The sequence below is a fragment of the Desulfobacterales bacterium genome, assembly GCA_028704555.1.
In the GTDB taxonomy this organism is placed as follows: Bacteria; Desulfobacterota; Desulfobacteria; order Desulfobacterales; family JAQWFD01; genus JAQWFD01.
In genome coordinates this window covers 1-57,671 of record JAQWFD010000023.1, presented here as the reverse complement: position 1 = coordinate 57,671, position 57,671 = coordinate 1, and the positions used below count along the sequence as shown (strand labels likewise).

General features: G+C 47.2%; 55 protein-coding genes. 33 read left to right on the top strand and 22 right to left on the bottom strand.

Annotation, left to right across the window (positions count from 1 at the left end):
* Window positions 1-257: 257 nt before the first annotated feature.
* Both PHQ97_10060 and PHQ97_10055 read left to right on the top strand, forming a co-directional pair.
* Entirely contained in the window at window positions 258-488 is a 231-nt protein-coding gene (locus tag PHQ97_10060) for a helix-turn-helix domain-containing protein (protein MDD4393075.1), read from the top strand.
* A gap of 2 nt (window positions 489-490) precedes the next feature.
* On the top strand, window positions 491-1,738 hold the full coding sequence (locus PHQ97_10055; protein MDD4393074.1) for a type II toxin-antitoxin system HipA family toxin: 1,248 nt from the start codon (window positions 491-493) through the stop codon (window positions 1,736-1,738).
* 217 nt (window positions 1,739-1,955) lie between these two features.
* Here the strand turns inward: PHQ97_10055 and PHQ97_10050 are convergent, their stop codons facing one another.
* The 5 genes from PHQ97_10050 to PHQ97_10030 all read right to left on the bottom strand — a co-directional run bounded on the left by PHQ97_10050 (window position 1,956) and on the right by PHQ97_10030 (window position 3,519).
* The gene (locus PHQ97_10050) at window positions 1,956-2,183 is read right to left on the bottom strand and encodes a type II toxin-antitoxin system HicA family toxin (protein MDD4393073.1); all 228 of its coding nucleotides are present in this window, start codon (window positions 2,181-2,183) and stop codon (window positions 1,956-1,958) included.
* Window positions 2,180-2,383 carry a type II toxin-antitoxin system HicB family antitoxin gene (locus PHQ97_10045; GenBank protein ID MDD4393072.1) on the bottom strand — a complete coding sequence of 68 codons (204 nt, stop codon included), beginning with the start codon at window positions 2,381-2,383 and terminating at the stop codon, window positions 2,180-2,182. The genes PHQ97_10050 and PHQ97_10045 overlap by 4 nt, the downstream gene beginning before the upstream one ends.
* Before the next feature lie 241 nt (window positions 2,384-2,624).
* Window positions 2,625-2,858 (bottom strand): type II toxin-antitoxin system HicA family toxin, encoded by a 234-nt coding sequence (locus PHQ97_10040; protein ID MDD4393071.1) that lies wholly within the window; start codon window positions 2,856-2,858, stop codon window positions 2,625-2,627.
* Window positions 2,851-3,072, bottom strand: a complete 222-nt coding sequence (locus PHQ97_10035; protein ID MDD4393070.1) for a type II toxin-antitoxin system HicB family antitoxin — start codon at window positions 3,070-3,072, stop codon at window positions 2,851-2,853. The genes PHQ97_10040 and PHQ97_10035 overlap by 8 nt, the downstream gene beginning before the upstream one ends.
* 192 nt (window positions 3,073-3,264) lie before the next feature.
* The gene (locus PHQ97_10030) at window positions 3,265-3,519 is read right to left on the bottom strand and encodes a hypothetical protein (protein MDD4393069.1); all 255 of its coding nucleotides are present in this window, start codon (window positions 3,517-3,519) and stop codon (window positions 3,265-3,267) included.
* A gap of 286 nt (window positions 3,520-3,805) precedes the next feature.
* Between PHQ97_10030 and PHQ97_10025 the strand changes: the two genes are divergently transcribed.
* The 6 genes from PHQ97_10025 (at window position 3,806) to PHQ97_10000 (ending at window position 8,911) form a co-directional block, all read left to right on the top strand.
* On the top strand, window positions 3,806-4,060 hold the full coding sequence (locus PHQ97_10025; protein MDD4393068.1) for an AbrB/MazE/SpoVT family DNA-binding domain-containing protein: 255 nt from the start codon (window positions 3,806-3,808) through the stop codon (window positions 4,058-4,060).
* On the top strand, window positions 4,048-4,377 hold the full coding sequence (locus tag PHQ97_10020; GenBank protein MDD4393067.1) for a type II toxin-antitoxin system PemK/MazF family toxin: 330 nt from the start codon (window positions 4,048-4,050) through the stop codon (window positions 4,375-4,377). Before PHQ97_10025 ends, PHQ97_10020 begins: the two co-directional genes overlap by 13 nt.
* Window positions 4,378-4,635: 258 nt before the next feature.
* Entirely contained in the window at window positions 4,636-5,835 is a 1,200-nt protein-coding gene (locus tag PHQ97_10015) for a Calx-beta domain-containing protein (protein ID MDD4393066.1), read from the top strand.
* A gap of 169 nt (window positions 5,836-6,004) precedes the next feature.
* Window positions 6,005-6,754, top strand: coding sequence for a SapC family protein (locus tag PHQ97_10010; GenBank protein MDD4393065.1), 750 nt, complete (start codon window positions 6,005-6,007; stop codon window positions 6,752-6,754).
* A 152-nt stretch (window positions 6,755-6,906) separates the two neighbouring features.
* A complete protein-coding gene (locus tag PHQ97_10005) occupies window positions 6,907-7,845 on the top strand; it encodes a glycosyltransferase family 2 protein (GenBank protein ID MDD4393064.1) in 939 nt (312 codons plus the stop codon).
* Window positions 7,846-7,948: 103 nt separating this feature from the next.
* Entirely contained in the window at window positions 7,949-8,911 is a 963-nt protein-coding gene (locus PHQ97_10000; GenBank protein ID MDD4393063.1) for a glycosyltransferase family 2 protein, read from the top strand.
* Window positions 8,912-8,934: 23 nt separating this feature from the next.
* Here PHQ97_10000 and PHQ97_09995 read toward each other — a convergent pair whose 3' ends face one another.
* Window positions 8,935-9,639: a Bax inhibitor-1/YccA family protein gene (locus tag PHQ97_09995; protein ID MDD4393062.1), complete on the bottom strand. Its 705-nt coding sequence runs from the start codon at window positions 9,637-9,639 to the stop codon at window positions 8,935-8,937.
* 217 nt (window positions 9,640-9,856) lie between these two features.
* On the opposite strand from PHQ97_09995, the gene PHQ97_09990 reads away from it, so the two are divergent.
* The 7 genes from PHQ97_09990 to fusA all read left to right on the top strand — a co-directional run bounded on the left by PHQ97_09990 (window position 9,857) and on the right by fusA (window position 17,837).
* Window positions 9,857-10,126, top strand: a complete 270-nt coding sequence (locus PHQ97_09990; protein ID MDD4393061.1) for a hypothetical protein — start codon at window positions 9,857-9,859, stop codon at window positions 10,124-10,126.
* 220 nt (window positions 10,127-10,346) lie between these two features.
* A complete protein-coding gene (gene xseA / locus PHQ97_09985; protein MDD4393060.1) occupies window positions 10,347-11,714 on the top strand; it encodes an exodeoxyribonuclease VII large subunit in 1,368 nt (455 codons plus the stop codon).
* On the top strand, window positions 11,695-11,958 hold the full coding sequence (gene xseB / locus PHQ97_09980; GenBank protein MDD4393059.1) for an exodeoxyribonuclease VII small subunit: 264 nt from the start codon (window positions 11,695-11,697) through the stop codon (window positions 11,956-11,958). The genes xseA and xseB overlap by 20 nt, the downstream gene beginning before the upstream one ends.
* Before the next feature lie 34 nt (window positions 11,959-11,992).
* Window positions 11,993-12,889, top strand: coding sequence for a polyprenyl synthetase family protein (locus PHQ97_09975; protein ID MDD4393058.1), 897 nt, complete (start codon window positions 11,993-11,995; stop codon window positions 12,887-12,889).
* 72 nt (window positions 12,890-12,961) lie between these two features.
* Window positions 12,962-14,857 carry a 1-deoxy-D-xylulose-5-phosphate synthase gene (gene dxs, locus PHQ97_09970; protein ID MDD4393057.1) on the top strand — a complete coding sequence of 632 codons (1,896 nt, stop codon included), beginning with the start codon at window positions 12,962-12,964 and terminating at the stop codon, window positions 14,855-14,857.
* On the top strand, window positions 14,832-15,578 hold the full coding sequence (locus PHQ97_09965) for a TlyA family RNA methyltransferase (protein ID MDD4393056.1): 747 nt from the start codon (window positions 14,832-14,834) through the stop codon (window positions 15,576-15,578). The genes dxs and PHQ97_09965 overlap by 26 nt, the downstream gene beginning before the upstream one ends.
* A gap of 186 nt (window positions 15,579-15,764) precedes the next feature.
* Complete coding sequence (fusA, locus tag PHQ97_09960) at window positions 15,765-17,837, top strand: elongation factor G (protein ID MDD4393055.1); 2,073 nt, start codon at window positions 15,765-15,767, stop codon at window positions 17,835-17,837.
* 154 nt (window positions 17,838-17,991) lie between these two features.
* Here fusA and PHQ97_09955 read toward each other — a convergent pair whose 3' ends face one another.
* The 8 genes from PHQ97_09955 to PHQ97_09920 all read right to left on the bottom strand — a co-directional run bounded on the left by PHQ97_09955 (window position 17,992) and on the right by PHQ97_09920 (window position 27,472).
* The gene (locus PHQ97_09955) at window positions 17,992-18,645 is read right to left on the bottom strand and encodes a thermonuclease family protein (GenBank protein MDD4393054.1); all 654 of its coding nucleotides are present in this window, start codon (window positions 18,643-18,645) and stop codon (window positions 17,992-17,994) included.
* Between the two features lie 90 nt (window positions 18,646-18,735).
* Entirely contained in the window at window positions 18,736-19,833 is a 1,098-nt protein-coding gene (locus tag PHQ97_09950) for a DNA photolyase (protein MDD4393053.1), read from the bottom strand.
* A gap of 174 nt (window positions 19,834-20,007) precedes the next feature.
* Window positions 20,008-21,993: an acetate--CoA ligase gene (gene acs / locus PHQ97_09945; GenBank protein ID MDD4393052.1), complete on the bottom strand. Its 1,986-nt coding sequence runs from the start codon at window positions 21,991-21,993 to the stop codon at window positions 20,008-20,010.
* 575 nt (window positions 21,994-22,568) lie between these two features.
* On the bottom strand, window positions 22,569-23,537 hold the full coding sequence (locus PHQ97_09940) for a ParB/RepB/Spo0J family partition protein (GenBank protein MDD4393051.1): 969 nt from the start codon (window positions 23,535-23,537) through the stop codon (window positions 22,569-22,571).
* Complete coding sequence (locus PHQ97_09935) at window positions 23,527-24,423, bottom strand: phosphoribosylaminoimidazolesuccinocarboxamide synthase (protein MDD4393050.1); 897 nt, start codon at window positions 24,421-24,423, stop codon at window positions 23,527-23,529. Before PHQ97_09935 ends, PHQ97_09940 begins: the two co-directional genes overlap by 11 nt.
* Window positions 24,424-24,504: 81 nt before the next feature.
* Complete coding sequence (locus PHQ97_09930; protein ID MDD4393049.1) at window positions 24,505-25,707, bottom strand: cyclic nucleotide-binding domain-containing protein; 1,203 nt, start codon at window positions 25,705-25,707, stop codon at window positions 24,505-24,507.
* Between the two features lie 3 nt (window positions 25,708-25,710).
* Entirely contained in the window at window positions 25,711-26,331 is a 621-nt protein-coding gene (locus PHQ97_09925; protein ID MDD4393048.1) for a GTPase domain-containing protein, read from the bottom strand.
* Window positions 26,332-26,554: 223 nt separating this feature from the next.
* Window positions 26,555-27,472, bottom strand: a complete 918-nt coding sequence (locus PHQ97_09920; protein MDD4393047.1) for a hypothetical protein — start codon at window positions 27,470-27,472, stop codon at window positions 26,555-26,557.
* 543 nt (window positions 27,473-28,015) lie between these two features.
* Here PHQ97_09920 and mdh point away from each other — a divergent pair.
* Window positions 28,016-28,948 (top strand): malate dehydrogenase, encoded by a 933-nt coding sequence (gene mdh / locus PHQ97_09915; GenBank protein ID MDD4393046.1) that lies wholly within the window; start codon window positions 28,016-28,018, stop codon window positions 28,946-28,948.
* A 17-nt stretch (window positions 28,949-28,965) separates the two neighbouring features.
* Here mdh and uvrC read toward each other — a convergent pair whose 3' ends face one another.
* From uvrC to ispF, 4 genes are all read right to left on the bottom strand, one after another.
* Window positions 28,966-30,801, bottom strand: a complete 1,836-nt coding sequence (gene uvrC / locus PHQ97_09910) for an excinuclease ABC subunit UvrC (protein MDD4393045.1) — start codon at window positions 30,799-30,801, stop codon at window positions 28,966-28,968.
* Window positions 30,802-30,804: 3 nt separating this feature from the next.
* Entirely contained in the window at window positions 30,805-32,799 is a 1,995-nt protein-coding gene (uvrB, locus tag PHQ97_09905) for an excinuclease ABC subunit UvrB (protein ID MDD4393044.1), read from the bottom strand.
* 211 nt (window positions 32,800-33,010) lie between these two features.
* The gene (gene cysS, locus PHQ97_09900; protein ID MDD4393043.1) at window positions 33,011-34,459 is read right to left on the bottom strand and encodes a cysteine--tRNA ligase; all 1,449 of its coding nucleotides are present in this window, start codon (window positions 34,457-34,459) and stop codon (window positions 33,011-33,013) included.
* A gap of 74 nt (window positions 34,460-34,533) precedes the next feature.
* Window positions 34,534-35,028: a 2-C-methyl-D-erythritol 2,4-cyclodiphosphate synthase gene (gene ispF / locus PHQ97_09895; protein MDD4393042.1), complete on the bottom strand. Its 495-nt coding sequence runs from the start codon at window positions 35,026-35,028 to the stop codon at window positions 34,534-34,536.
* A 471-nt stretch (window positions 35,029-35,499) separates the two neighbouring features.
* On the opposite strand from ispF, the gene PHQ97_09890 reads away from it, so the two are divergent.
* The 3 genes from PHQ97_09890 to PHQ97_09880 all read left to right on the top strand — a co-directional run bounded on the left by PHQ97_09890 (window position 35,500) and on the right by PHQ97_09880 (window position 39,417).
* Window positions 35,500-36,678, top strand: coding sequence for a tetratricopeptide repeat protein (locus PHQ97_09890; protein MDD4393041.1), 1,179 nt, complete (start codon window positions 35,500-35,502; stop codon window positions 36,676-36,678).
* Between the two features lie 184 nt (window positions 36,679-36,862).
* Window positions 36,863-37,864 (top strand): YhdH/YhfP family quinone oxidoreductase, encoded by a 1,002-nt coding sequence (locus PHQ97_09885; protein MDD4393040.1) that lies wholly within the window; start codon window positions 36,863-36,865, stop codon window positions 37,862-37,864.
* Between the two features lie 236 nt (window positions 37,865-38,100).
* Window positions 38,101-39,417, top strand: coding sequence for a metallophosphoesterase family protein (locus PHQ97_09880; GenBank protein MDD4393039.1), 1,317 nt, complete (start codon window positions 38,101-38,103; stop codon window positions 39,415-39,417).
* 22 nt (window positions 39,418-39,439) lie between these two features.
* Here the strand turns inward: PHQ97_09880 and PHQ97_09875 are convergent, their stop codons facing one another.
* Window positions 39,440-40,378 carry a radical SAM protein gene (locus tag PHQ97_09875; GenBank protein ID MDD4393038.1) on the bottom strand — a complete coding sequence of 313 codons (939 nt, stop codon included), beginning with the start codon at window positions 40,376-40,378 and terminating at the stop codon, window positions 39,440-39,442.
* A 333-nt stretch (window positions 40,379-40,711) separates the two neighbouring features.
* On the opposite strand from PHQ97_09875, the gene surE reads away from it, so the two are divergent.
* Together surE and PHQ97_09865 are read left to right on the top strand one after the other, a co-directional pair.
* Complete coding sequence (surE, locus tag PHQ97_09870; GenBank protein ID MDD4393037.1) at window positions 40,712-41,419, top strand: 5'/3'-nucleotidase SurE; 708 nt, start codon at window positions 40,712-40,714, stop codon at window positions 41,417-41,419.
* A gap of 260 nt (window positions 41,420-41,679) precedes the next feature.
* The gene (locus tag PHQ97_09865) at window positions 41,680-42,405 is read left to right on the top strand and encodes a superoxide dismutase (GenBank protein ID MDD4393036.1); all 726 of its coding nucleotides are present in this window, start codon (window positions 41,680-41,682) and stop codon (window positions 42,403-42,405) included.
* Window positions 42,406-42,489: 84 nt separating this feature from the next.
* Here the strand turns inward: PHQ97_09865 and manA are convergent, their stop codons facing one another.
* The gene (manA, locus tag PHQ97_09860; protein ID MDD4393035.1) at window positions 42,490-43,692 is read right to left on the bottom strand and encodes a mannose-6-phosphate isomerase, class I; all 1,203 of its coding nucleotides are present in this window, start codon (window positions 43,690-43,692) and stop codon (window positions 42,490-42,492) included.
* A 142-nt stretch (window positions 43,693-43,834) separates the two neighbouring features.
* Here manA and PHQ97_09855 point away from each other — a divergent pair, with 142 nt between their 5' ends.
* The 4 genes from PHQ97_09855 (at window position 43,835) to PHQ97_09840 (ending at window position 47,363) form a co-directional block, all read left to right on the top strand.
* Window positions 43,835-44,479, top strand: coding sequence for a radical SAM protein (locus PHQ97_09855; protein MDD4393034.1), 645 nt, complete (start codon window positions 43,835-43,837; stop codon window positions 44,477-44,479).
* A 37-nt stretch (window positions 44,480-44,516) separates the two neighbouring features.
* The gene (gene queC, locus PHQ97_09850) at window positions 44,517-45,215 is read left to right on the top strand and encodes a 7-cyano-7-deazaguanine synthase QueC (protein ID MDD4393033.1); all 699 of its coding nucleotides are present in this window, start codon (window positions 44,517-44,519) and stop codon (window positions 45,213-45,215) included.
* Between the two features lie 31 nt (window positions 45,216-45,246).
* Entirely contained in the window at window positions 45,247-47,070 is a 1,824-nt protein-coding gene (locus PHQ97_09845) for a hypothetical protein (protein MDD4393032.1), read from the top strand.
* Between the two features lie 68 nt (window positions 47,071-47,138).
* Window positions 47,139-47,363, top strand: a complete 225-nt coding sequence (locus PHQ97_09840; GenBank protein MDD4393031.1) for a DMT family transporter — start codon at window positions 47,139-47,141, stop codon at window positions 47,361-47,363.
* 91 nt (window positions 47,364-47,454) lie between these two features.
* Here the strand turns inward: PHQ97_09840 and PHQ97_09835 are convergent, their stop codons facing one another.
* The gene (locus PHQ97_09835; protein MDD4393030.1) at window positions 47,455-50,397 is read right to left on the bottom strand and encodes a DEAD/DEAH box helicase; all 2,943 of its coding nucleotides are present in this window, start codon (window positions 50,395-50,397) and stop codon (window positions 47,455-47,457) included.
* A 237-nt stretch (window positions 50,398-50,634) separates the two neighbouring features.
* Here PHQ97_09835 and PHQ97_09830 point away from each other — a divergent pair, with 237 nt between their 5' ends.
* From PHQ97_09830 to PHQ97_09795, 8 genes are all read left to right on the top strand, one after another.
* Window positions 50,635-51,192: a nitroreductase family protein gene (locus tag PHQ97_09830; GenBank protein MDD4393029.1), complete on the top strand. Its 558-nt coding sequence runs from the start codon at window positions 50,635-50,637 to the stop codon at window positions 51,190-51,192.
* 62 nt (window positions 51,193-51,254) lie between these two features.
* The gene (locus PHQ97_09825; protein MDD4393028.1) at window positions 51,255-51,647 is read left to right on the top strand and encodes a YbjN domain-containing protein; all 393 of its coding nucleotides are present in this window, start codon (window positions 51,255-51,257) and stop codon (window positions 51,645-51,647) included.
* Window positions 51,648-51,842: 195 nt separating this feature from the next.
* Window positions 51,843-52,547, top strand: a complete 705-nt coding sequence (locus PHQ97_09820) for a PspA/IM30 family protein (protein MDD4393027.1) — start codon at window positions 51,843-51,845, stop codon at window positions 52,545-52,547.
* 13 nt (window positions 52,548-52,560) lie between these two features.
* Complete coding sequence (locus PHQ97_09815; protein MDD4393026.1) at window positions 52,561-53,109, top strand: DUF4178 domain-containing protein; 549 nt, start codon at window positions 52,561-52,563, stop codon at window positions 53,107-53,109.
* A 569-nt stretch (window positions 53,110-53,678) separates the two neighbouring features.
* Window positions 53,679-53,873 carry a hypothetical protein gene (locus tag PHQ97_09810; GenBank protein ID MDD4393025.1) on the top strand — a complete coding sequence of 65 codons (195 nt, stop codon included), beginning with the start codon at window positions 53,679-53,681 and terminating at the stop codon, window positions 53,871-53,873.
* A complete protein-coding gene (locus PHQ97_09805; GenBank protein ID MDD4393024.1) occupies window positions 53,863-54,489 on the top strand; it encodes a class I SAM-dependent methyltransferase in 627 nt (208 codons plus the stop codon). The genes PHQ97_09810 and PHQ97_09805 overlap by 11 nt, the downstream gene beginning before the upstream one ends.
* Before the next feature lie 3 nt (window positions 54,490-54,492).
* Window positions 54,493-56,283: a radical SAM protein gene (locus PHQ97_09800; protein MDD4393023.1), complete on the top strand. Its 1,791-nt coding sequence runs from the start codon at window positions 54,493-54,495 to the stop codon at window positions 56,281-56,283.
* Between the two features lie 255 nt (window positions 56,284-56,538).
* Window positions 56,539-57,312: a DUF364 domain-containing protein gene (locus PHQ97_09795; protein MDD4393022.1), complete on the top strand. Its 774-nt coding sequence runs from the start codon at window positions 56,539-56,541 to the stop codon at window positions 57,310-57,312.
* A gap of 173 nt (window positions 57,313-57,485) precedes the next feature.
* Here the strand turns inward: PHQ97_09795 and PHQ97_09790 are convergent.
* Window positions 57,486-57,671, bottom strand: a 186-nt coding sequence (locus PHQ97_09790; GenBank protein ID MDD4393021.1) for a hypothetical protein, incomplete at its 5' end; no start/stop codon positions are given.

The following is a 57,671-nucleotide window of genomic DNA, read 5'->3' as shown; positions in this document are numbered from 1 at the left end:
TATGCCTATCGCCACCCTGTGGGGGCTTCCGGACGTTATTGCTGAATTCTTTATCCACGGGCTTGTGCCCGTGGATACGGATGTATCGCCCTCTGCGAGGACGGGAAGGTGGGGAAAGCCGAGTTTTCGTTCGGGAACTTTTGCTGAGGTGAATGGTCTGGAAAAGTAAAAAGTCCTTGATAGGGTACTTTTTATTGAAATCCTCCGCAAAAACTGATAAAAGTCCTTTATCGGTAACTTTTTACGCAGGAGATAAATTGAAACTTTCAACAAAAATCAATAATCCTGAAGAACTCGGGCGATATATTCTCAAAGAGCGCAAAAATTTAAAGCTGACTCAAAAAGAGATTTCAGAATTTACTGATGTTGGCCGAAAGTTTGTTTTAGAACTTGAAAAAGGTAAAACAACAGCTCAAATCGGTAAGATATTTGAAGTTTTAAATGCGCTCGGGCTTGAGCTTCATCTCATTAAACGGGGAGATAGCTGAGCTTGGAAAAACTTAATGTTTTTTTTAATCAGAACCTGGTCGGGGTTCTTAATCTGGACAGCAATCGATTATTTTCATTTTCTTATTCCGGAAAATGGCTTGAAGCACCTGACTCTTTTCCATTATCTATTTCTTTGCCTTTAGTAGATGAGATGTTTCCAGATGATAAGGTGAAGCCTTTTTTTGCCAATCTGCTGCCGGAATCTGCTGTCAGGAATTTAATTGCCAGACGGCTTGGTGTTTCCGAAAAAAATGACTTTCTGCTTCTCAAGTTTCTTGGCGGTGAATGTGCCGGAGCCATAACGATTCTTCCTGAGTCCATATTGCCTGAAAAAAACGATCAATACAGGTATCGACTTCTTTCAGAAGAACAGATGGCGGATTTGATACAAAATATTCCAAAGCGCCCTTTACTTGCCGGTGAAGAAGGTATTCGTATATCATTGGCAGGGGCACAGGAGAAACTTGCGCTTTTTTATAAAAATACATTATTTTACATCCCATTAAATGGCGCTCCAAGTAATTGTATTTTGAAACCTGGTATGGTTCATTTCAAATCTTCCATTGAAAACGAATGTTTCTGCATGATGCTTGCCGGCTCTTTAAATCTGCGTGTTCCATCTGTTGAAATTATTGAAAAAAAGAGCAATAAAGTGCTGTTGATTCAAAGGTATGATAGATTTTTTCATAATGATGCTGTTATTCGTCTGCATCAGGAAGACTTTTGTCAAGCCATGGGGCTTTCTCATGAATTGAAGTATCAGGCTGATGGAGGCCCGGGCCTTAAAGAATGCTTTGATCTTGTGCGCAAGTATTCGGCAAACCCTGTTAAAGATATGCAGCAGCTTTTACGGTGGGTTTTTTTTAATTATTTAATAGGAAATATGGATGCACATGCTAAAAATCTATCTTTTTTATATCACATGAAACAAATAAGATTAGCGCCTTTTTATGATATGCTCTGTACAAATATTTATGAGGAGCTATCTCAAAAGCTTGCCATGAAGATAGGAAAAGAAAACAGGCTGGAATGGATAATGGAAAGGCATTGGGAAAAATTTGCAGTGGAGATAAATATACGTCCGGTAGTTGTTAAAAAACAATTAGCCGGTTTCTGTCATAAAATGATTAACCAGGTTGAGAAAATCTATACGGATTTTTCCGACGAATATGAAAAAAATGAGCTTGTTCAAGATATCATAACTGCCATAAGACGAAGAGCCGGGAGAACTCTTGATGTTTTAAAATAAATGTCCGGTTGGGGGCATTACCTTGATTTGTGATTATCTGTCCATTTAACAAGTGGGAGAAGAAATGCCGCGTACCATGTCATGTTCCGGACGGCGCTGGACGGTTTTCCGATCACGCATTTTTTTGCCGCGGATCTACGCGGCTTGGCCCGGATCTTTTTTTATCTGCGTACATCCGCGGCTGATTTTTTTGAAAGGGACAGGGGCTCTTATACTGTTACACCAGCTCAAGAAGTCTATCAACTGAGATACGAGCTTGTTTTAATATATGCGACAGTGTGGATCTCTTGATGGGACGATGCACAGGAATTGTCAGTTTAAGAACCTCGTCCTGTAAATTTTTCTGAAGTCGAATATGACTTCCCTTCTGGCGGACAACTACCCATCCATCACGTTGCAACGCTCTTCTTAACTTTTCATATCCTAAACTCGGTACCTTCGTCATACGGCAATTTCCATAATCTCATGGCCAGGGGGTAAGGTGAGATCGTCCTCCACCGGTTCCAGATATAGCTCTATAGCTTCCTTTATATTTATCATGGCCTCCTTTCTGGTGTTTCCCTCGCTGATACATCCCGGAAGGCCTGGGACATAAACAGTGTAACCGCCCTCATCACTCGGTTCCAGAACAATTTTTAATTTCATACCTTTTTTCCTCCAAAACTAAGAAATGCAGATAAAGTCGCATCATATTGTTTAATATGTGTAATAATATCCAGATCATAATCCGGATGTCAAATTCATTTTTATCCCGTTGTCGTCATTCCTGCGGGCTTGGTCAAACCTTGATTTGTGGTTATCTGTCCATTTGACATTTTATGTGAGTTGTATGCGTGTCGCCGCCCTTGCGGGCTGGAGGGTGGATGCAAGTACTATCAGCTTCAGCTTATCCGTTGGCAGGTAATTCAAATTCTTTCCGGGGTAATTTTGCCTGCCTGATTATTGATTGCAGGGTTCCTTTTCGAATTTTTTTATGATCGGGCACCGGCACTGTAATTGTCCCGTCATGTATTTTCTTTTGCATAATTACATGGCTGCCTTTTCTTCGTATTTCCGTAAATTCATGATCAGATAAAATTTTACATACATCTGTACCTGACAGGACCTTTAGTTTAGCCAACAGCAACCTCCATTTGAGTTATGTATATTTCGTCATGCAGCCGATCTTCAATCTCTTCTGGTGACGCACACTCGAAGAATAGTTCAAGCGCTTCCTGAAGATTTTTTTTAGCCTCACTGACTGTTTCCCCCTGGCTTGCAATATCCAGTTCAGGACATAAAGAAACATAGCCCGTTCCCTCTTTTTCAATAATTGCTGTCATATATCTTTTCATGGTTTTTCCTTTTTATTTAAAATAATTATCTATTGTAGAAATCACAAAGCCCCATGACTTGGGGATCAAACCTTGATTTGTGATTATCTATACATTTGTTATTTCAAGATGCTCTGGATTCCCGCCGCGCAGAAATGACGGGCGGCGGATAATTTTTATGATATCTTTTTGATCATTTTGTTTATGGTTTGGTCAAAAGGGTGTTGCAATGAGCAGCATGCATATACTATCAAGTTTTTCCATGCCAGCGGGAGATCCTGTAAAATCACTTACTTTTTTTACTTTCCAGTATTCCTTGAGCGTTTTACGCAAGGGTTCACCATGTTCCTGGGGAGCCGGCATGAGGCGTGTTTCTATGGCAATTTTTATTCGTTTCCTGATATCAGCGTTAAGTTTCGGGATATCGCGCTTTTTCACATCCGGATGGTAGATGAGCGAAAAAGGCATTAGTACCTCCTTGTAAATGAGCATAGTGTATCTCTTTTGCCCCCAGTGTGTCAACTCAAACCCAGGGACAACTCTCCTCTTCAAATCCGTGGAGAAAACGGTGTTTAAATTGCGCGTTTTTTTACCTCACGCCCGCATTGATTTAGCACACCTTTTTTTGCCGCGGATCTTTTTTTTATCCGCGTAAATCTGCGTAAATCCGCGGCTGATTTTTTTGCATCCAGTCCTTGATTTTTTCGGTGTTTGTAATTACAATGTATTTACAAACTTATCAAGGGGACAGTCTATGAGAGCGCGTGTTATAAAAATTGGTAATTCACAGGGATTGCGTATTCCAAAACCGATACTTGAACAAACCGGAATTAAGGATGATGTTGAAATAGAGGTTGAGAAAAATCAAATCATCATACGCCCGGTAAAAAATTCCAGGGAAGGCTGGGACAATGCTTTTAAGGCAATGGCGGAAAAGGGCGACGACACACCTCTGATCGGGGATGAAAACGTACTGAGTTCATGGGATGAGGAAGAATGGCAATGGTAATTAAGCGCTTCGATGTCTATTTAATAAATCTGGATCCGACTGTTGGCGCTGAAATACAAAAAACCAGACCGTGCCTGGTAATTTCACCTGACGAGATGAACCGTCATATCCGTACTGTTATAATAGCCCCGATGACTTCTGCCGATAAGGATTATCCGACTCGAATACCATGCACATTTAAAAAGAAAAAAGGTCAAATCGTTTTAGATCAGATACGTACGATCGATAAAATCCGATTAGTAAAAAAATTTGGTACGATCGATTCCAAAGCCCAGGCAGAAGTCATATCGGCTTTGCAACGATTGTTCGCTTTTTAATATAGAAGGAAACGGGGACGGGGTTGAAATTGCGTGTTTCTTTCTTACCGTCCGTCGGCATTGCTTTTCACGCATTTTTTGCCGCGGATTTACGCGGATTGGCACGGATTTTTTTTATCTGCGTAAATCTGCGTAAATCCGCGGCTGATTTTTTTGAAGGGGAGGGGACAATTCTATAATTATTCGAAAACATTCTTGTTTTAGTTTATGCCAACTGATAAAGAAATTGAAATTTTCATGTAAAAAAAGGTTTTGTTTATGGTTACAACGCTCAATGTTAATAGCGATCTTAATACGGTACTGCCCGGCGAGGGCTACGATGGTGTAGTGCGTATATCGATCGGCGGCTTGTATGGCACAGGGGCCTTGCTCTATGATGGGCAGGCGATATTAACTGTAGCGCACTTGATAGAAGGTAATGATTTATCGACGGGAAGTGTGCTTTTTGATGCGGCTGCCGGCCTGGTAAGCTATCAGATTTCTGATGCGTTGATTCATCCGGAATATGATCCCGCTGATGCCAACTCTGATTTGGCTTTGTTGTGGCTGACTGATTCAGTGCCTGCGGATATAGACCGCTATGCTTTGTACCATCAGCAGCCTGAACCAGGCCAAATATTTACAATGGTGGGCTATGGCCTGCAGGGCACCGGTCTGGCGGGTACGGTGCCGGCAATTGTCAGTGAGCCTGTTCGAATCAAGGCGCAAAATACCATGGATGGTGATGCGGGAGACTTGAAATTGAGCCTTGGCTCTACCATGGCATGGTCTCCGGTTTCTGAATCCCTCTGGGTATCTGATTTTGACAGCGGCTTTTCCGGTGAGGATGCGCTCGGCGAGTGGCTGTCGTATTCACATACGGGCCTGGGGGCGAATGAGGGACTGATTGCGCCCGGGGATAGTGGCGGGCCTGCCTTTATTGACGGTCAAATCGCAGGGGTGGCTGATTATACGGCAAGTTTAAGTACCTCAGATTTTTCTCCTGATATTGATGATGCGTCTAACAGCAGCTTTGGGGAGATTGCTTTCTGGCAAAACATATCTTATTTTGATGACTGGATTGATCAGTCTCTGCGCGCGCATTATCCGGATGCCCCGAGTTGTGCAGGTGAGGTCCAGAAGACCATCTCAGAAGGCGATGCGGGAACAAGTCTGGTTTATTTTCTGGTTGAGTTCAATGGGGAACGCGACTCGGGAGATCAAATTCTGAGTGTCGATTATCGGACATTAGATGGAACGGCAAAAGCCGGCGATGATTTTATTGGCACTCAGGGCACATTATTATTGTATGAGAATGAATATCAGGCCGTCATTCCCGTGGAAGTGATCGGGGATAACCTGGAAGAGCCGGATGAAATTTTTTACCTTGAGATCAGCAATCCTGTTGGTGGATCGTTTTCGGACGGGCAAATCACACTCACTGCACAACGAACGATTATAGATGATGATTGGGCGTAGCTATCGGCAGGCAGAAGCGGGCAACACAGCAGCCGGTTGTTATCGGGGCGATTTTTTTGTGGCGCTTGATTTTTTTCTGCAAAAGTACTAACATAATTTTTTTCTTATGAAGAGTTAATTTGTCCGATTATCGTTAAGTTGACCTTAACCTACGTTGATGGAGTTTTATATGTCAGAGATTTTTCCTGTTTCTGCCGAGCGCCACGGTAAAAAAACGCTTTTGCCTTTGTCTTCATATGCCTTTGCAGCAAAACAGAATTTAGTACCGCTGGTAGCTTCCGAATTTTCGTCGGTAATTCACCGGTTCCCGATCGTTTTTATTAAATCGCAGGAAGAATACGGTGTTTTTGCACTGCTCGGGCTGACCCAGGGACAAAATCTGTTCGTGGACCCGGCAGGCCGGTGGGTGTCTGATTATGTGCCGGCGACTTTCAGACGCTACCCGTTTGTGTTTGCATCATCCGGGGATTCGGAAAAATATGTCCTGTGCATCGATGAAAAGAGCGGCCTGCTGGCCGATACCGGTGGGGAGCCTTTGTTTACCGCTGAGGGTGAGAAGGCGCCGGCCCTGGAAAAAGCCATGTCGTTTGTGACAGAATATCAGAAATCAGCCCTGATGAGCAAAAAACTGTGCGATACGCTGACCGAATACGAATTGCTGGCCCCCCTGGCGCTTCAGCTCCAGACGGATAAGGACAAAGCCGTTAAAATCGAGGGATTGGTGCGCGTTGACGAGCAGAAATTAAACGCCCTGGAATCCGAAAAATTCATGCACCTGCGTAACACCGGTCTGCTGGCCTTGATTTATGCCCATTTTTTTTCGCTGGCAAATCTTCAGGGTCTGGCGAACAGAATGAAGGCGGCCAAAATGCCTCGACCTGAGAAGAAAATAGCCATTCCCAACGACTTTACGTTTTAACCGGATTTTTTTCATTATATTATTGCTCACCGGATCGATAGCACCTGTCCGTGTCCTCCCCCAAGAGGCCGGAGGGTTGTCCCTGTTATGAGGAAAATTTCCAGAGGGTTTAACCCTGTAATCCGGCTGTATCTCAGTATTGAGATTTGGTTATGAATCCAGTTGTTGAAGTTATTCTGTCCACGTATAACGGTGCCGAAAATGTATCGGCCCAGATTGATTCAATTTTAAACCAGACATACAAAACCTGGCGTCTGATCATAAGAGATGACCGCTCTTCAGATCAAACGCCTGATCTAATAAAACAATATGGAAAAAAAAATCCTGAAAAAATTTTCATAGAAATTAACGATGGATGCCGGGCAGGGGCGTCGGCAGGTTTTGGAAAACTTTTGGATCAGTCTTCTTCTGATTATGTCATGTTTTGTGATCAGGATGATATCTGGCTGCCTGATAAAATTGAAATAACCCTCAAAGAGATGCTAACCGTTGAAACCAGGGTTGGCAAAGATACCCCTGTTCTGGTCCACACCGATCTTAAGGTTGCAGATAAAAACCTGAATATTATCTCGGATTCTTTTTGGAGATATCAGAATATATGTCCTGAATACCGGGAGAAACTTCATCACCTGCTCAATCAAAACGTAGTGACCGGCTGCACCGTGATGATCAATCGAAGATTGCGGAATTTGGCATGCCCCATCCCCCAGGGGGCCATGATGCACGACTGGTGGATTGCGCTTGTTGCTGCTGCGTTTGGAAATATCAGCCATATTGCCCAACCGACCGTACTCTATCGACAGCACGGTAATAACGCCGTGGGGGCAAAACACTGGGGGCTGCCTTTTTTAATTGAACGGGCTATCGATTCTGATGGAAACGTGAAAATATCTTTGTTACGGGCTCAAGCGCAGGCAAGGGCGTTTGTCGAGAGATTTGCTGGCAGACTTTCCCCGGAACAGGCCCAACTTGTCAGGTGTTACGGACAGTTATCAACCTATCCTTATCTGCTGAGACTTTGCTATATTTTCAGATATCGTTTCTTCAAGATTGGATTTTTAAGAAATATAGGCCTGATCCTGAAAATTTGATCTTCAACGGAAAATCCTAAAAAATTTAAAACAAAAATACAACATGATGCCAACTGACGGTCGACTTATTTGCTGCAATAATCAAAGAATTGCTTTTGATAAAATGAAATCCAATAATTATATATTTGATATCATTATTGTTAATTATAACAGCACCAGTTATCTGATAAAAAATCTTGAAACCATTTATGCCCATATCGGGCATCTGGCTGTTCATATCGTGATATTAGATAATAACTCCAGAGATGATGCTGATCGAATTGCTACCTTGTTTCCTCAGGTAACATTTATTAAAAACAGCGTTAATATGGGGTTTGCCAGAGCGGTCAATCTTGGGTTGAAGGCTGGAAAAGCGCCGTACGTGGTTTTATTAAATCCGGATTCCATCGTGCTGGATAATTTTTTTGTCCGGGTTCTGGCGTATATGGAGAAAAAACCCGATATCGGAATAATCGGCCCCAGAATCCTGGAAAAAGACGGATCCGTTCAAGGCTCTGCCAGATCCTTCCCAAATGCCCTCACGGGATTGTTCGGACGTACGTCAATTATCAGCAAATGGTTTCCAAATAATCGGTTTACGCGTAAAAACATTCTTACCCAAAAAAGTAACGGCTTAAATCCTGTCGAAGTGGATTGGGTTTCCGGAGCCTGTATGGTTGTCAGAAGAAAGGCTATAGAAACTGCCGGAATGATGGATGAGCGGTTTTTCATGTATTGGGAAGATGCGGACTGGTGCAGACAAATGTGGAAAAATGGCTGGAAAGTCGTATATTATCCGCAAACATCATTAACCCATTACGTTGGGAAAAGCAGTGAAGAAAAGCCCATTCAATCATTGATACACTTTCACGTGAGCGGTTACAGGCTTTTTGAAAAATATGCAACCGGAGTGTATCGATTGTCAATGCCGGTTGTGATAGGATGCCTGGGATTTCGATGCGGTGGGAAATTATTGATGCGGGTGGGTAAGGATTTCGGGAAAAATATATTTTTATGTCTTACCTGCCTTCTGATCCGTTTACCCTGCCGTATCAGCCGGCAAATACGTAAAGCATTCGCCGGCTGACACCCAAAAAAGGGCAGGGCAGTTTACTCCCGATTCCCGCCGAATATCCTCAGCAGCATCAGGAACAGGTTGATAAAATCCAGATACAGGCTCAACGCCCCCAGAATTGCCCCTTTTCGGATAGCCCCGGCTTCCAGGTCAGCCGGTTGAGTGGCCGCCATCATTTTGATTTTCTGGGTATCGTAGGCGGTTAATCCGACAAACACAATGACTCCGATGTAGCTGATGATCATGCTCATGCCGCTGCTTTTGAGAAAGATGTTCACCACAGAGGCGATGACAATGCCGATCAGGCCCATCATCATGAAACCGCCCATGGAGGTCAGATCCCGTTTCGTGGTCGATCCGTAAACACTGCATGCGATAAATGTGCCCGCACAGATGAAAAAGGTTGATGCAATGGAGCTTCTTGTGTAGGCAAGAAATATGGCAGACAGCGTTGCCCCGTTCAGGGCGGCGTACAGCACAAAGAGCCCGGTGGCGGTAGACGCCTGCATTTTATGAACCCGGGCGCTGATGGAAAAAACCAGGGCCAGCTCCCCGATGATCAGTCCGAAAAACACAAGCTTATTGCCGAATATCAGGCTCAGCATGGTTTCGCTGTTGGATACGTAAAAGGCCACAAATCCGGTTAACGCAAGGCCGATCGCCATCCAGTTGTATACACTTCGGACAAATTCATTGACCTGAACCTGTGCCTGTGTGCTTTTGAGTGGAAAAGTTTCCATTATAACCTCCTGTTATGATGTATAATAAAATGTTTAACACAATATACGCTGAAATGTTTCAGGATTTTCTTTTTAAGAAATTTTAATTTATCATAACTATAATGCATGATAAAGCAAATTCAAGCATTATGGTACGGAGCCATGAGGGCTCGATCAAAAACAGCTTCTCATTATAAGCGCAGATGCAGCCTGAACCCTTGATAACACAGGTCTTTTTATGAAACCGGAACAGACATATCAGCATTTGAAAGATCTGGCAGAAAGGCTTGAAATATCCGTTCTGGAGAAAAGTTTTCGCAATGCCGGCATCAATATACAAAGCGGATTTTGCATTATCAGAGACAAAAATGTGCTTGTGATGGATAAGCATCTGCCGATACGAAAAAAAATCAGGCTCATCGCGTCCGTCCTCAGCAAACTGTCCTTTGATGATATATATATTCTGCCAGCGATCCGAGAGGTTATCGAAGGGGAAAAAGGGGCCTGAACGCCGCGGATTTTCGGGAATAAATAAAAGTTTACGTAATATTTATTATCAGACGTTATTTTTATGTGTACCCGGACGGCCTTATCATATGATTAAAAGATTGAACGGCCGGTGCATCTATGCTAAATCTTGTCCATGCCATTTCATATCAAGGTCATACAGGATTATATCTGATCTGACCCATAATTTTTACAATTAATTTCACAGAAAAACCCATATTGTGATTTTAAACGATAATCATTCAGCAAACCGCATACTGACCGTTTCAGAATTCACATCTGATATCAAGCGTCTGCTTGAAGCACATTATCCGCTGATCTGGTTGACCGGTGAAATATCCAATTTCAGAATGCCTGTTTCCGGGCATTATTATTTTACATTAAAAGATGAACAGGCCCAGATCAGTTCGGTCATGTTTCGGGGCCAGAACCGCAGCATGAAATTTCAGCCGGAAGATGGACTTCATGTTACCGGACTGGGTCGAATCAGTGTGTATGAACCCCGGGGAACCTATCAGGTTATATTTGAATATCTCGAACCCAAAGGCATCGGAGCGCTCCAGGTTGCTTTTGAACAGTTAAAAAAGCGTCTCGGCGAGGAAGGACTTTTTGATGATCAATATAAAAAGCCCCTGCCGTTTCTTCCCCGAAAAATTACTGTCATTACGTCCCCTACCGGTGCCGTGGTTCATGATATTATCAATGTCGTCACCCGGCGTTGTCCAAATATTCATCTTGAAGTCATACCGGTCAGAGTTCAGGGAAAGGGCGCTGATATTGAAATTGTCAGGGCCATTGCGCTGATGAATTGCCACGCCTCTTCAGATCTGGCCATACTGGCCCGGGGGGGCGGATCTCTGGAAGATCTCCAGGCCTTTAATTCCGAAATAGTGGCCCGTGCGGTATTTGCCTCTCAAATCCCGATTATTTCTGCAATCGGACATGAAACCGATTTCAGTATTTCCGATTTTGTTGCAGACCTCAGGGCCCCTACTCCCTCAGCTGCTGCAGAGCTGGCTGTCCCGGTCAGGCAGGAGCTTGAACTTAAAATCAAGGGGTTATCCTCCCTGCTTTCGGCAACATTTGACCGATGTGTTGAACGGATCAGATCCCGGCTGACCGACATGACGGATCGACTGGTTCACCCGGGGAAAAAAATTCAGGATTCACGGATTCGGATCGATGATTACACGTCACGGATGATCCGATCGTTCAGGCACATTGAAAGGCAGAAAGCGCAATATCTTTCCTGGAATATTGACCGGCTGCTTTCAAATAATCCTGCAAAAAGCATATCATACTGGCATGGAAAACTGGACCAGTTGACCGGGAACCTTGTGCATGCTATCCGCACGTATCTCAATCGTAAAAAAATGATGCTCCGTGAAAAGTCTTCTATACTGGAAGCCTTGAATCCGGTTGCCATCCTCTCAAGAGGATACAGCATTACCAGGACGATGCCTGGCGCTGTCGTTGTCAGACACGCAGATGATGTCTCTATCGATCAGAATCTTGAAGTTATTCTTTCAAAAGGGTCTCTCGTATGCCGGGTAGAAGGGAAAACACCAAATGGCGAAAAAGACGTTTGAACAATTAATGAAGCATTTTGAGCAAATTGTTCAGGAACTGGAATCTGAAGGCCTGCCGCTTGAAAAAGCATTAAAAAAATTTGAGGAAGGTGTCAGGGTTTCAAAACTATGTTCGGAACAACTGGATGAGATTGAACAGAAGATTACCCTGCTGACGAAAGATCAGGCCGGCGAAATCGTTGAAAAACCATTTTTTTCGGAGGTTGACGACGATATGGACATTCCTGATGACAAGGCGTTATAATGTGACTCCGATAAGTCCGGAAAGTATGAGAAACATGATGAATTTTGATCTGAAAGCATACTTGAACGAAAAATCAGCGCTGATCAACTGCGAACTGAAACGTTTGATTCAAAGCAATAATCATTCCAGCCGGCTGATGAAAGCAATGGCGTATTCATTGATGGCGGGTGGAAAGCGGATTCGGCCGATTCTGTGTATTGCAGCGGCCGAAGCCGTATCCGGTGATTCAGCAGATGTCCTGTCTCCTGCCTGTGCGCTTGAGATGATCCATACGTATTCTCTGATTCATGACGATCTGCCTTCCATGGATAATGATCATCTGAGACGGGGAAAGCCGACGTGTCATATCGCTTTTGACGAATCTACGGCGCTTCTGGCAGGTGATGCCCTGTTGACCCTGGGCTTTGAGGTTCTGTCATCCCCGTTGATGACAAACCGGGTATCTGAAAAAGTAATGCTGAGCGTATGTCATTTGACCGCCTGCGCTGCAGGGCGGCATGGAATGATTGAAGGCCAGATGCTGGATATGGCATCAGAAGGTATAATGATTCCTCCAGACAAACTCGAACAGATGCATTTGCTTAAAACCGGGGCGCTGATCAAAGCCTCGGTAAGTACCGGATCAATTATAGGCGGCGGAACGGACGAGCAGATTGATCAGTTAAAACAATATGCTGAATATATTGGGCTGGCATTTCAGGTCGCCGATGATCTTCTGGATATTGAAGGTGATCCGGTGATTACCGGCAAGGCTTCCGGTATGGATGCGAATCGGAATAAAAGTACTTATCCCTTTGTGCTGGGTATCGATCAATCTAAAGTGCTAGCGGAAAAGCTCATCGGGAATGCCTTGAATGCGATTGATAAATTTGATAACAGATCTGATCCGTTAAGAGCCATTGCCGAATATATTATTAGAAGAAATAAATAAGGGGCGCGGACGCAATTTTCCGACCGGTATATTTAGTGCCCGGCCTTATACAGACGAGGAGTCACAGATAATTTGAGTTTTCTTGAAAGTATTCAATCTCCTTCTGATTTGAAGAAGCTTTCGCGATCTGATCTTCCGGCTCTGGCTTCAGAAATTCGCAGACGCATTGTTGATGTCGTGTCAAAAAATGGTGGTCACCTGGCTTCCAGCCTGGGTGCGGTGGAACTTGCGATAGCCATCCACTACGTATTCAATGCGCCCGAAGATAAAATTATCTGGGATGTAGGCCATCAAACGTATGCGCACAAGATGCTGACGGGTCGGCTTGACAAATTTCACACCCTGAGGAAACTGGGAGGGGTTTGCGGCTTTACCCGAATGAGTGAAAGCATCTACGATGCATTTACAACCGGTCATAGCAGCACCTCCATATCGGCAGGGCTGGGCATGTCCTGCGCGAAGTATTTAAAGAAGGATCATTCGAAAGTCATTTCGGTGATCGGGGACGGTTCCATGACCGCCGGGCTGGCCTTTGAAGGTCTGAATCAGGCCGGAGGCCTCCAGCGCGATCTGATAGTGATTCTCAATGACAACGACATGTCGATTTCGCGAAATGTCGGTGCCCTCTCCTCTTTCCTGAGCCGGACATTTTCAGCCGGATATCTTCAGAACCTGCGGAAGGAAGTCGGAGATTTTCTGAAATCTCTGCCGAAAATCGGTGAAGACGTCTATGACTTTGCCAAACGATCGGAAGAATCATTTAAAGCCTTCGTTACGCCGGGTATGCTGTTTGAAGCCTTTAATTTTGATTATTTCGGTCCGATTAACGGACACAATTTAAATCATCTGATCGATATACTCGAAAACATTAAAAAACTCGATGGACCCGTGCTGCTCCACGTCACTACCAAAAAAGGAAAAGGCTATAAACCCGCTGAAAAAAATCCGATTTATTTTCATGGCGTAGGCTCTTTTGAAATCGAGACCGGAAACAGCGTTCCCACGAAAAATTCAATCCCAACGTATACCGAAGTGTTTGGTGACGTCATGGTCCGCCTGGCCCAGAAAGACAGCCGGATCATTGCGGTAACCGCAGCCATGCCGGAAGGGACCGGCCTGGGCAAATTCGCTTCCCTCTTTCCGGAACGTTTTTTTGATGTGGGGATTGCCGAACAGCACAGTGTCACGTTTTCAGCCGGAATGGCAGCCGAAGGATTCAAACCGGTGGTTGCGATATATTCGACCTTTCTGCAGCGCGCATATGATCAGATACTCCATGATGTGTGCATTGAATCCCTTCCGGTTGTCTTTGCCATTGACAGAGCCGGCATTGTTGGCGAAGATGGAGCCACCCATCACGGGCTGTTTGATATGTCGTATTTGAGAAGCATGCCGAATATGATCGTCATGGCGCCGAAAGATGAAAATGAATTATGCCGCATGATGGTGACCGCCCTATCCCATGAGGGCCCGATTGCTGTTCGATACCCCCGGGGACACGCAGAAGGGGTTTCCATTGACAGTGAGCTGGTACCGGTTCCGATTGGAAAAGGCGAGATACTGACCCATGGCCAGGATATAGTGATTCTGGCGATCGGCAGGCCCGTCCGGGACGCTTTGCAGGCTTATGATATGCTCAGCAGTCAGGGCATATCGGCAACGGTTGTCAATTGCCGATTTATCAAACCGCTTGATCAGGATCTGATCACCGGTCTGGTCAGAAAAATCCCGCGGGTAATAACGATAGAGGAACATGTCCGCCAGGGCGGGTTTGGAACGGCAGTGCTGGAATGTTTAACCGATGAAGGGCTGACCGGTTTTCATATCATCCGAATGGGTGTTCAGGATACTTTTGTTGAACACGGGCCTCAAAAACTGCTTCGATCCAGATATAAAATTGATGCGGATGAAATTGTAATATCAGCTGTAAGGTTAATGAAAAATGAGTTCAGTAAAAATAAGACTTGATCTTGCAGTGGTCCAAAAAGGACTGGCATCCAGCAGACAACGGGCACAGGCACTGATTATGGCCGGTAAAATTCTGGTCAACAATCAACCGGTGGATAAACCCGGTACCCGGATTTTGACCGAAGATGAACTGCTTCTCAAAGGAGAGCAAATCGCATATGTCAGCCGTGGGGGATTGAAGCTTGAAGCCGCCGTAAAATCGTTTGCCCTGGATCTGGCCGGTCTGGTTTGTCTGGACGTAGGCGCCTCGACCGGTGGATTCACCGACTGCCTTCTGCAGCATGGAGCAGATCGAGTATATGCGGTCGATGTCGGCTACGGCCAATTGGCCTGGAAACTCAGGCAGGATTCACGTGTCATCGTTATCGAGCGTACGAATATCCGCTATATGCCTCCGGAAACGTTACCCGAACCCGTTGATCTGGTTACCATTGATGCTTCGTTCATTTCTTTGAAAATTGTTATTCCCGCGGTGTTGAAATTTTTAAAATCCGATGCCCGAATCCTCGCACTGATAAAACCTCAATTTGAAGTCGGTAAAGGAAAAGTCGGCAAAGGCGGTGTCGTGCGGGATCCGTTACTCCATGATGAAGTGCTGCGGGATCTGACCGTGTTTTTCAGCGATATGGGATTGCTTAAAGAATCGGCCATTTGCTCACCGGTGCTGGGTCCAAAAGGAAACAGAGAATTTCTCATGTCTTTAAAATATTTGGGCTCATAATCTTGTGAATCGGGTTTTCTCTTGATTTTTGATCGATACATATATAATAAATTTGATTCTGCATGATGTTTGACAATTTGCCTCCGGCCAATCCCAATCTGGTTATACGATATTTACATACAATCGAATTTTAGTAACCGTCAGATTTAATCTGTTTTTTTAAAAATCTATCAGAGAGGAGCTTAAATGAGTGAAATGGTGGGAAAATTAAGAAATATTGCTCTTGTGGCTCATGGTGGTGCGGGAAAAACCTCGCTGGCTGAAATAATGCTGTACAAAGCAGGCGTTCTCAACCGTATCGGGCGTGTTGAAGACGGAAACACCGCCATGGATTTTGAACCGGAAGAGCTGAAACGCCAAACGAGTATAAGCAGCAGCTTTCACCAATATGATTTTAAGAAACACACCGTAAACCTCATCGATACTCCGGGAGACCAGAATTTTTTCTCAGATACCCGAAGTTCCATGCAGGCCGCTGATAGTGCCGTGGTTATTATTGATGCAATCGACGGCATAAAGGTCCAGACCGAACTGGCATGGGATTTTGCTAAAGACTTCAATATGCCCTGCGCGATTTTTATCAATAAGCTGGACAGGGAACGCGCTGATTTTTTGAAGACATTTAACGATGCAAAGGAAATTTTTAATCCAAAACCGATTATCGTTCAGCTGCCGATTGGTTCAGAGGAAAATTTCAACGGAATCGTGGATCTGATCAATAATAAAGCCTATACCTATGATCAGTCAGGCAAAGCAACGCCATGTGATATTCCTTCTGATATGGTTAAAACCGTGGAAGCCGAGCGTGAAGCCCTGATTGAAAATGTTGCCGAAGCACAGGATGAACTCCTTGAAAAATATCTGGAGGGAGAAATCCTTACCGATGATGAAATCAGAAGCGCTCTGAGAAAAGGAACGTTGTCCCGAACCTTTGTTCCGGTCTTGTGCGGTTCAGCCATTCAGGATATCGGTATCGATCTGTTGATGGACTTCATCGTCGAGTGCATGCCGTCCCCTCAGGATCGAGGTCCTGTGAAAGGGACAGATCCGGGTTCCGGAAATGAGATTGAACGGGAACCTGATCCGGACGCCCCCTTTTCCGCGTATGTGTTCAAAACAGTCGCTGACCCCTATGCCGGACGCTTGTCGATACTCAAAGTCGTTTCAGGGAAGCTCGGTTCAGACGGAACCTTTTATAATGTTAATAAAGAAACAAAAGAACGGTTCAGCCAGCTGCTCAGGATGGCCGGAAAAGAGCAGAAAACGGTATCCGGAGCAGGCCCCGGCGCCATTGTTGCTGTCGCCAAACTTAAAGAAACCACTACCGGCGATACCCTTTGTGAGGAAAGTGGTAAAATCAAATATCAAGGGGTTGAATCACTTCCCACCGTGATTTCCTTCGCGATAGAATCCAAAGCCAAGGGCGATGAGGATAAAATCTTTTCGTCACTGACAAAACTTCAGGAGGAAGATCCGGCCATAAGGCTGAATCGAAATGCTGAAACCGGTGAAATTCTGTTGTCCGGTCTGGGGCAGGTTCATATCGAAGCCACCATTGAAAAAATGAAACGAAAGTTCAATGTTGAAGTTCATCTGAAAAAACCGAAAGTGCCCTATCGGGAAACGATCAAGAAAAAAGTTCGCGTACAGGGAAGGCATAAAAAACAGTCCGGTGGTCATGGGCAATTCGGGGATTGCTGGGTTCAGTTTGAACCCAAGCCCCGAGGTGAGGGATTTGAATTTGTGGATGCCGTTGTCGGTGGTTCGATTCCCAGACAATATATTCCGGCCGTTGAAAAAGGCATTGTCGAGTCAGCAAAAAAAGGGGTTCTGGCCGGTTATCCATGCGTAGACTTTAAAGCGACACTCGATGACGGATCCTTTCATGCCGTTGATTCATCTGAAATGGCATTTAAGGTTGCCGGTTCTCTGGCTTTCAAAAAGGCTGTCGCTGAAGCGAATCCGGTTCTGATAGAACCCATAATGAAGGTTGAAATTATCACCCCGGACGAATTCATGGGCGAGATCATGGGCGATTTGAACGTCCGGCGCGGCAGAGTACTCGGAATGGATACAAAGGGTAAACATCAGGTCATCAACGCCAATGTGCCGATGGCTGAATTTCTAACCTATGCCCCTGATTTGCGATCCATGACCGGAGGTCGCGGGATGTTTTTCATGGAGTTTTCGCATTATGATGAGGTTCCTGCACAGATAGCTCAAAAAGTACTGGAAGAGCTTAACAAGGAAAAAGAGTAATGATAACGGCCAGATAAAAGATTTAATCTGAGTTTCTAGATTTTCGCAGGGCGGCAGGAAAAATTATTTATTTTCCTGCCGCTTTTTTTATACGCAACATACCAATTTTTTTTCTTTTGCCTCAAACGAGGTGTTCCTCAAGCGATAGCGCTCCTCAGTCCGCCCGCAGGGTGATACATCTTTTACATGGAGCGAATCCCGATTGAAAGGCTTCCCATGGGCTTGAAAATATGACTAAATTTCGTTTTTCTGTTTTTTTCCCGAAAGAACAGTTCACTGAATGAAACCGTCTGGATCGTTTATTGCCGATCACGCGCTCGTGCCGATTTTTCCATTGCGGCCATATGCCCTTTCGGGTCGACATGGCCAGCCGCTGGATTTCAAGCAACCGGTCCTCATATTTCAGATTCGGTGGCTGAGGCAGGCAATAGGCAAGTCCCTCCCTGATCATTTTCTGGTTGATACATGTGCCGTCAGCTAAAAAAACATACGCCAGAAGACGACCGTACTGATCGTGAGACTGCTGATCCGGTTCAAGCCGAACAAATTTCCCCAGCACCATGCGCCTGTTCAATTCGGCCGCCTCATATCCAAACGGTTCGGCGGGTTTATCGTCGTGGGCGATTTCAGGGGCGTTGATCCCAATATATCGGATCCGTCGACCATCATCTATCATGATGGTATCTCCGTCACTTACCCAGGCGACCCGATGCAACACCTGCTGAGCGTTCAGGCTGGAGTTAAACAGAACGATGCTCAGCATCAGAACATTCAGAATTAGGAAATGACGATATCTGGACTTAATCATCGCTTCCGGCCATATGTCCTTTTATTTTTTGCCTCAAACGAAGTGCTCCTCAAGCGATAGCGGTCCTAAGCCCGCCCGGCAGGGCGTTTTTCACCGATTCAGACCGCAGACCCGGATGGCGCTCTCATCGAGCATTTTCGGAAGACCGCCCTTCTCCGAAGGCAGAAACCCGGTAGATTTTTTCCATACTTCATCATCTTCCATACAAAAATATACGACAACCTCCGGAGCAATTTCCTTGATCCAGGATACGATTTTCCGGTAGAGCCGGATTCGAACCGGTTTAAAATATCTCATTTTTCCATCCAGACCCGGAATAAATTCGCCGTAAACGATCGTGGAATCCGGAAACCGCTTCTGAATCGTCTGCTTCAAATCAGGCATAAACCGAAATGTTCCCAGACTGATCCATGCGATATTATTCGCAGATACATGGGAAAATATCCCTTCTATAACCTGACGGTACTCGGTTTCACAGCCGTCATATATGACCATGGGGTCAAAATGGAAAGAAACCGGATATCCCCACGATTCGCACATGCTAGCCGCTTTGAGCCTTGCTGATAAGGATGAGGTCAAGCGTTCATCACTCCGGATAATCCGTTCGGTATTCACAGACCATGAGATAATTGTTTTTCGCCGGTGATCAAAATGCTCAAGCGCCTCAATGGCGACAGTCTTTGATTTTATTTCCAAAATGGCGTGGGACTGTTTTGCAAATTCAGGAACCAGCTTGGCAGACAGATCGTCCCAAAAGTCCCATATCAGGCTGTCGGTATATTCCCCCGTACCGATCCGGCGCATTTCCTTTTTATGGAAAAAGTCACCCAGTTCGGAAAGCATGTCTTCCTGATTGACGAAATATTGAAGAACCGGCGGATGAAAATAAGACTGCAGGATACAATAAGAGCAGTCCATCGTACAGAACGTACCGATATGAAGTATCATATAATCGCAGCAGGTATAGTTTCGGGTACCGGGACATTTCCGGACAAACGTTCCCCTGTTCCGGGTAAGGAACAAAACCTCTTTGCCCCGTTGAACCGGATCATCCGCAGATGATATATCCGCGTAAACACAGCGTACGTCATTGACAATCTCGGCAGGAAGATTCAGCTTTGACTGAATAGCACCCACCAGGGGCAGATTACAAATTTCATGATCCACATAGAGTTTTTTAATTGACACGGATTTAAACCACCTTTTTTTGAAAAAATCAGTCGTAAGTCAACAGTCGTGAGTCGTGAGGCAACAGTCCCGTAAACCCTCGTAAACAAAAATCCCTCTGAAGGGTTTTGTCGGAAGCTGACACCTTCAGAGGGATTATCTATTTAAAATAAATGGATATGTAAAACAAAAAAATTATTTAATCCGTTCTTTAATCAGTTTCTGAATGACACTGGCATCTTCAAGCGTACTGGTATCTCCCAGTTCATCTGCTTTGTCTTCCGCTATTTTTCGAAGAATGCGCCGCATGATTTTACCACTGCGTGTTTTGGGCAGTGCCGTTGCAAACTGAAGCTTATCCGGTGTGGCAATTGCCCCGATTTCCTTCCGAACATGATTGATCAGCTCTTTTTTCAGTTCATTCGTGGGTTCAACGCCAAGTCTCAGGGTTACGTATACGTAAATCCCCTGCCCTTTTACATCATGCGGCATCGCAGTGGCAGCGGCTTCAGCAACCACTTCATGCAGCACAAGCGCGCTTTCAACTTCCGCGGTACTGATCCGATGACCGGAGACATTCATAATATCATCCACCCTGCCCTGCAGAACATAATAGCCTTCAGAATCCATCAGACAGCCGTCTCCGGTAAAATACATGTTCGGATACTGCATGAAATAAGTCTGCTCGTAGCGGGCATGATCATTATAAATGGTTCTGGAAAGTCCGGGCCAGGGTTTTTTAATACAAAGATGACCGGTTTCGCCCGGAGGCATCTGCTTTCCTCTGTCCTCCGGATTTTCCATTCCCGGATTTGCGACCCATGGGATGATGCCGGGAAACGGGAACGTGGCTGCCCCGGGTTTTGTGGGTATCGCACCCGGCAACGGGGAGATCATAATCCCGCCGGTTTCGGTTTGCCACCAGGTATCCACAATCGGGCAGTTTTCTTTACCGATATGTTTATGAAACCACATCCAGGCTTCCGGATTGATCGGTTCTCCGACACTGCCGAGAAGTTTCAGGCTGGAAAGATCCCGCCGGGTCGTCCATTCATCTCCCTGGCTGATTAATGTCCTGATAGCCGTCGGCGCCGTGTAACAGATATTGATCCGGTAGCGTTCGATCAGTTCCCATGCCCGATCCGGTTGTGGATACATGGGTGTACCTTCATACATGAAGGTGGAGGTTCCGTTCAGCAGCGGACCGTACACGATATAGCTGTGGCCGGTCACCCATCCGATATCTGCCAAGCACCAGTACAATGTTTCAGGATGTATGTCGAAGATCAATTTCTGAGTGATATATACATAGGTCATATATCCACCGGTCGTGTGTACCTGGCCTTTGGGCTTTCCGGTGCTGCCGCTGGTATATAAAAGAAAGAGGATATCCTCTGCTTCCATTTGCTCACATTCACAGACATCGGAGATATCCTCTGCCCGCATCTCATCATCCCAATAGGTATCTCTCCCCTTTTGCATTTCAATCTCATTGCCGGTGCGACGGACAACGATGACATGCTCGATGCTGTGGCAATCTCCCAGCGCCTGATCCGCATTGGCTTTCAGATCAAACAGCTTTCCGCCTCTTACGGACTGGTCAATTGTAATTAGCATTCTGGATTCGCTTTCCTGGATGCGGTGCATGAGGGCATCGGCTGAAAACCCGCCAAAAACGACGCTGTGAATGACACCCAGTCTTGCGCACGCGAGCATGGCAACCGGAAGCTGCCAGACCATGGGAAGATATAATGTTACCCGGTCGCCTTTTTTCAATCCCTTTTTCTTGAGCACATTGGCAAATCGGCATACTTCCCTGTGCAGCATCTGATAGGTCAGTACCTTTACCGCATCATCCGCTTCTCCCTGCCAGATGATAGCCGCTTTATTCCGATTGGGCGTATCGAGATGACGATCCAGGCAATTATAACACATATTGGTATAACCGCCTTTAAACCATTCATGAAACACCCGGCCTTTTTTAATATCAAAGTTGTAGTCCAGAATGGTTTCGGGCTTTTTGAACCAGAACAGCTCATTGGCTATGCCGCCCCAGAATTCATCAGGTTCTTCAATAGATTTACTGTAGATTTTCTGATATTCTTCAAAAGATTTTACCCAGGCGTTTTGTGAAAATTCTTCCCCGGGATAAAATTTTCCATTTTTTTCGATAATAGCCATAGGTCAGATTCCTTTTTTGAATATGGTTAAACATAGACAACAACGTATTAAAAATATAAACGCATAATCTAAAATGCTACGTTTTACTGCAAAACGCTGATGAACCGGATATCGTTGGTATAGTGAGCAGGATATTTTGAACGTATTTTATACGAAACAGTGTGGTTCCCGCTGAGGGGTAATCTCTTGTAGCGGAACCTGTTTGTATCAGCCCATGACGATTTGCCAGGAAAGCCAAATGAAAAATGACAAATAAAATGGCATGTGAGTGCCTTATTTAGAAATAAATCCAACTTAAATTCATGACCATGAATTTAAGTTGGATTTTTTTAAACTAAAATAAATATTTGGACAAGTCAAGTAAAATTTTCCGGCTTGAGCGTTGGATAAGCTTGCTACGGGGGCTTGATCATAACTGCGGCCACAATGTCACGGGGTCCGTCCCGCCCATTGCCGGTTTCTCCGGATCGCGTCATGTCGTACGCCGGCAATGGGCGGGACTCCGAGGCTACGCACAGCAGAATATGGCCGCAGTTATGATCAAGCCCTTGCTACGGTTATCCGTTTTGACGGTATCAGTAATTACCCGGAGGCAGAATATTTTTTAATATCGGATGGTTGATCATTTGAACCAGGCTTTCGTTCCGTTCCTGCAATTCGGCCAGGCTGCTGAATTGCAGGCTTAATGTATATGTGGAACCTTCAAAATGTGGAGGCGGAATGAGCTTGATCTGGTTCCCGAGTTTTAATTGATGAATATTTTTTTTAAATTCATTTTCAACGCGCGTAATTTCCGGGTAGCGTCGTTTTTTCAGGAAAAACAGGAGGTGAGAAGCCTTTTGAGTTCGATCGGGATCGTCATCTGACAAAATGGATTGAAATTGCGGGTCGTTGATCACATCCAGGATCGATATTTTCTCACGGGCAGCGATTTCGGTTACCATGGAGAGCACCTGCCTTTGTTTACTGAGGCTGATTTTTAACTCATTGAACAGTTGCGCAATGCATTCGGCCGCATCCGTTTCCAGAGAGCCCAGCTCAACGGCAACCGGCATCGATATGGTATCGGAAAGTATTCCGTCTTGAATTGCCGGGGGAAGTTGGCATAACGGCTCAATTTTTTTAATCAGGGATAAGGCAACCGGCAAATTCAGACTGCGGGCGGTCTCTGCCATCTGCTCAGCCCCCCGGATATGCCGGCAAAGCAGATGACAGGCACGGGACTGTTCGATGAGATTCAAGGGCCGTTGAAACGAATTGTCGGTTATGGCCAGCTTTGCGCAGGTCAGCGGGGATGTTTCCGGTTCAACCAGATTGGCTTCAATCCGCGTCCAGCCCAATTGCCGGCAGGCCTCGATCCGTCGAAAACCCGATATCACCACATAACCGGATGGCTGACACGCCATCAAAAAAGGCACGTTCAGAAGACCGATACCCGAAATGGATGGGATCAGATCCTTTACTTCCGTCTCGGTCGTAATATGCCAGGTTGAATCTTCCCTGTGTACCGAAGATAAGGCTACGGTTTGTTTATTATATTTCATCGTCAGATCCGGTCAGCATTTTAAGGACATCCATATATTTTTGCCGGGTATTTTTAAGGACATCTTCGGGAAGGTTCGGTGCCGGTGGCTGTTTATTCCATTTTATGGATAGCAGATAATCCCTCAGGTATTGTTTGTCAAAGCTTTGCTGCGATCTGCCGGGCGCGTAGCTATCCCGGGGCCAGAATCGGGAAGAATCCGGTGTCAGAACTTCATCGATAAGAATGAGCTGATTGTCCACAATACCAAATTCAAACTTTGTATCGGCAAGAATAATGCCCTTTTGTTCGAGTAACTCAGCACCTTTTTTATAGATGTCTATGCTGAGGGCTTTGAGTTGTTCTGCCAGATCGCTGCCGATAATCTCGACTGCGGTTTCAAAATCGATATTGACATCATGCTCGCCGACCGCTTCCTTGGTTGACGGGGTGAAGATCGGTTCCGGCAGTTTGTCGGATTCTCTGAGCCCTTCCGGCAGTTTAATGCCGCAAACGGCTCCGGACTGCTGATATGATATCCATCCGGACCCGGACAGGTACCCCCGGACCACGCATTCAATCAGGACAGGCGCTGCCTTTTTGACCCGCATGCTTCGCCCCCGGAGCGTATCGGCATACGGTCTGCAGATTTCAGGATAGTCCTCGACCACACTGGAAATGATGTGATTGGCAATCACCGGTTTCATAATGTCAAACCAGTAAAGAGAAATCTGCGTCAGTATTTTACCCTTATCCGGAACGGCATCCGGCATGATGACATCAAATGCCGACATTCGGTCCGTTGCCACTATTAACAGACTGTCGCCCAGGTCATATATGTCCCGGACCTTACCTTTTTTCAGAAGAGGCAGATTCTTAAAATTCGTTTCAATTACCGCTTTTTTCATCTGTATGATTCCTTTATCGTTTGGTTATTTCTCCGCTTAATCGTTCAGTTGAAATGGCCGGCATTTCCACTGAACGATCTTTCATTGAAAACGGGCTTTCCGGCAATGAGCCGGGATTGAACATCCGCATGCCAGCATGGAGGTAATCGAAATGCATAGCGATATGTGGTGGACGAGGTTCTGAAATGTGGGTGAGAGGCGTTCCAGTTCGTCCCGGAGCATATCCGAATCCACCTGCCGCACTTTTAATTCTTTTGTAGCCAGTATCGACGCCATATCCGGTCCCTGGCCAATATCGATAAAGCCTGTTGAACCGAAAAAATCTCCCTGATGCAGTTCGCACAGAATCCGGTGATCGTTGCCTGCGGTATGGACCGCAAAAGCACTGCCGTTTAAAATTTCATATAATTCATTCCGCGCCCTTCCCTGTTTCCATAGAAGGCTTAATTTGGCATTAACCGCATCGGATACAACGGGATTGTTCCGGATCTCGACCACTTTATTTGTAATCTGTCGTAATCTTCGGTCAATGCTGATCAGCAGGCGCTTTAATTCTGCTGACATCAGGGCGTATTCGCTGCACAGACGCTGTGAATTCAATACCCCCAATTGCACGTCTCCCCGTGCAATCACTGTGGCGCTGCGAATATTGCCCTCAAACAGAAATGATAAAAGACTGCCGATAAAACCGCCGGGTCCCACCCGTACAATGCTCACATGGCCGTGGGGCATCTCTTTGACAATATCAACCTGACCTTCCAGGATCACCCATATCCAGTTACCGTGTTTGCCCTCACTGACGATTTTGTCCCCATCATGGAACATATCTTCAGCGACGATATCCATGTATTCCACAGGGGTTCCCTGGATAACGGGCAATTCGGTGAGAATGCCTCCGGCTTCCTCCGATACATGTTCAATCGTTACCGGTTTTAGCGGTTGGATATGCCCGTCATCAAGCAACCGTAACCCTTCGAGTATGATTTCCATCGGATTTTTTTGAATCCGCCGGTCCATGGGTGTATGATTTCGGTAGATATGCGGTTGCCTGAACTCGAAAACGCCTTCACTCCAGGCAAAAAGAGAATATATGGCTTCCAGATCAGTCAATTCCCCCGATACCGCCTGTATGGGCGTGCCTTTATCAAAATAGATCACAGCAGCGCTTTGCGCATATTTACAGCTGATGTGCAATGAACCTGTAGCGCAGTTTGAGCCCAGCAATTGCAAAACATCCGGCAGGCTGACAAATTGAAGGTCTCCTTTTAAAACGGCGTCGTTCATAAGTTAATTTTTTGCTCCCCAGTTCAACTGCCTGTGCAGTGATTTAAGCGTCAGCTGCAGACATTGTTTCAGCGTCACTCCCACCCCTTCTCCGTTTACTGCGCTGGCCGGACAAAACGGGGCTTTCAGCTGCCGGTTCAGATCATGATCCAACTGTTCGATTGGCAATAAGGGCAGTCCACTGGTTGCCAGATCTCTTTTATTGTACTGCATGACAAGGGGGATTTTAAATATGCTGAGATTGTATGCTTTTAGATTATCATTCAGATCCATCAGCGACAGCATGTTTTTTTTTCTTCTGGCCTGAAGCGAATCGGCAACAAAAACAATTCCGTCAACCCCCTGAAGAACCAGTTTTCGGGTTGAGCTGTACCGGGTCTGTCCCGGTACGGTATACAATTGAACCCGAACCTCACAGCCATTGATTTTACCCAGTCCCATGGGCAGAAAATCAAAATACAGGGTACGGTCACCCTCCGTATTGATCGAGACCATGTCAGCGGAAATCTGTTTTTTGTAGGTTCGATGAATGTATTCCAGATTGGTTGTTTTCCCGCACCGGCCCGGACCATAATAGACGATTTTACACTCTATCTCTCTTTTTTTAACATTGAATACTGCCATGCACGCTCTGCCTCAGGGTAATTCCGGTTGAACTTGTGGAGTACGCTTGATACGCCCAACGGCGTCGTGTTTTTGAACAAGTTTTGAATTATCAGCGCCTTGTTAAACAATGATCATTTTATCGTTACTAAACGATTGCGCTTTGCTTTTCAAGTCCCGTCCGGACATTTTAAACTCAAAACAATCAGCCCTCTGGTCTTTGTCCTGATTAAATATTTTCATATTATTCATTTGTCAGTTTTAAGTCCAGACTATAATGCCCCTGCCTCGGTCCGTATTCTATCCTTTTTTTGGTGAAGACAACCGCTTTCCCGGTAAAAATGGCAATCGGGGAATAAAACTTGACAGATTCCATCCGCTCACCCGGTTGTAAATTTTTCAGTAATTCTGTCTGGTCACTTGTGACAATAAAGCTGATGATATCACCTGTTTGAAAAGAAATATCAAGGTCAACGTTTTTTCCCTTTAATGAGCCATTGTTAAATGAAATTGAAATTGATGTTATATCAATGGGTTCGTCGTCGGCCTCCTCGCCGGCCTCAAATTCCGGCTGCTGAACACCTTCTGCTGGCCCGGCATGTGGCAGAAAGACCTCGAGGTTCCGGGTATCGAGCATTTTCTGAAGAAACGTACGAATGGGTTCCAGTTGACCGGGTTCAAACAAATCACTTTCGATCCACCTCAGGTATTGCTGAACGGCCTCATCTGCCGATGCATAGGTTAAATGACATCTCAGAATGTTTTTGGCAGCTTCATTTCGATGCGCTGCTTTCGTCAATAATTTTTGGAATTCCTCTATTGCCCGTTCATACTGACCGAATCTGGCCAGAGCGATTCCTCCTTCAAGTTCAGCCATGTCCTTATCGCTGGAAAAAGCGAATTTATCTTTAATCAGATTTTGAACCTGTTCCGATAAAATTTTGTGTGATTCAGCCGATCGGATTTTCCGCTGCTCCTCTTCAAGTTCGTTCAGTTTCAAACTGACTTTATCCAGCAGCTCCTGCTTGTTTTTTAGATGCGTCTGTTTTTTAATCAACGAGAACACCTGGTTATATGCTTCCCCGGCTTCATCAAAAAGACCATGTTTTTTATATATATTTGCTTCTTTTAAGAATGAGTTTATCTGAAGTTTTAAATCCATGAAAGCGCCTTTCATACTGCTGATTGTCTGTATCAATGCCGAATATTGACGGCGTCTTAAAAGTCCATGTGCGTCTCAGTTCAAGAAATTTGCGATGTCTTGAGCTTGAACTTTTTACTTGCCGTCTTGAGCTTGAACTTTTACGAGTTCGTCAATCTTAAATTGATCGCAAAAAGTGATGAAAAGCAATTAATTTAACTGTATTTATCTCGTATATGGAAAAGAAAATTCTGTGATGTGATCGCCGTAAATCTTGATTCTTATTATCCCACATAATTGTACACAGCGTCAGAATCCAAACTGTAAACCCTCATAATTTACGCATTGTGAGAAATTTTAAATTTTTAAAACCCTGAATGTGCTTTTCATGTTGCCATTGCTGACCGACTTAAATCCGAACAGAAAGTCTAACTTTTGTCAATACGGGCAAGTCATAAATATATTGACATTCAATGTAATTATGATATCACTTTTAAGTTAATACCCCCCATCGAAATATAAAAATAGTGTTTTATGTTAACCTCAAACTATAAGGAGATTACAATGGACAAAAAAGTTAGCGTAATCGGTGCCGGCATGGTTGGTGGTACTTGTGCTCAGAGACTGGCTGAAAAAGAATTATGTGATGTTGTGCTGGTTGACATTATTGATGGTCTTCCCGAAGGAAAGGCGCTGGATCTGAATGAAGCGGCGCCGATCGAACTGCATGATGCGCATGTAACCGGTTCATCCACCGGTTATGGGCCAACTGCCGGATCAGATATCATTATTATTACATCCGGTGTTCCGAGAAAACCCGGTATGAGCCGTGATGATCTGCTGGGAATCAACTCCAAGATCATGAAAGACGTGGTCAGCAAGGTTGCGCCTCTGTCACCGAATGCCATCATTATTGTCGTCGCCAACCCTCTGGATGCGATGTGCCATGTGGCATATGAAACCAGCGGATTTCCCAAGAACAGGGTAATGGGTATGGCTGGCGCACTGGATTCAGCCCGTTTAAGATTCTTTATTGCCGAAGAGCTGAATGTATCCGTTGAAAACATCAATGCATTTGTTCTCGGTGGACATGGCGATACCATGGTTCCGCTGCCGCGCTTCTGCACCGTAGCCGGAATTCCGATTACCGAACTGATGTCTGAAGAAAAAATTGCCGCTCTTTGCACCAGAACCGCAAACGGTGGCGCTGAGGTTGTTAAACTTCTCAAGACCGGCAGCGCATTCTATGCAACCGCATCCGGTGCCGTAACCATGGCAGAGTCCATCCTGAAAGACAAAAAGAGAATTGTCCCATGCGCTACCTATCTGGAAGGCGAATACGGCATCAATAACCTGTTTGTCGGCGTTCCCGTTAAGCTGGGTGCAAACGGTGTTGAACAAATCATCGAGATCAATCTGACAGATTCTGAATCTGCTGCTTTGAAAAAATCAGCCGGCGCTGTTAAAGAGCTGGTCGACGCGATGAAAAAACTTTAATAAATCAGTGCTCAGGATCAGTCTTTAAGCGCATTTAAAACTGATTCGGCAACGTTACGATTCATCCCGGGCAGCGCGCTCAGTTCCTCAAGGGCCGCTGCCCGGATGTTTTCAATGCCCCCATAATGTTTTAAAAGAACCTTTTTTCTCTTTTCTCCGATTCCCGGGATGCTGTCCAGTGCAGAACGAAGCGCGGTGTCTGTACGTCGTTTCCGGTGAAATGTAATCGCGAAACGATGTGCCTCATCCCGGATTGTCTGCAGAAAAAACAGCAGGTCCACATCCTTGCCAAAGTTTATCGCGTTTGCCCGTCCCGGTTTATAAATCTTGTCCTGCAATTCTCCTTTTTCCTCGTCTTTTTTGGCAATACTGATTATATCTATCGGCTGTTTATCCGCCAGTTCTCTGAAAACGGATACCGCAATATTCAGCTGGCCCTTTCCCCCGTCCAGCATTAACAGATCCGGGTAAGGATCTGCCCCCCCGTTTTTCACATAACGCCGGGTTAATACTTCCGCCATGGTTCCATAGTCATCCGGCCGGGTGATCGTTTCAATCTTATACTTGCGATAGGATGACCGGTCGGGTTTTCCCTTAAGGAATGCCACAATGCCGGCAACCGGTTCTTTCCCATACAGGTTGGAGTTGTCAATGCATTCGATTTTCTCCGGAACTCTGTCAAGGCCCAGTTTTTTCTGAAGACGATGCAGCAGGTCAATATCCTGGACATTCCCGGCCAGCAAATCCGATAATGCGTTTTCCGCATTTTCCGCAGCCATGTTGACCAGATGGAGTTTTTCCCCTTTTCTGGGACATGCCAGATGCGTCTTGCGTCCTTTTATCTCCGACAGCCAGTCCGCCACTGCCGTCATATGATCAGGTTCCACCTGGATCAATATTTCCCGCGGGATAAATCCGGCTTTCTCATAGTACTGCCGTATGAACGTGTCCATAATTTCAGCATCGGTGGAAAGGGTCTGCGCAAAATTAAAGTGCCGTGAGCCCATCAGAAATCCGCTCCGGACAAACAAGATGGTCAGCAGCACCACGTCGTCTGCTTTAGCCAGACCGATGACGTCCTTGTCAGCAAAATCCGTGGTAACTGAAACCTGCTTTTCCAGGGTAGCCTCGAGTGCCATGATTTTATCCCGGATCATTGCTGCTTTTTCAAAAAAAAGTCCGTCTGATGCCTGGTGCATATCGTTTCGTAATTTTCGAATCAGATCCGGGGTCCGCCCTTTTAAAAACAGCACCACCTCTTTTACGATCCGGTTATATTCTGGCTTGTCGACCTGACGGCAACATGGCGCCAGGCATGCATTCATCTGATAAAACAGGCAGGGCCGCGATCGTCTTCTGAAAGAGGTATCGGAGCATTTCCGGAGCTTAAATGTTTTATTGATGAATTTAAGGGACTGACGGACCGCCTGTGCAGATGAAAACGGCCCGAAATACAGTGCATGGTCTTTTTGTATTTTCCGGACAATTGACAGGGTCGGGTACGGGTTTCTGATATCCATCTTGAGTGACGGGTACCGTTTGTCATCCTTTAAAATTACATTATATCGTGGCCGGTAGCGTTTGATCAGGTTGGATTCTAAAATCAACGCCTCTTTTTCGGTTTTGGTGATGATAATATCAAATGTGGAAATCTGTCTGACCAGGACACTGGTTTTCAAATCCGGCTGAACCAGTTTGGTAAAGTAAGAGGCAAGACGTTTTTTGAGATTTATGGCTTTACCGACATAGATCACGTCCCCGGCGGCATTTTTCATCTGGTAAACCCCTGGCGACGACGGCGTTCTGGATAATTTTTCTTTAATGGAATCCATTACCGGTTCTTTGTCACGCATGACTTACAACTCCAACACCCCTTTGATCTTCAACGCTTGAATCCGGTCCCGGAGTTGAGCGGCCCGTTCAAAATCCAGGTCCTTTGCAGCTTTTGTCATCTCTTTTTCCAAATCGTGGACCGCCCTGTCCAGATCATCCAGTGTCTTATAAGTTGCAACCGGTTCGGATACGTTGTCGCTTTCGACGGCCTCTGTTTTATACAGGCTTTCAAATACCCCGGTAATTTCCTTTTTGATCGTTTCCGGTATGATATGATATTTTTTATTATACGCTATCTGTATTTCCCGTCGCCGGCCGGTTTCATCGATGGCCTGTTTCATGGATCGGGTCATGACATCCGCATAGAGGATAATCTGTCCCTGCGTGTTTCTGGCTGCCCGTCCGAATATCTGGATGAGCGATCGTGCGGATCGCAGAAACCCTTCTTTGTCTGCATCCAGAACGGCTACCAGCGAAACTTCCGGAATGTCCAGACCTTCGCGCAACAGATTGATCCCGATGAGAACATCAAATATTCCCATCCGCAGCTCCTGAATAATCTGCATCCGTTCCATGGTTTTGATGTCCGAGTGCAGATAACGGACCCGGAGGCCCAGATCCGTATAATAATCGGTCAGGTCCTCTGCGAGCCGCTTGGTCAGGGTCGTCACCAGTACCCGTTCGTTTTTCTGCTTTCGGTTCAGTATTTCTTCGTAGAGATTATCGACCTGATGTTCAGCCTTACGGATCTCCACCACCGGATCGACAAGACCAGTGGGCCGGATTATCAGTTCAACAGGAGGCCCCTGGGCCTTCTGCATCTCATATTCAGCCGGTGTTGCCGATGCGTATATGATCTGTGATACCCTGCCTTCAAATTCTTCAAATGTCAGCGGCCGGTTATCCAGCGCAGACGGCAGCCTGAAACCGAATTCAACCAGTGTCTGTTTCCGGGATCTGTCCCCCTTGTACATGGCGCCGATCTGAGGGATGGTAATGTGACTTTCATCGATAATGGTCAGATAATCGTCCGGAAAATACCCCATCAATGTCGGCGGGGGCTCGCCGGGGGCTCTTCCGGTTAAATGACGGGAGTAATTTTCGATGCCGTTGCAATAGCCCAGTTCCTGCATCATTTCCAAATCAAAATTCGTTCGTTCTTCAATCCGCTGGGTCTCGATCAGTTTATCCGCGGACCTGAGACAGGCGATACGTTCCTTCAATTCCAGATTAATCGAATCGATTGCCCGCTTTAACGTCGTTTTCTGCGTCACATAATGGCTGGCAGGATAAATGGTAACCTGACTCAGCGATTTAAGACGATCCCCCCGGAGAGGATCAAATTCGCAAATAGAATCAATTTCATCGCCAAAAAACTCAATCCGAACCGCGCGGTCTTCCTCATAGGCGGGGAAAATTTCCACCCGATCGCCACGGACCCTGAAAACGCCCCGGTGAAAATCCATGTCATTTCGTTCATAGTGAATGGCAACCAGCTTCTGCAACAGGGTTTCCCGACGCATTTCCATGTTGTTTTCGATATGGATTCTCATGGCCAGATAGTCTTCCGGTGCGCCGATACCATAGATGCATGATACACTGGCCACAACGATCACATCCCGTCTGGACAGAACGGAACGGGTGGCGGAATGGCGCAGTTTGTCAATCAATTCATTGATCGAGGAATCCTTCTGGATATAGGTGCCACTGGAGGGAATATACGCTTCCGGCTGATAATAATCATAATAACTGACAAAATATTCCACCGCGTTTTCCGGAAACAGCGTCTTGAATTCAGCGTACAGCTGGGCGGCAAGGGTTTTATTGGGCGCGATCACCAGCGTGGGCTTTTCAACCCTGGCAATGACATTGGCCACGGTGAATGTTTTACCGGAGCCTGTCACGCCCAGCAGCACCTGATGCTTCCGGCCACTGGCAATCGATTGACTCAGAACTGCGATGGCGCCGGGCTGATCGCCTTTGGGCGTAAAACCGGATATGAGCTTGAATAATGACATGTTATGCCACGTTATCTCATGAAATGGTTGAACAATTTTGCCTCAAACGAAGTCGCCCTCCAGTGACAGCGCTCCTCAGGCCGCTGATTTGGTGCGGAACCGTCCACTTTTACAGCCGGGTGTGGCGGCCCCGATTATGGGTAGTCCCCCCCTCTTGCCTGTGAGCGGGCAAGAGGGGGGTTACCGGTCGTTTGACTGGAATGTGGCGTTTTCAGCCTTGAATTTTCCAGGTGGTTCCTTCCGGACGGTCTTCCAGGATAATGTTCATATCCGAAAGTTGTTTTTTGATCTGATCGGCTCTGGCCCAGTCTTTTGCTTTTCTGGCGTCAGCCCTGTCCTGTATCAGCTGGTCGATTGCCGCCGGATCGATGGATGTCCGGGCAAGCCCCTGTGATTTTTTTTGATCGAAGTAGTCTTCCGGTGAATCGAACAGAATGCCGAGAATGGAACCGATGTTCATTATATCCGCGTAATCGCGACGAAGGGTATCAAGAGCATCGGATGGCAGACCGTCCGGATAGTCATCCAGCAGCCGGTTTATGGCACGGACAGAATCGAACAGTATCCCGATGCCGCGGGCTGAGTTGAAATCATCATCCATGGCCTCGCAAAACCGCTGCCAGTACTCACCCGAGATCTGCTTTGTAACATCGATTTCAGAAAGGGGGCCGAGTGCTTTTTCGATACGTTCCAGAAGGCCATAGAGCTTGTCCAGATTGGAAACCGCTTCAACCATGGCATTATCCGTAAAATCGATCGGGCTCCTGTAATGGCTCGAAAGGATAAACAGACGAACGGACTCGGGATGGTATTGCGTGAGGATATCTTTGATCAGCAGAAAATTGCCCAGTGACTTTGACATTTTTTCATGGTTAATATTGATAAACCCATTATGAACCCAGTATCTGGCAAACGTCAGGCCGGAGGCTGCTTCCGACTGGGCGATTTCATTTTCATGATGAGGAAAAATCAGATCCTTTCCTCCCCCGTGAATATCAAATGTCTGCCCGAGGTATTGCGTGCTCATGGCCGAGCATTCAATATGCCACCCGGGTCTTCCTTTGCCCCATGGACTTTCCCACGACGGTTCGCCCGGCTTGGCGGATTTCCATAAGGCGAAATCAAAGGGATTGTGTTTTCGTTCGTCAATGTTAACCCGGGCGCCGGCTTCCATATCTTCAAGTTTCCGGCCGGACAGTTTGCCATAGTCTTTGAACGCCTCGACTGAAAAATAGACATCGCCATCGATCGTGTAAGCAAATTTTTTTGAGATCAGGGTTTCAATAAACTGAATAATCTGATCGATATGTTCGGTGGCTCTGGGCTCAAAGGTTGCCCGCTGAACATGGAGCGCATCCATATCCCTGTAAAATTCCAGGATGTATTTTTCGGCCAGATCTTTTGAAGACACACCCAGTTCATTGGCTCTGTTAATGATTTTATCATCAACATCGGTAAAATTTCTGACATAGGTGAGTTCATAACCGGTTGCCTTGAAATATCGGGCGATCAAATCAAATACGATTACCGATCGGGCATGCCCGATGTGACACGAATCGTAAACGGTCGGCCCGCATACATACATGGCCACTTTGCCGGTTTTAATCGGAACAAATTCTTCTTTTTTCCTGCTCAGTGTATTATAAATACGAATTGTCATAACACTGCTTCCATTTCGTAATAAACGTGATTATCGGTTATATGCTGTTATATCGTTCCACTATCCATGACAAGTTATCTTCTTATTTTCTTATCTTCTATCTTCTCAATCAAGGCCACGCACATGGCCCCGATTCCATCACCCTTGCCGATCATCCCCAGCCCTTCGGTGGTGGTCGATTTGATATTGACGCCGTTCAGATCGACATGAAGGGTACGGGCAATTACCGCCTGCATGGCCGTTCGATACGGTGACAGTTTAGGGGCTTCGGCAAACACGGTTGAATCAATGTTTATGATGGAAAACCCTTCTTTACTGATCAAATGGCAGGTTCGTTCAAGCAGCTCGATGCTGTAGATGTCCTTAAATTCAGGATCTGAATCCGGAAAATGCAATCCGATATCTCCCAGGCCGGCTGCCCCGAGAAGGGCATCACAAATCGCATGAACCAGAACATCCGCATCCGAATGGCCGAGAAGCCCTTTTTCAAAAGGAATGCTGATTCCACCCAAAACAAGCTTTCGACCTGCAACCAGTCGATGAATATCATACCCCGAGCCAATACGCATTGAATTTATCCTTATTTTATCGTTTCAAACCGACAATAAATTTCATACCATAAAACTTTTTTCCGGTAAAGCGGTCAGCGCAAAGCAATTTATAAAACAAACGTTTTCCGAATAACCAATAACAGGCCTCTGTCCATACATTTGGTTTTCAAAAGAATGGAAACTAACTGGACACATGCTTCCGGGCATGTTAAAAATATCAGAAACAAGGGCTTAAAGCTGCGGCCATAACGTCGTGAGGACCGTCCCGGCGGTTCCCGGCTTCTCCGGCACGATACGGGGGAAACGGCCGGGACTTCGAAACTGCACGTAAAAGAATATGGCCGCAGTTATGATCAAGCCCAGAAATAACCCTTTTTATAAGCATGCGTCATTGTACTCCATACCACCATGAAACTTATCCGATTATTTTTTTCATTCATTGTATTTTCTTTTTTTGCTGCCGGACCCGTCGATGTCCGCTCTGAAACAATGACACAGCCGGACTGCCGGCTGCCATCGGTTCGTCTGGATACCGGGACCGCTGAACTGCTGGACAAAGCCCAATGGCAGGCAGCACTTGAAAAGCTGATATCAGCATCCCGGGCACCCGGTTCAGAAGCGGATATCCGATATTATATTTCGTTCTGTTATTATCAACTGGGCAAACAAGCCCACAACGGCAATCAATTCGGGGAAGCGATCGATTTATTCAATAATGCATTAACGTACACCAGGGATATACCCGCCATTTTTTTATCTCTCGGCCTGAGCCATCTGAAACAATCCGAATACGAAAAAGCCGAGGGCGCTCTGGAAGAGGCCGTACGGCTTGATCCTACACTGTACTGGGCTTACCGGCAACTTGGCGAAATCGCATATAACAAAAACAATGTTGATATCGCGCTTCAACACTGGAATCGTGCTCTGGAATTAAACGATACGGATGCTGCATTCAGAAAACGGGTTGACAATCAGAAAAAACAGCTGAATTTGATCCGGGGGCATGAAATTCAATCCGATTATCAATTTTTCATCAGCTTTGATGGAGACATAAACCCGTGCCTCGGAAGCAGTGTGTCGAAGATGCTCGATGACATGTATTTCAGTATCGGTGAGCAGCTCAATGCGTATCCGAAGCGTCAGATCGCTGTCGTACTGATGAGCCGGAATGATTTTGTCGATGTGACCAATCTGCCCGACTGGGTTTCGGGAATATATGAAGGGCAGATCAAGATTCCGGTGGCAAACAGCAACATGCAGTCATTAAAGCCGGTACTGGCCCATGAATATGTTCATGCGGTCATATACGATATCATGTCCAGCCGATGCCCCTGGTGGCTGAATGAGGGTCTTGCGCAATATTTCTCGACCGATGAAAACGGCAACCGGCAGAAAATGCAGATGGCAGCAGAATGGATCAGACAATGCGATGTGCCGGATCTGAAATCCCTGCCCGGCACGAGCGCTCTGAGTACTGAAGCAGCAAAAAAATACTATTCGCTGGCCCTGTCTGCAACCTGTTTTTTGATCGAAACGGTTCAATTATACAATCTTCAGGAAATCCTGGCCCAGATGGGGCAAGGCAGTTCATTTGATTCGGCCCTTGAATCAACCACCGGATATGCCTTTAGTGAATTCGAAAGCTACTGGCTGTCTTTTTACAGATAACCGGCCGGCCGGGAGTTCATCGCCGATGACCGAAATTTCATTCCATCAACGCATCAGCTGAAACTTTTGTTTTCAGTTGGTTCAAATTTTCTGTCCCTTTTTGCGCATGTATAACAATCGTTTCCGGATATGACCCGACATTTTTTTCTGTCCGGAATATAACCGTCAAGGAGGATGTGGTGCTATGGAATATAAAAAATTTAAAGCCATGGTGGTCAGAGAAACCGCCGATCAGACTTTTGTCCGCTCCGTCGAAGACAAAAACATCGATGAGCTGCCGGATGGCGAGGTGCTGATAAAAGTGAGCTATTCTTCTCTGAATTATAAGGACGCACTGTCAGCGACGGGAAATAAGGGGGTGACCCGATCTTATCCCCATACGCCCGGAATAGATGCCGCCGGTATCGTGGAAAGCAGTGTCGATAAAAGCTTTAAACCCGGGGACAGGGTTCTGGTCACCGGTTATGATCTGGGCATGAATACCTCCGGCGGGTTCGGACAGTATATACGGGTGCCATCGGAGTGGATCATCCGGCTTCCGGATCATCTGACTGCCAGAGAAAGTATGATTTACGGAACTGCCGGATTCACGGCGGCTTTATCAGTGCATAAAATGATAGAAAACGGGGTATCTCCGGATCAGGGTCCGGTACTGGTTACCGGGGCTACCGGTGGGGTCGGCAGCATTGCCGTAGGAATATTATCAAAGGCGGGATTTGAAGTCGCGGCGGTCACCGGAAAATCCGATCAATCGCAATATCTTACCGATCTGGGCGCAACGCGGATCATCCATCGAAAAGAGGTCCATGATGTATCCGGCAGACCGCTTCTGAAAGGACAATGGGCTGGCGTCATCGATACGGTTGGCGGAGATATTCTTTCAACTGCCATTCGATCCACCCTGTATGGAGCAACAATCACCTGCTGTGGCAATGTGGCATCGCCTGCCCTCAATATCACGGTGTTTCCCTTTATCCTCAGAGGTGTCAGCCTGCTGGGAATCGACTCGGTCAACTGCCGGAAACCGTTGCGTCAAACCCTTTGGGGAAATCTGTCGAACGAATGGAAAATCAGTCATCTGGATGATATGGCTACTGAAATTTCCATTTCGGAACTGGAACCGTATATCGGTCGTATTTTAAAAGGGATGATAACAGGCAGAACAGTCGTTAACCTGAGTGTTTGATTCCCCATGGACAAATCCTTATGCATCACAATTTTCTGTTCGGTCCGTATCCGGAAAATTCCTGAGGGCAGGTAATATTTGAAGAATATCATGCTGTCATATTTTACTCGTTCCCACACAGGGTCCAAATTGCAGCTTGAACATTGACAAAAATTTATTGATGTTGTTTTATTAAGGGCCTAAAGTAAATTTTTTATTTTATCTGTGGATTGAATGAACCGGACAGGAAAGGATAAATGAAAATTTTTAAGTACACATCCGGCAGGTATTTTAGAGTATGGTCAGTCTTTCTGCTGCTGGCGTTGATCGGCGGCTGCAATGGCACGATACGACAGGAAAAGGCAACATCCCTCCTGTCCCCGGACGTTTCTGCCGGGGCATTTTATCCGCGACCGCCCTATCTGCCTGAAAGAATCATATTGAATCTGACAGAAACACCTTGGTCCAGCCAGGCAGTCACGTGGCGCACGGTGTCTGATGAGGTGTCAGATCCGCAGGCCCAGATTGCACGGGTAACCGAATCGTCGGATTTTATCGTGACAGCACGGACCTTTCCGGCGGATATGGAAACGGTTGTCGTGGGTAAAAATAATAAAAGGGTCTATCACCATTCGGCTGTCTTCACGTCACTATCGCCTGATACGCTGTATGCCTACCGGGTCGGGGACGGAAAGCACTGGAGTGAATGGAATCAGTTTAAAACGGCGCATAAAACCCAATCCCCGTTTAAATTTGTATATTTCGGAGATCCTCAGGAACAAGTCCGGTCCATGTGCTCCAGAGTATTTCGTACTGCGTATAAAACAGCGCCGGATGCGGCCTTCTGGCACTTCATCGGTGATCTTGTGGACAATGGGGATAATGATGAGGAATGGGCCGAGTTGTTTGAAGCCTTTGGCTGGATTCCGCGAATGACCCCGATGATTCTGCTGCCCGGAAATCATGAATATCCTGACAAAAGATATGTCCATGGCAAAGACTTTAAACTGTTTCACCTGTGGCGCCCCCATTTTACCCTGCCTGAAAACGGGCCGGCCGGCCTGGAAGAAACCGTTTATTTCATTGATTATCAGGGGGTCAGATTCGTGATGCTCAACGGCAATGAACAGCTTGAGAAACAGGTGTTATGGCTGGACGGCATTTTATCTGAAAATCCTCAACGCTGGACCATTGTCGGGATTCACCAGCCCGTCTATTCAACCGGGAAAAAGCGGAAAAATAAAGAAAATTCCCCTGTTAAGAATCTGTTTGTCCCTGTTTTTGACAAGTATTCAGTGGATCTGGTGCTGCAGGGCCATGATCATACCTACAGCCGTACCGGCAAACTCAAAAACGGCATCCGGGTCTCGGATACTGAAAAAGGAACGGTCTATATTATCTCGGTCTGCGGCCCGAAATCCTATCCAGTAAATGACCGGTATAAAGATATCATGGATAAAAGCGGAACAGACCGGCAGCTGTTTCAGGTAATCAGTATTGATGAAAATCATCTGGCATATGCGTCCTATGATGCAAGCGGAGAAGTGTATGATTCCTTTGTTCTGAAAAAGTAATCGCAGAGGTCCCCATATCGGTTTAAAAGCTCATAAACACTTTGCCGGGTAATGGATCGATACGGGTGATTCCTTCCTCTCTTGCTGTCTTCAGGACATCTGCATAATCACATTCGGTAATGCGGTTCATCAGTTCCCTGACTTCCCTGGACCGGTAATAGGGTTTGAATTGAGGCATGATGTTTACATAGGTATTCGGAGAAATCTGCTGGGCAGTAAATCTCATGATATCCCGGGTTCCTGCAAGGCCGGAGGGAAGAATCAGATGACGAAGCAAAAGCCCGCGGCGGGCGGTTCCCGTTTCATCCAGTACCAGATCCCCGGTCTGGCGGTGCATTTCTATGATAGCCGCTCTTGTTTTTTCCGCATAATCCCTTACCCCGCACAGCTTTTCGGAAATTTCAGGGTCCCAGAACTTGAAATCCGGCATATAAATATCAATGACACCATCCAGAAGTTTCAGAGTCTCTACGCTTTCATAGCCACTTGAGTTATAGACCAGCGGAATGGACAACCCCTTATGAATCGCAATTCCCAGCGCGGACAGAATCTGGGGAATCACATGCGTCGGGGTGATAAAATTGATATTGCTACAGCCCGATTTTTGAAGCGTCAGCATCATACCGGCCATTTCTTCGGCGGTTATTTCTCTTCCCTTGCCCTGATGGCTCATTTCGAAATTCTGGCAGAAAATGCAACGCAGATTACAGTGTGTGAAGAAAAAACTCCCGGAACCGTTGGCGCCAATCAGGGGGGTTTCTTCTCCATAATGGACTTTATACCGGTATAAAACCGCGTTGCCGGCAGTTTTGCATATCCCCGTTTCGCCTGAATTCCGATTCACCCGGCACTGCCTGGGGCAAATCTCGCAGGCGTTCATGATCTTTCGGGCTGTCTGAATTTTCTCCTGAAGCTGACCGCTTCTGAACGTTTTGATATAAATGGGTTCATAATATTCCACGGGAAGTCACCTTTGATTGTGTGTCCAGAAATATATTTCAATAAATATTCTGAATAATTTGACAATGTCATCAATATTATATATTGAGAAAAATCAACATATTAACCGGTGGGAAACGTTTCCATTTACAGAAAACCGCTATGGCGCCGCAAATTCGGAATATCGATGCCCGCGATCATAATATGCTGACAGGATCCATCCCCCTCAGGGCCGGATTAATTTGTGCGCATTCTTTATTATTGTTTATTTGCCAAAAAATTTTAATTATAATAAAAACTCGATAACACAGATCGCTTATTTTTTCACCCTTTTCTTACGCATCAGGAATTTAAATTGAAACTGATACTGACAAATGATGACGGGATAGATGCTCCCGGTATTGCTGCGTTAGCTTCCATTATGAAAGAATTCGGGACACTGGTCGTTGTGGCGCCGGATAATGCTCAGTCCGGCGTGGGCCATAAAGTAACTACCGATGCTCCCATACGGATTGAGCAGACAGCTCCCGGCCGGTACCGTGTATATGGAACTCCGGCGGATTGTACCCGCATTGCGTTAACCCATATTGCACCGGATGCGTCATGGGTGATTGCCGGAATCAATAACGGCGGCAATCTGGGGGCGGATATTTATATGTCCGGGACAGTTGCGGCTGTCCGGGAAGCTACTTTACTGGGATATCCGGCGATAGCGGTATCGCAGTATCTCGCCCGGAACCGTGAAGTCGACTGGCGTCTGACAGCCTGTCGGGCAATGCCGATTCTGCGCACCCTCATTCAGGACAGCCTTGAACCCGGTCATTTCTGGAATATTAATCTGCCTCATCCTCCCGGCAACAGCACCTGCCTTCAGTTTGAATACTGCAAACTGGACACGATGCCTTTAGACGTACGTTTTGAAAAAGACAAGAATCATATGATCTATACGGGTGATTACCACAAACGTCCACGTCAGCCGGGCCGTGATGTGGACATATGTTTCAGCGGAAAAATTACGGTAACGAAAATGTCCCTTGAAAATTCGTATGGCACATTGCCCTGATTTTTTCTGTCGCGATTTATAAACCGTGCGCCAACGAAAACCCGATGAATCTCCACCCGCACTGACAGGCTCATATCATACCCACCCGGATCCGTGGAATCTGTCCGGGCTCTCCACCAGAGGTGCCGGGTTGATCCATGTCTTATCCGATTTAACAGACTGCTGTTCAGGTTAATACTATAACCGCTTTATTTTGTTCACTTACAAAATCAGCAACGGCCCAAACCAAATCAAAAAGAGAATGCATGGAAGGAGGCATCATGGAACATGCGTGTACCCGCAGACAGCTTATAACCGGATTTGGCCTGACTGCGATGGCGGTGGGTGTGAACCATTTTTCCGGGACTGCAATATGTCTGGCTTCTTCAAAAACAGGGGGTGACAGCTCAACCGGTGCAACATTTCAGCTGCCGCCACTTCCGTATTCGTACGATGCGCTGGAACCCCATATCGACATGAAAACGATGTCCATTCACCACGACAAGCATCATGCCGGCTACGTCAAAGGATTAAATGAAGCGTTAAAGCAATTGGCCGAAGCCCGGGCATCCAACGAATTCAAGTTGATAAAACACTGGACCCGGGAGCTTGCCTTTCACGGCTCGGGCCATATCCTGCACAGTTTGTACTGGACGAATATGTCACCCGTCAAAACAAAGCCGGATGGAATTCTGCTCGCCATGATCACAAAGAACTTCAATGGATTTGACAGTTTTCGGCTTCAATTTACATCGGCAGCTGCATCAGTGGAGGGAAGCGGCTGGGCGATTCTGGCGTATCAGCCCCATATGAAACAGCTGGTCATCCTGCAGGCTGAAAAGCATCAGAATCTTTCGATATGGGGCGTATACCCCCTGATGGTCTGTGATGTATGGGAACATGCGTATTATCTGAAATATCAGAATCAGCGGCAGGACTATATTCAAAATTTTTTTGAAATCATTGACTGGGATGAAGTCAGCACCCGATTAGCATCGGTGATTTAAATCAGTGCCCTGCGGGCGGACTGAGGCGCTCTGCCGCTGGAAGGACACTTCGTTTGAAGCAAGGGGGATGATCGGGCGGCCTCGTCAGATCATTACCCCGGCTTTATAAATTACCGCGTTGCCTTTCAACTGGTAGTATTCAACGGCAGCCGGAATCATGGCCGAGCAGCCTTTTTCCATCCGGATGCGCTTTCCGGAAGAATCCGACAGCATTGAACTGCCGCTGGTACAGATCATGATTTCAATGCTTCGATGCCGCGGGCTGACATATTCTGTCCCGGCGGATACGGTTATGATCGACAGAACAAATTCTTCCGCCCTGACAGGATAAATCATTTCGGCGGTTCGGACGGAAACGGGGTAAAGAATATCAATTCCGGATTCATCAAACCGGAGCACATCGAGCAACTCGGACACGTCAATGTGTTTAGGGGTCAATCCTCCCCGGAGCACATTATCGGAGTTGGCCATCAATTCGATTCCCACACCTTTGAGGTAGGCATGAAGACATCCGGCAGACAAAAACAGGGCTTCACCCGGATTCAGGCATACCAGATTCAACAGCGCCGGTGATAAAATGCCGATATCCGACGGATATGCCGCATACAGATTCTTTATCCACTGATATGCCGGATCATCGCCTGCTGCCGCCGATGCGCATGAGACCGCTTCCTGAATCACCCGATCCTTTTGCGCCTGCTCCATTGTCATCAGAGTATAAAAAAAATGTTTGAGACCGGTGGCGTCCGGGCGCAGACTCAGACCGTGGCATTGGCGTTTCAGTGATTCAGGACATATTTTTTTAAATCCCCTCAGGATATCCGATATTGGACGAAACCCGCATAATGCCCAGAACGGTTCCAGTGCACAGATACATTCCGGCTTGTGACTGGCATCCTTGTAATTTCTGAATGGTGCATCTAACGGGATGTTCAGTCGATTTTCTGCCTCAAACCCCTGCCTTGCCTGATCCGGACTCGGATGCGCCTGGATCGACAGCGGCGATTCAGCCGCGAGAATTTTAAGCAGATAGGGTATCTGATTATCAAATCTGGCGGCAACATCCTTCCCCAGGATATCTTCCGGATAGGTGCCGATCAGATCTGCCAGGGAAATCCATTGATTTTCATACAAGGCCATGGACGGGCCTTTGAAATGGGCGCCCATCCAGAGTTCTGCCAAAGGCGAGCCGGAAGGCGTTTTCAGACCCAGCAGAGCGGGTATCGCCGTTTTAGACCCCCAGGCATATTCCTGTATGGTATTTTTAAGCAGCGTAATGGTATTCATACGATAGAGTCATACCTGAACATCAAGTTGGGGTTTACTAAATAACAGCCGATTGATATAGGGTTTATTTATAATAATTCTGCCGCTTATACAAATGTAAAAATTTTAAAAGCATCTTAAGGGGTAAGGGGAAAAAATATCCATGTCGCTGCGCGTCAATGAAATATTTTACAGCATTCAGGGGGAATCCTTATTCAGCGGTCGACCCTGTGTCTTTGTCCGCCTGACCGGGTGCAACCTTCGCTGTACTTACTGCGATACGCGATATGCGTATTCCGAGGGGATTTTCATGTCAATTCCTCAAATACTCGATCAGGTTGCGACCTGCCGCTGCAAGCTGGTTGAAATCACCGGGGGAGAGCCCCTGCTGCAGGAGGATACTCCGGATCTGGTTCGGCAGCTTCTGGCGTTGAATTATAAGGTTTTGATGGAAACAAACGGCAGTCATGACATCAGCCGGGTGGATCGCCGGTGTGTCCATATTGTAGATATCAAGTGTCCGGCAAGCGGGGAATGCCATCACAACGACCTGGCAAATCTGAAACGTATCGGCCCGGAGGATCAGCTGAAATTTGTCATCCGCGATCAGGAAGATTACCGATTTGCCAGAGAAACCCTCGTGTCGGTACCGGCCGGTTTTCCAACGGATCATGCCCTGTTTTCGCCGGTAGCCGGAAAACTCGAACCGGCTGTGCTGGCCGGCTGGATTCTGGAAGATCATCTGGATGTGAGGCTGCATCTTCAACTCCATAATTTCATATGGCCCGATATCGATAGAGGGGTATAAATAAATTATTTTTTACAGAAAGGTTCTACCATAAATGATGACGGGTAAAAAAGCAGTCGTTCTTTCAAGTGGCGGGCTGGATTCTACGACGGTCATGGCCATGGCAAAGGATGACGGGTATGAGATTTACAGTTTGAGCTTCGATTATGGGCAGCGGCACGTATTTGAACTGGAAGCTGCCAACGCGGTTTCAAATTTTTTCGGTACGAAGAGACATCTGGTGATTCAGATCGATCTGAAAAAAATCGGCGGCTCTGCCCTTACTGATAATGATATTGATGTCCCCAAACACCGGGAGCTGGCGACCATGCCGGATGAAATCCCGGTCACTTACGTGCCGGCCAGAAACACCATATTCCTGTCCTATGCCCTGGCCTGGGCAGAGGTGCTCGGGTGCAGCGATATCTTTATCGGGGTCAATGCCCTGGACTACAGCGGATATCCGGACTGCAGGCCGGAATACATTGAAGCGTTTGAGCGCATGGCCAATCTGGCTACCAAAGCCGGTGTCGAAGGAACCGATCGGATACGCATCAATACGCCGCTGATCCATATGACCAAAGCCCAGATTATCCGAAAAGGGACCGAACTTGGCGTGGATTATCATATCACCCACAGTTGCTATGATCCTTCCCCTGACGGGCGGGCCTGCGGTCAATGCGACAGCTGCCGGTTGCGTAAAAAGGGATTTGCCGAGGCCGGCATCCCGGACCCGACCAGATATAATTTTTCATGAACGAGATTTTCATCGCAGGAGCATGATTTTAATGAAACCCGGGAAAAACGGCGCATCTGATTTATGCAGGCCCATGGAATCAAACAAATATTACAGGTTCGGAATTGACCCGGAAAAAGACGCATGGGTCACGGTATTTTTCATTGAAAACCACCTGGATTATGTTACGCATCCGGAACATGCGGCAACGCCGGAGCAGATCCGGTTCATGGTATATACGGAAGAAGATGATCGCTATTACCCCTGCCCGGATATGATGTTTGAAGACATCATCAGCCGGAACCAGTCGGATTTTCTCCGGAAACAATATCATGAGGTGCTGGAGAATATACTGGATCTGATACATACCCGCATCGAGGATGAACATGAAAAAAAGTATCTGGAATCGTTGATCCGTATTAAATTCAAGCATGAAACACGGGATGAAATCATGCTGCCCTCCCGGCTTGAAAAACGCCTGCTGAAAATTTTCATGAACCGGACGCTGATCGAAGATCCGTATCTGTGCGAAAAGGCGCATCGTAACTGGCGTACCCATAAGGCTTTGAACTCAAAAGAATTTTATGCCGCCATCAATTCATTAAGCCGGTCCGAGTTCTCTCAGTTGCCGGAAAATATTTCAGGGGTCAGAAACAGCGTTGATTATATCGAACTCAAACGCCTCCTGTCCCTGACCGGGGAAACTGCGTTGTGGAATTCGGATCAAGACATCCCGATGACCGAAGAAGACTATCGCAGGGCGATGAATCGAAATATTACCGGAAATGGGATCGATCCCCTGCTTGATTTTTTAGGTGTCCGGCAAAATAACCGGCCGGAAGAAATTCATCGGTTGCCCGGAAAAATTTTATGGCTGGCGGATGAAGCCGGTGAAGTCATTATCGATTTTGCCATTATCCGCTATCTTGTCAAACTGGGCCATAAAGTCATTGTTGCATTCAAGGAAGGCCCCCTGTACAGCAAAATCGATTTTTATGATATTCAGGAAGATCAGACGTTAAAAAAAGAACTTGAAGGCGCCTTTCTGATCAAGGAAAAGCAGATCGGAAAAAACGAGCTGGTCGGCATTCTCAGAAGCGATGTATCGGTCATCGCCATTTCAGACGGTACCCGCGAAGAAGTGAATCTTGTTCTGGCATCACGGACATTCAGCCGATGCTTCAAAGAGGTCGACGCGGTCATCTCCAGAGGCCATAAGCAGCGAACCCGGTTTTTCGACACCCATTTCCAGTTTACACGGGATGTATTCAATATTTCGTGCAATCCGGAGGGTACCGTATCCGTCCACTATAAACCCAGGCATCCGGATGTAGTGAAATTTTCTCATCAGGATCTGGAACAGAGAGCGGAAGCGATTATCGATCAGATGAAAGAAGCTAAAGCCAGGGGGATGACAGTCGTATTTTACAGCGGCATCGTGGGCTCCATTCCCGGAAAAGTCAAAACCGCTAAAAAAATTATGTCCGTGTTTATCGAACACTTGAAGACGCAGCTCTCCGAGACCTTTATCATCAATCCGTCGCATTATTTTCAGGTGGGCATGGATGCTGATGATCTGATGTATATGTGGGAAATTGTTCAACGCAGCGGCCTGATTGATATCTGGCGGTTTCAAAGCTATGGCGATATCATGAAATCGTTTGAATTGCTGAAGGAAAAAGTACCGCCGGAATGGGTCGGGAAAGATGCGACATTCAGCACCGGATGTACCAAGGAGATGACCATTGCCTTGCAGGTCCAGAAAAAACATCCGGAAATGCAGATCATCGGTCCGTCAAAAGAAAAATTCATGAGACGGAAAGAATACGGTATAGGAAAAATGTACGATCAACGGCTGGCCATCTGCAAGTTTTGAGAGCCTCCAGCTATGGCCGGCGCATGTTGTCCATGACAACCCATCCGTGGTGAATCTGGACCGGAGGATTGCTCAACGCCTTTTTTGTCGCCACTGCCGTCATCCTTGCGGAAAGGCTCGATGCGACCTCCCTGGTATCGCTGATACTGGCCGGCCAGATGATCAAGCCCATCATTTCACTGCTGCTGGCCCCTTATGGCTCGTCGGGATATTCGGCCCATCCGGTTAGCACATGGAGCGTCATCGGCGTTATTCTGATTGCCTCGGGCGTGATCATTATCCGACGATTTTAAACATCAGATGGTACATAATGACATTTCCCCCTTCACCCTATACCCTCCTATACCTCTATACCCCTATACCCCTATACCCTTTCTTCTACCTTCACCACCCCGCCGGTATCCGGACCTTATGGCCGCTTTTATTTTGAAACAATAGAAACCCGTTCGTTTTTCCGTACAGGTATAAATCTCTTGTAATTTTCACATCCATCCGGCAGTAATCCAGAATATCCCGTATACGCCCTTCTTTCCACCACTTCAGCGCCTGGAGCCCATCGCCGCTTTTAGCGGCGCCAAGCGTTTCTCTGGCCAGATGACCCAGAGACAGCCGGTAGCCCAGGTGCCCGAATATGATATCGAGCAGATCCAGGGTCGGAAGATTTTTAAACGCAAAATCAGAGTATCCGGCAAGAACCTGATAATCAAACCGGAGAATATTGAACCCGATCACCAGATCCACTTCGGTCAGGTGCTCAATCAGCTGCGGAATCTGGTGATCCAGATACTCGTGAAATTTGTCGTCATATGAATCATAAACCACCACGCAGCTGACCCGCATCAGATCCGCCCGGTTCCAGCCGCCGACCTCCTGTGCCGAGCGCTGGGTTTCAATGTCCAGTACCGCAAAGCGTCCGGGCGTCTGCGTCATGATCGCCTCCGGTTGTGGGGGCGGAAGTTCTACTATTTTGAGGCGGTCCGGATTATGTCGATCGATATCGTGGCCGGCGGGTTCGGCTACCGTGTCAGGATGGGTAACCTGCCCTGCCGGCCGGGTCTTCATCTGGTTCAGGATAAAAAAAGCCGCCCCCTTATCAATCGGCCGGTTGCCGGAACCACATTTGGGAGAATGAACACAGGAGGGACATCCGTTCTCACAGGGACATTTTTCAATCACCTGACGCGTCAGGTCCAGAAGTTTATCGGCCTTGTCAAAGGCCTGACGGCTGAGACCGGCTCCTCCGGGAATGCCGTCATAAATAAATACGGCCGCCATGCCCACCTGCTCATGATAAGGGATGGAAATACCTCCCAGATCATTTCTGTCAGACAGGACCAGCAGCGGAAAGATGCCGATGGCCGCATGCTCGATCGCATGGATGCCGCCCATGAAATGAAGGTATGCCTGTTCGGTCCGATGCTGGATTTCCGGGGGAATATTAAACCAGATGCCTTCGGTTTCAAAAATGAGGGGCGGAAGATCCAGAGCAGCGATGTTGATTTTTTTCTGGGGGTGTATCCGCCATCTTTCATATCCGGTCACCTGATCCGTCACTTTCAGCCTTCCCTGGCTGACCTTGATTCCCCGGACGGTTTTTTCATTAAGCACCTCGAGAATTTCAGTGTCTTTGGATGATCGGACCCGCGTATAATAATCCACATGGGCTCTGGTAATCTTTACGGTCTGCGTATCGATCCCGAGATGATCGACCTGGTAGGTCTCCCCGTTATGAAGATAGATGGCGCCCGGGTGAGTTTCCTTAAACGCCCTGAAGGCGTCGATATCCCCCCTGCTCTCCCCTGTCTGACTGCATATGATATGGTACTGGCTTCCCGATCCCCGAAGATCCACATGCCGGTGCGGCGACTTGTACCGGGAAAAAAATTCAGACCCGTCCGCACCCCGCAAGAGGTCCCCCCGCTGTTCCAGGCGTAACACAGAGCGCAGAACGCCGGGTTCCGTCAGCCAGGGCTCATCTGCCTTCAGCGGCAGTTCGGCGGCGGCACAGGCCAGATGCTTTTCAAGTATCATGGCATTATACGGATTGATCACCGCCGCTTCCGGCTCACGGCCCAGGAGCTCGCCGGGGTTTCGCATAAAATACTGATCCAGGGCATCATCACCGGCTATCAGGATCATGGCGCTGTCCTGCCCGCTTCTGCCTACCCGCCCTCCCCTCTGCAATGTGGATGAAACGCTGCCGGGATAGCCGGCCAGAATACACAGATCCAGGTCCCCGATATCGATACCCAGTTCCAGGGCGCTGGTGGAGATAACCGCCAGAAGCTCCCCATCGGCAAGCTTGCGCTCGATCTCGCGACGTTCTTCGGGCAGGTAGCCGGCCCGATAGGAACTGATCCGGCTGGCAAACCGTCCGGATTTACTGCCGGCCCAGAGGGAAATCAGCTCCGCGTATTTTCGTGACTGCGTATAGACGATCGTTCGAAGTCCCCGGTGAAGCGCGGCTTTCAGCAGCATAATCGTCGTCTGAGCCGACCCCTCCACCGGATCGATAAACACCACGTGCCGATGTCCCTTGGGCGAGCCGCTTTTTGTTATCGGAACCACCTCCATGCCGGTCAGCTGATGCGCCAGTTGTGCCGGGTTTGCAATGGTGGCCGAGCTGAAGATAAAGGTCGGGCGGCTTCCGTAAAAAGAACAGATCCGTTTAAACCGCCTGAGAACCTGCGCCATATGCGAGCCCAGAACCCCCCGGTAGGTATGAACTTCATCGATGACCACATATTCAAGCGCCGAAAAAAAATCCGCCCAGTTCCAGTGATGGGGCAAAAAGGCCAGATGAAGCATTTCGGGATTGGTCATGAGAACATTGGGAGGATTTTCCCGGATGCGCTTGCGGTGCCAGGCTGAGGTGTCTCCATCGTAAATTGCCGCGCGGGGAGAATGATCATTCAGGGATGCGGCCATCGAATTAAAGGCAGCGAGCTGATCCTGTGCCAGTGCCTTCAGCGGAAACATATACAGTGCCCGTACACCCGGATTTTCCATCATCCGTTCCAGAACCGGCAGATTATAGATGAGGGTCTTGCCGCTGGCCGTAGGCGTTGCCGTCACCACATGCCGGCCGGAACGGATCAGGTCCAGTGCCTGTGCCTGATGGCTGTAAAGCCGCTGAATCCCCGATGCCTTCATGAGACGGTTCAAAGGGTCATTTCGGCCGCCTGCCGTATCGGACCACAACGGCGGGCTGGCGGGAAGAATTTTATGGTAAACAACCTGGCTGCCGATGCGTTTTGAATTCAACAGGGATTGAATATATTCATTGATATCTCGGGATGAATGAACCGGCATAAGTTTAGCTTTCATTAGATGATACGCAAGTCGCCCAGTCTTCCACAACCGGGAAAAAGCAGACATTTCCTGATGGACTCTACCTTGTAAAATATAAAAAAAGATCCTATTATACAAAGTGTTATTGCGTTTGCTCACGCATAACCGATGATAGCGACCATGCAGACGAAACAGATCCAAAAATCCGATTTTACATGAAATACTCCTTATTTCAAGCCCAACGCCACAAACGGATTAAAAAATGGATGACCGATGCTTCTTGACGATATTTTCAAAAACCGGTATTCAGTTCGAACGTTTACTTCGGAACCCGTTAAAACCGATGACATCATCGCATTGATCGAATCGGCCCGTCTGGCGCCTTCAGCCTGTAACAGCCAGACGTGGCGTTTTATTGCGGTTACCGACCGGGCCACCATTGCCGACATCACACGGCATGCCATGCGATCGGTTATTTCCAACGCATGGCTCGATCAGGCGCCGTTAGTGATTGTCGGGTGCTCTCAACTTGATCTGGCAGCCAGCCGGATCGGATCGGCCATTACCGGGATTGACTATTTTCAGATCGATCTGGGGATTGCCATGGAGCATATGGTGCTGAAGGCAACCGAGCTGGGATTGGGAACCTGCTGGATCGGATGGTTTCATGAAAAAAAACTGAAAAAACTGCTTGATATCCCCGGATACGTGAAGGTTTCGGCCCTGCTTGCCGTCGGGTATCCGAAAGATAAAACCCCCGGCCGACAGAGACGAAGAAAATCCATCGGAGAGATTGCGTTTAAGGAAAAATGGGGAAAGACGATGGAATGATGGACGGCCATTTCAGTATCAGGGTTATTTCCGAAACAATAAACTCAATAATCGGAGGATGCATGAAAGAAAAATTTGAATTGGTCAAGCGGTATCTCAATGACATGGACATGGCCATAATCAGCGAAGATGAAGCAGAGGAGCTGGTGGTGGTGGAAGATGAGGACAGCGGCATTAAAAATCTTATCATCGATTGCGAAGAGCCGATTCTTGTGCTTGAGCAGATGATCATGAAGGTACCGGAAAATTCGGGACCGTTGTATAAACGGCTGCTTCAAATGAACCGGAATCTGGTTCACGGTGCGTTTGTCCTGGATGAAAACGAATCCATGATACTGTTTCGGGATACCCTGCAACTTGAAAACCTTGACCGCAATGAACTCGAAGCTTCCATTCAGGCGCTGAGTCTGGCTCTGTCGGAGTATGCCGCCGATCTGTTAAAATACGCGGCATAATGATGCTGTCATCAATTATTGACGGTTTCGTAAAAAGCACTCGAAAGGCCCTTCACGTCATTCCCGCGGAGGCGGGAATCCAGTTTTTAAGGGCGTTATAAATTCCCTGTTCTGCGGGAGTTTTGAAAAAATGACTTTTTACGCGGCCGGCAATGATGCTTTTATATTTTTTGATATTTCAGGAGGATAAACCCTATGTCAATATTCAGCAGACTGTTCAAGGTAGGACAGGCCCAGGCAAGTGCCATTGTCGACAAATTTGAAGATCCGATCCGAATGACCGAACAGGGCATCCGGGATCTGAAAAACGATTTTCAGCAGGCCCAGATCAGCCTGGCCCAGGTGAAAGGAATTGCCATCCGGACCCGCAAAGATTCCGAAAATAATAAAAGGCTGGCTGCGGACTATGAACGCAAAGCCATGCTGCTGTTGAAAAACGGACAGAATGGCGGACTGGATGTCGCAGAAGCCGAACGACTGGCCACTGAAGCACTTTTAAAAAAGGAGGAGCTCAGCAAAGAATCTGTCAGGCTCGCTACCGAAGCCCAGCGCCATGAGCAGATGGCCGGTCAGCTTCAATCCAATGTCACAAAAATCAAATCGACCATCACCTCATATGAAAATGATCTGATCACCTTGAAGGCAAGGGCCAAAACAGCCGCTTCGACCCGGAAAATCAATGAACAGCTGGCCAGAATAGACGGTTCCGGCACCATTGCCATGCTGGAGAAAATGAAGGCCAAGGTCGAGGAAGATGAATCGCTTTCCCAGGCATACGGGGATATGGTCAGCGCGGATCATAGTGTTGACGATGAAATCAACGCGGCTCTTGGCAGCGGCAAAACATCTACTGCTTCAGAGCACCTTCTTGAATTGAAAAAGAAGATGGGTCTGGAATAGATCAGGAGTGCTCATGGGCTTGTTTGATTTTTTCAAAAAAAAAGACACCGGCCCGGATCCGTTAACCGGTTTGACGCTGCCGAATCTCAAGATTGGTTACCTGCTGGATTTCGATATGAAAACCTGGCAGGTGGAAGCCAGCCATTATTATGACTGGGGAGAAGGTGACAGGTCCTGGGAATGGCAGCTGATCAGCCACGATGAAACGATTTATCTGGAAAGGGAGTCCGATGATGAAGACGCCTGGTCGGTCAACCGGAAAATTCCGGTTTCCCGGCTTGACCCCGCTGTCTTCGATCATATCCGGCAGCACCAGGATCCCCCGGATACAATCGTTTATGAACAGGTAACCTATTTTCTGGAAGAAATGGCCGGCGGGCATTTCTTCCAGAATGGCAAGGGGCCGGGAAAGGAATTGCTGAGCTGGAGTTACCAGGATGATTCCGGAAAGAAATTCCTTTCGATTGAACAGTGGGGAGATGACGATTTTGAAGCCTCCGTCGGCATCCCGGTCGAGGAATATCAGTTCATCAATATCCTGCCGGCCGGAACCACACCCTGACGAAAGTTCTGTCAGGGTCACGGAAATTCAGCGGAATTTCGGTTTAAATTCAAAGCGCAAAGCGCATCAGCAGGTGCATAAGCTACTGTGCCCACCTGCTGATGACGCACCGGAATCTTTTTTATGAAACCCTTCAGTCCTATCCAGACAAAAAAATCAAACCCCCCTCGGTAAAATATCAGCCGCAAAAATTCACACAAAATTTTTTTACGATTTTTACAACTTTTGTAACTTTTGTGAATTTCTTATTTTTTTGACAGCGTTTGGAAAATAAGGCACTGAAAAACAGACCAAATTCACCGCGTACATCCCACAGGAAATTATTGACTTTTAAAAAGCTGTCCTGTAGAAGCCCTGCTATGTATCTTATAGATTACCATAGTGCATTTATAACGTACTATGGGCTCACTCAAAAATAACTTCCCAAACACTTAAAGTTGCGAACTTATTTCTGAGCGAGCCCTATGGGGAACATCTATTGCCTGGGAACGCCACCTGGCATTGTCTCAATAATGTCAGATGAAAGGATCGGTTCATGAGATATCAAAGCCGAATAACCGGGTATCAACATGAAAAACACCGGCGTATTTACCCTCAGTGACGTTGCTGTTACTGATAAAACCAGAACCCCGTCCAACAACTTCAACAGGAGCGGTTCCGAACGCATTGACGTGTGCCGCCTGGAGGCTGCCGGGCTGATATCCGCTGAGATATCCTCCGGGGTGGACGCACAGAAAAACAAGAGTGATTCAGATGGAAATTGACGTAAAAGAATTTGATCATATCGCACAAACCGTATTCGCGCCCGTATATCCGCTCATCGCCAGCCAGATCATTGCTCATACCGGCGTCACCCGAGGGGTATGTCTGGATATCGGCTGCGGCGGGGGCTATCTGGGCACCGCCCTGGCCCGGTCCACCGAACTGTTTGTCCACTTCTTTGACCAGTCCGAGGAAATGCTCGCCATCGTCCGCCGGACAATTGCCGAAAACGGCTTGCAGACCCGGACCCATACGCTTCGGGGAGATGTTATGGCCATCGGCCTGCCGGATGGGTCCGTAGATCTGGCCGTCAGCCGCGGATCGGTTTTTTTCTGGGAAGATTTGCCCCGGGCCTTTCGTGAGATCTATCGGGTGCTTGCCCCCAATGGGTGGGCTTATATCGGCGGTGGTTTCGGGTCGCGGGAATTAAAAGAATCCATAAAACGTGAAATGGCATCACGCGATCAGGGCGGCGACCGGTTCCGAAACAAAGTGGGGCGTAATCTGAGTCCCCAAAACCGCGCACTTTTCGAGACGGCACTCCAAACCGCCGGCATCGATTCCTTTACCATTGTGCACAACGACGAGGTCGGGCTGTGGCTTGCCATAAGGAAATAAAAAATGGATACCTTGAACTGTTCCATCTGTGAGCTTCGCTGTCTGCTTGGCGAAGGCCGAACAGGTGCCTGCGGACTTTATGAATTAAAGGAAAACCATATCGTGGAACGGTTTGCGGACCATTATCTGGTCGCCTGTCCCATCTCCATTGAAACCATGCCTGTTCTGCATTTTCACCCGGGGGCAAAATTCTTTCAGATCACGACCACCGGATGCAATTTCAACTGTCCGGGCTGTATTTCCACGGTTCTTGTTCGGGAGATGTTTTCTGACAGCCGGGCCCTTCAGCAGCTGAGTGCCGAGCAGATCATCACCAAGGCATTTGAAAACCAGTGCGAAGGGATTGTTTTTCTGATGAATGATCCGTTGGCAGCGTTTCCCGGATTTTTAAAAATTGCGAAACTGGCACACGCCAGAGGTCTTATGGCCGGCTGCTCCACCAATGCATATTTTACCACGGAAGCATTGACGCAACTGCTGCCCTGTCTGGATTTTATCAATGTCGGCATGAAGGGTTTTACGGATAAAGCTTATCAGGCCTGCGGCGTGCCGGAAATTAAACCGGTACTCAGGAATCTGGAAATCCTGCATGAGGCAGGCGTTCATATCGAAATTTCCTGTATCCTGACCCGTGAAAATCAATCCGAATTAATGGATCTTGCACATTATATCTCGGGTATCTCGCGAGGCATTCCTCTTCAGGTGATGCGTTTTCTTCCTTTTGAAACAGCCGCTATTACCCAGGAACCCTCTATCCGTGAATCAGAGGATTTCTGCAAAAAACTCCGTCAGGACCTGGACTTTGTCTACCTGTTCAATACGCCCGGCAGCAACCACCTGCATACCTGTTGCCCCCGATGCGGTCACGTTGTCTTGCGTCGCGACTTCTACGGCCCCATGGGCGCCAAGATTATTATACCGCCAAACGGTCTGCAACAGACTGATCAATGCCCTGCCTGCGGACGCGAGCTGCAACTAGTTGGTCTTACATCACAATCGGCCTATCAGGAGGGTGACTTTGAAGGTGGCTACCCCTTTACCCGCGCCATGGAGATGGTGGAAGCCATGCTCATCGCCATGGGTGTCACCAGCAAAGCAGTAGTGGTACGCGCCTGGGAGGATGTCCTTCAAAATGGCAGATTAAAAAAACTGCATAAAAGCATTCAGCATCCACGGACGTATATCGAAGCGGTCCGCTATTTCGGCAAAAAAGTGAATGCCGCCGAGCAGGCCGAAGTCCTGGCAACTTATCTGGAAGATCGTCTGGCGCGCATAGAAACCGACCTGGCTTCGGTTACACGGCGGCCACGGGTCTACTATGCCATGGGCAAGCCCCTGTTCTATATCAACGGCGGCCGATTGGAAAATCAACTCGTTGAAACGGCCGGTGGTGTCAGTGTGAACCGCGAACTGCCGGACGGCGGTCGTCCGGGACGCACTTTGACGGTTTCCGAACTCAACCGGATAAATCCGGAGGTGATATTTATCTCGGCGTTTATATCCAACTCGGTGGATGACTTTCTGGCTGAATGCCTGGCGCTTGGCGTGGAGGCCGATGCCGTCAAACAAAAGCAAATCTTTGTTCATCCAGCTCCTGGATGGGATTTCGGCAGTCCGCGCTGGGTGCTTGGTTTGTTATACATGGCCCGGGTCCTTCATCCGGAGCGCTGCTCATATGATGTCATGGCAGAGGCCGATGCTTTTTATCGCAATTTTTACGGAATCGCTTTTGATCCGCTCGATGCCAACCGTTCCTTCAGCAAACCCGATCGCCGCTGGCGGTGGCTGGAATAGCGCACGGAGCGCTTACGGAAAAAAGAAGTATCAGGATATCCAAAAGCTTTAACCCAGCGATGTTCACCGTGAGATTTACCCAAAGGTCATTGCCGTTAAGAATAGACTCTCTCGTCCCTCCCCTGAATATCGGGGGATTCAGGCCGTTTTAAGATGTGTGGTCTGAGAAATTTTCATGCCCGGAGTTACGGCGCATGGCATAAAAACGTGACAATAATAATTTTGCTGTCCCTTAGGGGAAAAAGGACATTGATCATGACCATTCAAGCAGCTGGGAATTTGATTGAAAAATCCAGAGAGAATTTGCGAACGCTGATTCATGAAAACGCTTTTGATAATGCATCGGTTTGCATTCTGGCCAGGACACTGACGCCGGAGCAAGCCATTGGAAATCCGAAACGCAGAGATTATCCCATCATAGAGGGAAAGGAGAAAATGCTGGAGGCCCTGTTCCTGGGTGCCAGAGGGCATTCGTTCACGGATTCGCCGGTGGATTTTCAGGGCAGTATCCGTGAGGTCGTTGACCTGCCACTCAATTCGAATCAGAACCGGGCGGTTTATTTTGCAACGCTCAATGCCGTATTGAGGAAGCTGGATCTGGTTCGGGGAACGGTCCATTGCAGGGATCAGGAACCCGAACAATGCTCACAATGCATCGCCGATCATCTGATGAATACCTGGGGAAAATTAAAGGTGGGATTGATCGGGCTGAATCCGGCAATTGCCGAAATGCTGGTGAAGACCTTTGGACCGGAAAATGTTTTGATCAATGATTTGGATAAAAAAAATGTCGATACGGAAAAATTCGGGGTCATCGTAAGAGACGGTCGTCGCCGGACCGAAGCCCTGATTCAGGAGTCTGATGTCGTTCTGGCGACCGGCACGACACTGTGCAATGATACGTTTGAAACCATCTGGAATCTGATCTGCAAACACCGGAAAAAATATTTGTTTTACGGCGTAACGGTTGCGGGCATCAGCTACCAGATGGGAATCGACAGAATCTGTCCATACGGAAGCGATGGATGATTCAAACTGCAGATGATAACCGAACCGGGGTATCTGCCTGGCTCAATTTATCCGGCATTTGACAACAGCTGTTTTTTCCCTTTTTGCCGGAACGCTGCAAATCACCGGCGGTTAATGGCAAAACGACGATGAAACAGCGGCTTCCGGCGGTCAGGGATGCGGAAATTACTGATTTACCGGTTGTCGAGTCTCAACGTGGCGTCATTCCCGCAATGCTGTTGAGCGGGAATCCGGGCAATAAGGGGACGGGCATGAATAAATGCATTTCCTACTTTATTAAGCTTAAGTTCATATCCTGAGCTAATTTTTCCCCCCGCACTACCGAACGGCTCACCGCCGGTTGACCTATACCCAGTAGT

Coding starts and splice junctions, on each gene's coding strand:
- PHQ97_09800 (MDD4393023.1), top strand. CDS start 54,493: ATGGATACCTTGAACTGTTCCATCTGTGAGCTTCGCTGTCTGCTTGGC.
- PHQ97_09920 (MDD4393047.1), bottom strand. CDS start 27,472: ATGGATTTAAAACTTCAGATAAACTCATTCTTAAAAGAAGCAAATATA.
- PHQ97_09810 (MDD4393025.1), top strand. CDS start 53,679: ATGAAAAACACCGGCGTATTTACCCTCAGTGACGTTGCTGTTACTGAT.
- uvrB (MDD4393044.1), bottom strand. CDS start 32,799: ATGTCATTATTCAAGCTCATATCCGGTTTTACGCCCAAAGGCGATCAG.
- PHQ97_09815 (MDD4393026.1), top strand. CDS start 52,561: ATGGGCTTGTTTGATTTTTTCAAAAAAAAAGACACCGGCCCGGATCCG.
- PHQ97_09805 (MDD4393024.1), top strand. CDS start 53,863: ATGGAAATTGACGTAAAAGAATTTGATCATATCGCACAAACCGTATTC.
- PHQ97_09975 (MDD4393058.1), top strand. CDS start 11,993: ATGATGAATTTTGATCTGAAAGCATACTTGAACGAAAAATCAGCGCTG.
- mdh (MDD4393046.1), top strand. CDS start 28,016: ATGGACAAAAAAGTTAGCGTAATCGGTGCCGGCATGGTTGGTGGTACT.
- PHQ97_10020 (MDD4393067.1), top strand. CDS start 4,048: ATGGCAATGGTAATTAAGCGCTTCGATGTCTATTTAATAAATCTGGAT.
- uvrC (MDD4393045.1), bottom strand. CDS start 30,801: ATGCGTGACAAAGAACCGGTAATGGATTCCATTAAAGAAAAATTATCC.
- queC (MDD4393033.1), top strand. CDS start 44,517: ATGACGGGTAAAAAAGCAGTCGTTCTTTCAAGTGGCGGGCTGGATTCT.
- PHQ97_09925 (MDD4393048.1), bottom strand. CDS start 26,331: ATGGCAGTATTCAATGTTAAAAAAAGAGAGATAGAGTGTAAAATCGTC.
- cysS (MDD4393043.1), bottom strand. CDS start 34,459: ATGACAATTCGTATTTATAATACACTGAGCAGGAAAAAAGAAGAATTT.
- PHQ97_09935 (MDD4393050.1), bottom strand. CDS start 24,423: ATGAAAAAAGCGGTAATTGAAACGAATTTTAAGAATCTGCCTCTTCTG.
- PHQ97_09955 (MDD4393054.1), bottom strand. CDS start 18,645: ATGATTAAGTCCAGATATCGTCATTTCCTAATTCTGAATGTTCTGATG.
- PHQ97_10015 (MDD4393066.1), top strand. CDS start 4,636: ATGGTTACAACGCTCAATGTTAATAGCGATCTTAATACGGTACTGCCC.
- PHQ97_10050 (MDD4393073.1), bottom strand. CDS start 2,183: ATGACGAAGGTACCGAGTTTAGGATATGAAAAGTTAAGAAGAGCGTTG.
- PHQ97_09820 (MDD4393027.1), top strand. CDS start 51,843: ATGTCAATATTCAGCAGACTGTTCAAGGTAGGACAGGCCCAGGCAAGT.
- acs (MDD4393052.1), bottom strand. CDS start 21,993: ATGGCTATTATCGAAAAAAATGGAAAATTTTATCCCGGGGAAGAATTT.
- PHQ97_10010 (MDD4393065.1), top strand. CDS start 6,005: ATGTCAGAGATTTTTCCTGTTTCTGCCGAGCGCCACGGTAAAAAAACG.
- PHQ97_09995 (MDD4393062.1), bottom strand. CDS start 9,639: ATGGAAACTTTTCCACTCAAAAGCACACAGGCACAGGTTCAGGTCAAT.
- PHQ97_09990 (MDD4393061.1), top strand. CDS start 9,857: ATGAAACCGGAACAGACATATCAGCATTTGAAAGATCTGGCAGAAAGG.
- PHQ97_09795 (MDD4393022.1), top strand. CDS start 56,539: ATGACCATTCAAGCAGCTGGGAATTTGATTGAAAAATCCAGAGAGAAT.
- PHQ97_09865 (MDD4393036.1), top strand. CDS start 41,680: ATGGAACATGCGTGTACCCGCAGACAGCTTATAACCGGATTTGGCCTG.
- PHQ97_10035 (MDD4393070.1), bottom strand. CDS start 3,072: ATGAAAAGATATATGACAGCAATTATTGAAAAAGAGGGAACGGGCTAT.
- PHQ97_10045 (MDD4393072.1), bottom strand. CDS start 2,383: ATGAAATTAAAAATTGTTCTGGAACCGAGTGATGAGGGCGGTTACACT.
- fusA (MDD4393055.1), top strand. CDS start 15,765: ATGAGTGAAATGGTGGGAAAATTAAGAAATATTGCTCTTGTGGCTCAT.
- PHQ97_09845 (MDD4393032.1), top strand. CDS start 45,247: ATGAAACCCGGGAAAAACGGCGCATCTGATTTATGCAGGCCCATGGAA.
- PHQ97_09965 (MDD4393056.1), top strand. CDS start 14,832: ATGAGTTCAGTAAAAATAAGACTTGATCTTGCAGTGGTCCAAAAAGGA.
- ispF (MDD4393042.1), bottom strand. CDS start 35,028: ATGCGTATTGGCTCGGGGTATGATATTCATCGACTGGTTGCAGGTCGA.
- PHQ97_10030 (MDD4393069.1), bottom strand. CDS start 3,519: ATGCCTTTTTCGCTCATCTACCATCCGGATGTGAAAAAGCGCGATATC.
- PHQ97_09890 (MDD4393041.1), top strand. CDS start 35,500: ATGACACAGCCGGACTGCCGGCTGCCATCGGTTCGTCTGGATACCGGG.
- PHQ97_09885 (MDD4393040.1), top strand. CDS start 36,863: ATGGAATATAAAAAATTTAAAGCCATGGTGGTCAGAGAAACCGCCGAT.
- PHQ97_10025 (MDD4393068.1), top strand. CDS start 3,806: ATGAGAGCGCGTGTTATAAAAATTGGTAATTCACAGGGATTGCGTATT.
- PHQ97_09940 (MDD4393051.1), bottom strand. CDS start 23,537: ATGAAATATAATAAACAAACCGTAGCCTTATCTTCGGTACACAGGGAA.
- PHQ97_09855 (MDD4393034.1), top strand. CDS start 43,835: ATGTCGCTGCGCGTCAATGAAATATTTTACAGCATTCAGGGGGAATCC.
- PHQ97_10000 (MDD4393063.1), top strand. CDS start 7,949: ATGAAATCCAATAATTATATATTTGATATCATTATTGTTAATTATAAC.
- PHQ97_10005 (MDD4393064.1), top strand. CDS start 6,907: ATGAATCCAGTTGTTGAAGTTATTCTGTCCACGTATAACGGTGCCGAA.
- PHQ97_09930 (MDD4393049.1), bottom strand. CDS start 25,707: ATGAACGACGCCGTTTTAAAAGGAGACCTTCAATTTGTCAGCCTGCCG.
- PHQ97_09880 (MDD4393039.1), top strand. CDS start 38,101: ATGAAAATTTTTAAGTACACATCCGGCAGGTATTTTAGAGTATGGTCA.
- xseB (MDD4393059.1), top strand. CDS start 11,695: ATGGCGAAAAAGACGTTTGAACAATTAATGAAGCATTTTGAGCAAATT.
- PHQ97_09835 (MDD4393030.1), bottom strand. CDS start 50,397: ATGAAAGCTAAACTTATGCCGGTTCATTCATCCCGAGATATCAATGAA.
- manA (MDD4393035.1), bottom strand. CDS start 43,692: ATGAATACCATTACGCTGCTTAAAAATACCATACAGGAATATGCCTGG.
- PHQ97_09825 (MDD4393028.1), top strand. CDS start 51,255: ATGAAAGAAAAATTTGAATTGGTCAAGCGGTATCTCAATGACATGGAC.
- PHQ97_09830 (MDD4393029.1), top strand. CDS start 50,635: ATGCTTCTTGACGATATTTTCAAAAACCGGTATTCAGTTCGAACGTTT.